A 56,110-nucleotide genomic window follows, 5' to 3' on the forward strand; every position below is an offset into this window, starting at 1 on the left:
GATCACCGCCCATTGCTCATCCGAGAGCCAGAACAGGTCCGCCATCACCGCCTCCAGGCCGCAGAACGGCCGCCTGGAATCACAAAACGACAGACCCCGCAACGGCTTGGTTCGGTTCACACCCTAGGTTTATTGCATCATTCCGACCGCGGCAGTTAGTACTGTTCGAATGAGTATCAGGAGAGATTACGAGGACATGGCATCGTAATATCGATGTCCGACAAGGGAAATTGTTATGATGACGCGATGGTCGAGACGTTCTTCAAGACACGGAAGAGCGAATTGGTCTGGCGCACCGCGTTCCAGACGCGAGCCGAGGCCACCATCGCGCTGGCCCGTTACATCGATGGCTTCTACAATCCCTGCCGCCGTCACTCGGCACTGGGCTTCAAAAGCCCCACCTGACCTGACCGGTATTTTGGACCGAGCCGGGTGGGAGGCTACTGCATAGCCGCTGCCATGGGTAGCCGGAAGGCCAGATCCGGGTAGCTGACAGGCGCGGGCGGCCGATAGCCCAGGGACGAGTGCGGCCGGACGCGGTTGTAGGTAATTTGCCAAAGACCGATCACGATCTGTGCCTCCTTCAGCGAGTAGAAGATCTCCTGTCTCGGGCACTCATCCTGAAGCTTTCCATTGAAGCTCTCGCAGTACCCGTTCTCCCACGGCGAGCCGGGTGCGATGTACTGGATCTGCGAGCCAGCTTTGGCGACCCATTTGCGCTGCGCCTTCGAGATCATCTCAAGGCCATTATCGCAGCGGATGTGCTTCGGGATGCCGTGCAGGCACATGGCGTCGGCCAGCGTCTCGATCACGCCGACGCTGTTGATGCGTCGCGCCACCTTCAGCGCCAGACAAGCCCGGCTATGCTCGTCGATCAGCGTCAGGACCCGGAGCGAGCGTCCGCCGTGGGTCCGCGCTCGCACGAAGTCGAAGCTCCAGACGTGGTTGCGGTGGAGCGGCCGTAGTCGCACGCACGAGCCGTCATTCAGCCAAAGCCGGCTGCGCGGCCGGTGCTTCTGCGGGACCTTCAGCCCCTCGCGACGCCAGATGCGCTGAACCCGATCCCTGCCCACCTGCCACCCTGCTGCCTTCAGCAGCGCGGTGACGCGGCGATAGCCATAGCGTCCGTACTCGGACGCCAGGGCGATGATGGCGCGGGTCAACTCATCCTCGTCCGCCAGCACGGTCGGCACGTAGCGTTGCGTGCCGCGGTGCTGACCGACGATTTGGCAGGCGTGACGTTCCGAGAGGCCGTACTTCTCCCGGATGCCGTCGACCGCCTGCCGGCACCGCTCGGGGGCTACAAGTTTCCCGAGGCGACGTCCGCTAGCACCTGCTTCTCCAGGGACAGGTCAGCCACGAGCCGCCGCAGCCGCGCGTTCTCGCGCTCCAGGTCCTTCATCTTCCGGGCCTGGTCGACTTGGAGGCCGCCGTACTCCTTGCGCCAGCGATAATAACTCTGCTCGGAGATCTCCGCCTCCTTGCACGCCAGTGACAAACTCTTGCCCTGGGCTGTCTGCACCTCGATCTGGCGCAGCTTCAATACCACCTGCTCCGCGTTCGTCTTCTGACCTCGCCGCATGTCCGACTCCTTCGGTCCTGGCTGATCCTCTCAATCAGTCCGGTCCAAAGCCAGCCGGTCAGGTCATTGTGCTCGTTGCCAGCTATTAGCACCGTTCGCCGACTGATCTCAATTTAATGAATTGGATAAAAATCCTAATGCGGTAGGGCCGATGAGCTGTCTCAGCCGATCAAGCAGGCAGGATCGGCAGCCATACACTGCGGGTCGTCTTCGAGGCAGTGGTACTGAATCCCTGGATCTCGCTCAGGTGACCATCTGCCGAGGCGGCGTATGTCTGCGTTGCGCCAGGAGGAATGATGGTGCCGACCTTGTCTTCCGAGCGGCCATCGGTGGAACCCCGCCGCCACGACAAGTACGACCGCCTGATTGCGGCCGCCAAGGCACTTCCGAAGCTGCGGGTGGCGGTTGCTCACCCCTGCGATGAGGCCTCGCTCGGGGGGGCCCTCGAAGCCGCCGCGCTCGGAATCATCGAGCCCATCCTAATCGGCCCACCACGCAAGATCGGCGCTGCCGCGGTCGCTCTCGGCGCGGACATCACGGCGTATCGCAGCGTGGAGGCCGCGCACAGCGACAACGCCGCTGCCAGGGCGGTCGGCCTCGTGGGCGCCGGCGAGGCCGAGGCGCTGATGAAAGGCAGCCTCCACACCGACGAGCTCATGGCCGCCGTGGTCCGCTCCGACAGCGGCCTGCGGACCGCCCGGCGCATCAGCCACTGCTTCGTCATGGACGTGCCGGCGCATGCGACGCCCCTCATCGTGACGGACGCCGCGATCAACATCGCGCCGACGCTCGAGGAGAAGCGCGACATCACGCAGAATGCCATCGATCTCGCGCATGCCCTGGGCGTCGAAAGGGTTCGGGTCGCCATCGTCTCGGCCGTGGAGACCGTCACCCCGAAGGTGCCCTCCACGCTCGATGCCGCCGCCCTCTGCAAGATGGCCGACCGGGAGCAGATCACGGGAGCCGTGCTGGACGGGCCGCTCGCCCTCGACAACGCCATCGACCTCGGTGCGGCCCGGATCAAGAAGATCCGCTCACCCGTGGCCGGCCACGCCAACATCCTCGTCGTTCCCAATCTCGAAGCCGGCAACATGCTGGCCAAGAGTCTGACCTTCCTGGCCGGCGCCGATGCCGCCGGCATCGTGCTCGGGGCCCGGGTCCCGATCATCCTGACGAGCCGGGCCGATTCCCGCGTGACGCGGCTCGCCTCCTGCGCGGTCGCCTCCCTGTTCGCGGCCGCGCAGCGGACCGCGCATCTGCTGCCCGAGGTCTAGCCGATGACCCCGGTCCTGCTCGTGCTGAATGCGGGCTCGTCGAGCCTCAAGTTCCAGGTCTTCGCGTCCGGCGATGACGAGGGCCCGCGCCGACTCTTCAGGGGCCTGTTCGAAGGCCTCGGCGGGTCCGCCCACTTGGTCATCCGAGACGGCACCGGCGCGGTGGTGGAGGAGGCGAGGTTCGATCGTGGGGCGGCGTTCGGTCACGAGGCTGCGCTGCTGCACGTGTCCGCGTGGCTCGGGGCGCAGAGCGGCGGCTTTCGGCTGATCGCCGCCGGGCACCGGATCGTCCACGGCGGCGCGACCTATGCCGAGCCCGTGCGGGTGGACGCCCAGGTCCTGGAAGCCCTCGAGCGGCTGGTGCCGCTCGCCCCCCTTCACCAGCCGCACAGCCTCGAGCCGATCCGGATCCTGCAGCGGCGCCTCCCCGACCTGCCACAGATCGCCTGCTTCGACACGGCCTTCCATGCCGGCCAGCCGGAGATCGCCCGGCTGTTCGCCGTGCCGCACGCGATGATCGAGCGCGGCGTCCGGCGCTACGGCTTCCACGGCCTGTCCTACGCCTACATCGCCTCGGTGCTGGCGGCGTTCGACCCCGCCCTCGCCGCGGGACGCGTGATCGTCGCGCATCTCGGCAACGGCGCCAGCCTGTGCGCCCTGGATCGCGGCGCCAGCGTCGCGACCACGATGGGCTTCTCCGCCCTCGACGGCCTGCCCATGGGCACGCGCTGCGGCAGCCTCGATGCCGGCATCGTGTTCTACATGCTGCGCGAGATGAAGCTCGGTCCGGACGAGGCGGAGCGCATGCTCTACACCCAGTCGGGGCTGCTCGGCGTCTCGGGGATCTCGAACGATATGCGCACGCTGCGCGGCGTCGCGGCGAGCGACCCCGATGCCCGCCGCGCCATCGACCTGTTCGTCTACCGGATCGGACGGGAACTCGGCTCGCTGGTGGCGGCGCTGGGCGGCATCGACGCCCTCATCTTCACCGCCGGCATCGGCGAGAACGACGCCGCCACCCGCGCCGAGGTCCTGCGGGGCGCCGCCTGGGCGGGGTTCGCGCTCGACGAGGCGGCCAACGCGTCCGGCGGCCCGCGCCTGACCCGCGGCCCCGGGCCCACCGCCTGGGTCATCCCGACGGACGAGGAGCTGATGATCGCGCGCGGCACGCGCGCGGTGCTGGCCCAGCACGGCCGCAGCCGGCCGCAGCCGGCCCTATGAGCAACGGGAGATCGCCATGGAAGCGTTGAAGACCAAGCCGCCGACCGATCTCGAACTCGCCGACGAGACCTTCATGTCCGCCGCCGAACTCGGTGCGTACACGGCCAAGTTGAAGGCCGCCAAAGCCATGAAGGACATCAAGGCCGAGGATCAGGCGAGCAAGGCGCGGGCCGAGCTGATCAAGACCCTGTCCAAGACCATCGAACTCACGCCCGAGCGCGTCCATGAGATCACGCGGCCGCTCCTGCACAAGCTGCGGATCGCGGCCGAGCAGGGCAAGAACGAGCTGCTGGTGATGCGCTTTCCGAACGCGATGTGCAGCGACGGCGGGCGGGCGATCAACAATACGGAGTCGGACTGGCCCGACACCCTGACCGGCCGGCCGCGTCAAGCGTACGAGTTCTGGCGCGAGAGATTGCAGCCCCTCGGCTACGGCTTGTCGGCGATGATCGTCGACTGGCCGGACGGCATGCCGGGTGACGTGGGCTTCTTTCTCACCTGGGAAAAACCCCGCGTGTGATGTCCAGGACGGCTCGGGACGGCAATCATGACCGAAGAGCAGACACGGATTTCCGCTTCCGCAGGTGAGCACTCTGCACGTCTCAGTCTCTTCGCGCTGCAGAGACACATCGCGGATGTTTACCAGGGCCGCTGCGCGGCGGCCGCGCAGACCTACCTCGACACGATGGGTCGGGCGGCTTGGACGTGGCTCGACGCGGCTCGGCCGCTCACGCCGCTTCAGGCCTGGAGCGACGCCGCGCGGTACTGGACCGACTTGCCCCAGCGGTCGCTGCTGTTCTGGGACACGCTCCGGCAGCGCGGCAATGCGTGGCTGGACCACGAGAAGGCCGGCAAGCCGCCCCTGCTGGCCTTCGATTGGGAGATCGTGGCCGATGGCCGGACATTTGAGCGCCCGGTCAACTACGCGCTCGCGCGCATCGCGCCGCCGCCGGGCACGCGCACCGATCCCGACAAGCGACCCTTCGTGATCATCGACCCTCGGGCCGGCCACGGGCCCGGGATCGGGGGCTTCAAGGCCGAATCCGAGGTCGGGGTGGCGCTCAGGGCGGGGCATCCCGTCTACGTGGTCATCTTCTTTCCCGACCCAGTCGATGGGCAGACCCTTGCCGATGTCGCGCGGGCGGAAGCCGCGTTCGTGCGCCTCGTACGGTCGCGGCATGCCACCCGCGGCAAGCCGGTCATCGTCGGCAATTGCCAGGGCGGCTGGGCCGCCATGCTGGTCGGCGCGCTCGACCCCGATGGGGCAGGTCCCATCGTGGTGAACGGGGCCCCGATGTCCTACTGGGCCGGCAACGACGCCGAGAACCCGATGCGCTACGCGGGCGGCATGCTCGGTGGAAGCTGGACGGCACTGCTCGCGAGCGATCTGGGCGGTGGCAAATTCGACGGCGCCCACCTCGTCGACAACTTCGAGTACCTGAATCCGGCCAACACGTTCTTCGGAAAGAACTACACGCTCTATTCCAAGATCGACACCGAACCGGAGCGCTACCTCGATTTCGAGCGCTGGTGGGGCGGCTACTTCCTCATGAACCGGGACGAGATCCGCTGGATCGTCGACAACCTGTTCGTCGGCAACCGCCTCGCCGCGGGCCGCGCCGAGTGGGCCAAGGGCAAAACCTTCGACCTGCGCGCGATCCGCGTGCCGATCATCCTGTTCGCGTCGCTCGGAGACAACATCACGCCGCCGCAGCAGGCCTTCAACTGGATCGCCGATCTCTACCCGACGACCGAGGCTCTCAAGGCGAGCGGTCAGGTGATCGTGGGGCTGATGCACGAGAGCGTCGGGCATCTCGGCATCTTCGTCTCGGCGGCCGTCGCGCGGCGCGAGCACGCCCAGATCGTCGACCTGCTCGAATATATCGAGCACCTGCCGCCGGGCCTCTACGGGATGCGGATCGAAGAGACGCACGCGAACGGAGCGGCCCGGTACGATGTGGTGCTGGCGGAGCGGCGGGTCGAAGATCTGCAGGCGCTGCAGAAATACGCCCGGCGGGACGAGATCCCGTTCGGCGCCGTCGAGCGGGTTTCGCAGCTGAATGCCGCGCTCTACGAGACGTTCGCGCATCCGCTGCTCGCGGCCCTGATCCCGCCGGAGACCGCACGGGCCGCGCGCGCGCTCCACCCGCTCCGGGCGCGGCGCTGGGCGATCTCGGACCTGAACCCGTGGCTGGCGCCTGTGAAGGGATGGGCGGCGTTCGCGCGGGCGCATCGGGCACCCCGCGACGAGGCCGGTCCGAGCGTCGCCACCGAGCGGCTCGCGGCGGCCGGCATCTCGGCCGCCTGGGACCTGTATCGGCAGTTGCGCGACGCCGCGGTGGAGAACACTTTCTACGCGGTCTACGGCCCGGCCAGCCTCGCGGCTCCCGCCGAACCGGGCGCGAGCGCCGCTTCGGAGGCGGCGGGCGAACCGTCGGCCGTCGCGGAGGCGCTCGTCCGGATCGAGGAGGGCGGATTGGCCGAAGCCGCCGTCCGGGCAGGCTTGCTCATCGCCCGCCGCGGGAGCCGCGAGAAGCGGCTCTCGACCGCCAAGCGCATCCGCGAACGCGTCGGCCAGGAGATCGGCCTCCTCGATCGGCCGGCCGAGGTAGCGCGCCGGATCGTCCGGCAGCAATCCTACATCGTCCAGCACGACCCTGAACGCGCCCTCGCGACGTTGCCGAGGCTCGTGCGGACCGCGGAGGAGCGTCGACGGCTCCTGGAGATCCTGGAGCGGCTCGCCCAGCACGTGGACTTCGCCGCCGCGCAGACGGCGCTGATGCCCGAGTTCCGGCGCCTGCTGGCACCGGAGCCCCTTCCCGCGCCGGTCGCCGCGGCCGGCGCCACACCGCAGGCGCCCGGGCGCCGCACCCGCCCGGACGGGTCGCAGAGGGCACGCCGATGACACGGATCCCTGACGGCAACGCGCTGGCCGGCAAGCGCGCCCTCGTGATCGGCGTCGCGAACGCGCATTCCATCGCGTATGGCTGTGCCAGGGTCTTCCGCAAGCTCGGAGCGGAGCTGGCCCTGACCTACCTGAACGAGCACGCGAAGCCGTTCGTCGAGCCCCTGGCGCGGGAGCTCGGGGCTTCGGTCCTGGCCCCTTGCGATGTCCAGAGCGACGGCGACCTCGAAGCCCTGTTCCACCAGCTGACCGAGACCTGGGGCAGCCTGGACATCGCCCTGCACTCCATCGCCTTCGCGCCGAAAGCGGATCTTCAGGGCCGGCTCGTCGACAGCTCGTCCGAGGGCTTCAAGATCGCCATGGACGTGTCCTGCCACTCGTTCATCCGCATGGCGCGGCTCGCCGCACCCCTGATGCGGGACGGCGGCACGCTCCTGACCATGAGCTACCACGGCGCCACGAAGGTCGTCCCGAACTACAACCTGATGGGTCCCGTGAAGGCGGCTCTGGAGAGCGCGGTCCGGTACCTCGCCTACGAGCTGGGCTGCCGAGCGATCCGTGTCCACGCGGTCTCGCCCGGCCCCCTCAAGACGCGGGCGGCCTCCGGCCTCAAGGACTTCGACGTGCTGCTGGCGGAGGCCGTGCAGCGCGCACCGATCGGCGAGCTGGTCGACATCGACGATGTCGGCCTCACCGCGGCCTACCTGACGACCCCCTACGCCGCCCACCTGACGGGCATGACCGTGTACGTGGACGGCGGCCTCAGCATCATGGCGTGACGCGCACCGGCCCCAGTGCCGGCGCGCCCGCACGCGACGGAGCGCAGCACGATGGCCGAACTTTTCGCCCAACTCATCTCTCCCGAGCAGGTCGTCTTCGCGGGCGAGGTCCGCTCCGTCGTCCTTCCGGGCGTCGAGGGCGACATGACGGTCATGCCCGGGCACCAGCACCTCGTGACGGCGCTGCACCCCGGCATCGTGTTCGCGATCGATGCCGCCGGAACCGGCCGCCGCGCCTTCGTGCGTGGCGCCCTGGCCCAGATCACGGCCCGGCGCGTCACGATCCTGGCCGAGCGAATCCTCGCCGTCGAGGAGCTGACCGGCGATCAGATCGACGACGAGATCCTGCTGCTTCAGACGCAGCGCGACGCCACCCGCGACGCGGCGATCCGGGCCGGATTCGACGTCTCGATCGCGCGCCTCGAAGAGTTCAAGGCCGGCCTCGGGCTCTGACAGACCGACCTTCGCGCGCACGCACCCCTTCAGTGCAGCTCCGGAACGAAATGGCCGTGTCGGAGGGTGTCGTCGTAGGCGTTGTCCTTGACGCGCTTCGGCAAGGTCACGGCTTCGCGCCCTACCGCCTTGTAGGGGATCAGGTGGAGCAGGTGGGCGATGCAGTTGAGCCGGGCCCGCCGCTTGTCGTCCGAGCGCACGATGTACCAGGGCGCCTCGTCGATGTCGGTCGCGGCGAGCATCTCGTCGCGCGCCAGCGAGTACGCGTACCAGCGGCTGTAGGATTCGAGGTCCATCGGGCTGAGCTTCCACTGCCGGACGGGATCGTCGATCCGGGCCAGGAAGCGGCGCTTCTGCTCCTTCCGGCCGACTTCGAGCCAGAACTTGATCAGCTGCGTCCCGCCGCCGACGATGAACCGCTCGATCCGCGGGCAGAGATCGAGGAAGCGGCGAAGGTCCGCGTCGCCGCAGAAGCCCATGACGCGCTCGACGCCCGCGCGGTTGTACCAGCTGCGGTCGAAGATCACGATCTCGCCGGCCGCCGGAAAGTGCTCGATGTAGCGCTGCATGAACATCTGGGTCTTCTGCCGGTCGGAGGGTGCCGGCAGCGCGGCCACGCGGAACACCCGCGGGCTCACCCGCTCGGTGAGGGCCTTGATCGTGCCGCCCTTGCCGGCGGCGTCGCGTCCCTCGAAGACCACGATGATGCGCGCGCCGGTCTGCCTGACCCAGTCCTGCAGGTGACAGAGCTGCACCTGCAGCGCGCGCAGCTCCCGCTCGTACGCCTTGCGCTTGAGCTTGGGGTGCGCCTGCCCGTCGTCGGCGGCTTCGTCGTCCTGTTCGGGCTCCCGTGCCCGCGTGGCATCGTCCGTCACAGTTCGGCCTCCCCGTCTGCCCGGCACGACCGCGTGGCGGTCACTCGGCCGGCATGTGCTCCTGCGCTCCGGCCGGCTCCGCCGCGTCGGGCCGCTCACCTCTCGCGCCCATGAGCCCCCAGGCTCGCTCGCGCAGGCTCTGGAACAGCACGTAGAGGGGCGGGATCACGAAGATCCCGAGGAAGGACGCGGCGATCATGCCCCCGAAGACGGGCGTCCCCACGTTGCGCCGGGCGAGCTGCGAGGCGCCGGCGGCGATCACGAGCGGGAACAGGCCGAGGACGAAGGCGAAGGAGGTCATCATCACGGGCCGGAAGCGCAGGCGCGCGCCCTCGGTCGCGGCCTCGTGGAGCGGCACGCCCCGCTCGCGCTGCTCCTTGGCGAACTCGACGATCAGGATTCCGTTCTTGGCGGCTAGGCCGATCAGCACCACCATGCCGATCTGCGCGTAGAGATCGAGGGTCAGGCCGCCCCAGACCATCGCCGCGTAGGCGCCCAGGATTCCGACGGTGACCGACAGCAGCACCGGCACGGGTATCGTCCAGCTCTCGTAGAGGCCGACCAGGAACAGGAACGCGAACAGGACCGCGAATCCCAGGATGATGGCGGTCTTGCCCTCGGCCCGCTTCTCCTGGAACGCCGTATCGGTCCACTCGCCCGCGAACCCCGCCGGCAAGGTCCTGCCAGCGACCGCCTCCATGGTGGCGAGCGCCTGACCCGATGAGACTCCGGGCGCCGGAGAGCCCTGCACGGTGACCGCCCGCAGGTTGTTGTAGCGGATCAGAGCGGGCGGCCCGACCACGATCCGCGCCTCCGCCAGCGAGCGCAGCGGCACCATCTCGCCGTCCTTGTTGCGCACGTTGATGCGGTAGATGTCGTCGATCCGCGTCCGATCGGCCGCCTCGGCCTGGACTTGAACCTGCCAGGTACGGCCGAACAGGTTGATATCGTTGACGTAGTAGCCGCCGAGGGAGGCTTGCAGCGCTTGAAACACGTTGTCCAGGGGCACGCCGAGGATCTGGACCTTGTCGCGGTCGATATCGAGGAACACCGATGGGTTCGTGGCCGAGAAGGTGCTGAAGACGCGGTTGAGCTTCGGTTCCTCGTTGGCCGCCACGATCAGCCCGCGCACGACCTGGGCGAGGTCCTTAGGGTCGCCGCCGCGCAGATCCTCCAAGACGTAGGCGAAGCCGCCGCCGGTGCCGAGACCGATGATCGGCGGCGGTGCCAGAGGAACTACGGTCCCGCCCGGGATCTCTCGGAATCGCCGGCCGAGCCGCGCGATGACGGCCGCCGCTCCGTCCCCGGCGCCGGTGCGGTCCTCGAAGGGCTTGAGGGTCACGACCAGGAAGGCAGCGTTGCCTTGCGAGTAGTTGTCGATGAAATTGAGACCGATCACCGATGTCGTGTCGGCGACCACGTGCTCCTGCCGCAGGAGCTCCTCGGCCTTGGCGACCACCTCGGAGGTCCGCCCGACCGCTGCGCCTTCGGGGAGTTGCACCACGACAAAGAAGGCGCCCTGGTCGTCCTCCGGCAGGAAGCCCGTGGGTGTCATCTTTGCGAGCTGCATCGCGCCGTAGGCTGCCGCGCCGGCAAGCACGAGGCCGATCACCGAGATGCGGACGATCCGCGCGACGACCGCGCCGTAGCCGTCGCGCACCCAGTCGATCGCCCGCATGACGACGCCCATGATGCCGCGGCGCGGGCCGTGGTGGGGCCGCAGCAGCACGCCGCACAAAGCTGGCGACAGGGTCAGCGCATTCAGCGCCGAGATCAGCATCGCGACGGCGACGGCGACGGCGAATTGCCGGAACAGCTCGCCCGAGATCCCGGGCACGAAGGCGACCGGCACGAAGACCGAGAGCAGGACCAGGGTGATGGCGATGATCGGCGCCGTGATCTCGCTCATCGCCCGTTTGGTGGCCTCCCGCGGCGACAGCTCCGGATGCTCCTCCATCACGCGCTCGACGTTCTCGACGACCACGATGGCGTCGTCGACCACGATCCCGATGGCGAGCACCAGGGCGAGCAGCGAGACGGAGTTCGCGGAGTAACCCACCGCCTTCAGGGCGATGAAGGTCCCGATCAGGCTGACCGGCACGGCCAGCGTCGGGATCAGCGTCGCGCGCAGGCTGCCGAGGAACAGGAATACCACCACGACGACGAGCACGAAGGCCTCGACCAGGGTCTTCCGGACCTCGCGGACCGTCTCGGTGATGAAGGCGGTCGGGTCATAGGTCACCTTCCAGGTGAGCCCCTCGGGGAAGGCCTTCGCCAGCTCCCCGACCCGCCGCTCGACCTCCTTCAGGGTCGCTAGGGCGTTCGCCCCGGGCGACTGATAGATCGCGATGACGGTGGCCGGGCTGCCGTTCAGACGCGTCTCCCGGTCGAGGTTGGCGGCGCCGAGTTCGACCCGGGCGACGTCGCCGAGCCGCAGCACGGACCCGTCCGGGTTCGTGCGCAGGATGACGGTACGGAACTGCTCCGCGGAGTTCAGGCGTCCCTGCGTCTGGATGCTCAGCTGGAGCTGCTGCTCGTCGGAGATCGGGCGGGCGCCGATCCGCCCCACCGGCGCCTGCACGTTCTGCGCCCGCAGAGCCGCGATGACGTCGCCCGTGGTGAGGTTGAGGCCGGTGAGCTGGTCGGTCCGCACCCAGGCCCGCATCGCGTAATCCTGAGGCCCCCACAGTGTCGCGTCGCCGACGCCGGGCGTGCTCTTGATCCGGTCGAGCAGGTTGATCGTGACGTAGTTCGAGATGAAGAGCGGGTCCTGCATGGCCTTGGGCGAGTAGACCGCCAGCACGCCGAGTAGCGCTGAGGACTTCTTCTTGACGGTGACGCCCTGCTTGCGCACGTCCTCGGGCAGCTTGGCCAGGGCGATCTGGACCCGGTTGTTGACGTTGACGGCGTTGATGTCCGGATCGGTGCCGAGCTCGAACGACCCGGTGAGCGTATAGCTGCCGTCGTTGCCGCTGACGCTCTTCATGTAGATCATCTTGTCGACGCCCACGACCTGCGACTCGATGGGTTGTGCGACCGTGGATTCCACAACCTCGGCGGAGGCGCCGGGATAGGTCGTCGTCACCGAAACCTGGGGCGGTACGATATCGGGGTACTGCGCCACCGGGATGGTGAACAGCGCCAGCGCCCCGGCGATCGACGTGACGATGGCGATGACCACCGAGAGGCGCGGCCGGTCGACGAAGATCGCCGAGAACATGGCCTCAGATTCCGCTGGCTGACGGGGCGATCGGGTTCGCCTGAACGGCGATCCCGGGCCGCACGCGCTGCAAGCCGTCCACGATGACGAGTTCCCCGCCCGACAGGCCCTCGTCGATGACGGTATCCGGGCCGGTCCCGCCGGGCCCTGGCTTGACGCGGCGGGTCACGGCCCGCCCGTCCTCGACGACGAAGACGTAGACGCCGCCCTGGTCGGCGATGAGCGCCGCTTGCGGCACCACGACCTTCTGCTCGGGCCTGCCGATCTGCAGCGCGACCCGGACCAGCTGCCCGTCGCGCAATGCACCCGCTGGGTTCGGCATGACGGCGCGGACCAGGACCGTATCGGTCGTGCGGTCGACGCTGATATTGACGAAATCGACCCGGCCCAGCTGGCCGTATTCCGAGCCGTCCTGGAACCGGATCCGGACCCCGACCTTGCTGCGGTCCGGACTCTTCGCACCCTGCTGGTAGCGCAGGAACTCACGCTGGCTCACCGGGAAGGTGACGTAGATCGGGTCCTGGCTGACGATCGTGGTCAGTAGCCCGCTGTCGGGTCCGACCACGTTGCCCTTCGTCACGCTCGTGCGGCCGATCTGGCCGGCGATCGGGGCCGTGATGTCGGTATAGCCGAGGTTGATGCGGGCGGTCTGGAGATTGGCTTCGTCGCCCGTGACGGCGCCCTTCGCCTGATCGAGGGCAGCCCGTGCCTGGTCGCGGGCCACGACGGTTCCCGAATTGCGGTCGAGCAGCTCCTGCGCCCTCTGCAGCTGGATGGCGGCCAGAGCCTGGGCGGCCCTGCTGCGCTCCAGTGCGCCCTCGGCCTGCTTGACGGCGGCCACGAACAGGTCGCGCTCGATCCGATAGAGGGGGGCTCCGGCCTTGACCGGGTCGCCCTCCTTGAAGAGGACCGCGTCGAGATAGCCGGTCACGCGGGCGCGCACCTCGACGCGCCCCACCGCCTCGACCCGGCCGACAAAATCCAGCGCCTTGTCCAAGGCCCTGTGCTGCGCCGTGACGGTTCCGACCGCCAGGGCCGGACTGGGCTCACCTTCGCCGCGAACCGACGGACTGAGGCCGGCGGCCAGTATGACGGTTAGCAAGAGCGTGATGAAGCGGTTCTTGACCAAGCCTCGGTCTCCTTGTGAGGCTGCGGCCCGTAGATTTAGCGGTTCTCAGAACTTTCGCTTGATCGAACGTGACACATCGGCACTCCAGTCGTAGCCGCTCGATGGATGAGATTTGGCGCATGGACCGTTGCGCACAGGACGTTGATCTAGCGCAAAGAAGAGTTCGTCCGTGGGCATAGGCTATGAAATTTCGGGGATATCGCGCAGGAACAACGCCGGAGATCGTCTGGAGCGGCCCGGATGATTGCCGGATTCGGCTTATGCAACTGTGTGCGGCACGATTCACTGCGCGCTCGACGAGCGAAATACCGGCGCCCTAGCGGCCCGTGTAACTGGGGCAGGATAGGATGGATCCGCGTGCGCCCGGCTCTGACCGCGAACACTCACGGGCTACGTTGCTTGATACCGCAATTCGGATCGGACTGACTGCAGCGCTGATCTATGCATGTAGCCGCATCATCCTTCCGCTGCACGAAGTCCTGATCTGGTCAGCGATCTTGGCCGTGATGCTGTATCCGATGCATGCCCGATTGCTCGGCCGGATTGGGGATCGCTGGTCAGCCCTGCTGATCGGGCTCGTCGGTGGTACCATCGTCACCATTCCGACGATTGCAGTCGTGACGTCGGCCGGATCCTCAATCTACGCCTTCCTGTTGGACGTTCAGAATCAGGCGATGGCCTTGCCGCCTGTCCCGAATTGGCTCGCCCGCGTGCCGCTGGTCGGTCAGAAGCTGGCAGAGGCATGGGCACTTGCTGCCGCTAATGCGCCACAAGCCCTCGCGAGATACGGTTCGATGCTAAAGAGACCCGTGGCTTGGCTTCTTTCGGCTGTGCGGGGCTTGGCGACCAGCGAAATCTCGTTCGTTCTCTCGTTCGCGATTGCGGCCGTGGTCATTGCGTATGGCGAGGGTGCAGCCGCGTTTTCGCGGGAATTCTTGGGCCGGATCACGGGTGATAAGGCGCGAGGTTCTCAGCTCGCGGCGTTGATCGTCGCGACAATCCGCAGCGTCGCGTTGGGCATCGTCGGCGTCGCGGCGGTCCAGGCGTTGCTGCTCGGTGCGGGCTTTTTTGCCATCGGGCTTCCAGCCGCCGGTCTTCTGACGCTCGCGACGTTTTTCCTCTGCATCGTGCAGGTGCCGGCAGTTCTCCTGACCTTGCCGATCATCGTCTATGTATTCGCGACGAAGGCGACACAACCGGCGGTCATCTTCCTCGGCTGGACCATCAGCGCCGGGCTCAGCGACAACATCCTCAAACCGTTCCTGCTCGGACGCGGCATGCAAGTGCCCATGCCGGTCATTTTGACCGGTGTCATAGGCGGCATGATTGCTGACGGCCTTCTCGGCCTGTTCGTCGGGCCAGTTCTGCTGGCCATGGGCTACGTGCTGCTGATCGAGTGGATGCGACGGGACGAGATGGATGCAGGAATGCCTCCGTAGGCGGAGCGCACCGGTCGAACGTACGCACTAACCAGGGGACATCTATCCAGCCAAGCCGTTTGTAATTCAGTCCAGGTCGCTGCGCACCGGGATGAAGCCTGCCGCGCCGGTGGGCGTGCAGGCCATCCGCGCGGGACCGGGACGAGCGCGATGGTGCCGCGGTTTCAGCGCGGCGCTTGGATGGCCGCTGAGCCGACAGCAATATCGGCTCGCGGGACGGACCCGTCCCCGCCGTCATCGCCCGGCTGACGGCGACTTGGGCGGATATGTACGCCCGCTGGCAGGGCCGCGATCTCTCGGCGCTCCGCTACGCCTACATCTGGGCTGACGGCGTCTATCTGCAGGCGCGGATGGCCGAGCAGGCAGACTGCATGCTCGTGCTGATCGGGGCGACGCCCGAGGGTCGCACGGAGCTCGCCAGGTTCCAGATGGGTGTGCTTGAGAGTGCCCAGAGCTGGCGCGAGTTGCTCGCCGACGTGAATCGGTGCGGGCTGTCGATCGCGCCCGAGATTGCGGTGGGCGACGCTGGACGAGGTCTTCCCCAACACCTCTCACCAGAGGTGTTGGGTCCGCAAGACGGCCAACGTCCTCGACACGGTGTCGAGATCCGACCAGCCGGCGATGAAGGCGGACCTGCGCGAGACCCACGGCGCGCCGACCCGGGCGGCGGCCGAGGCGGCGCTGGCCGTCTTCGTCGAGAAGTACGGGGCCAAGTACCCTCGGGCCGCCGCCTGCCTGACCAAGGATCGTGACAGGCTGTTGGCGTTCTACGATTTCCCGGCCAAGCACTGGGATCACCGCAGCAGCTCGAACCCGATCGAGAGCGTCTTCGCCACCGTCCGCCATCGCACGGTCCGGACCAAGGGGGCGCTCTCGGCCACGAGCGCCAAGCTGATGGTGTTCAAGCTGGTGATGCCGGCGTCGAAAACCTGGCGCCGGCTGAAGGGCGTAAACCAATCGCCGAAGGTCGTCGCCGGCGTCGACGGCCATGCCGACCGTCACCCCCCCGTCATCCGCGTAGCGCCCGACCACGATGAGGTCCGCCGCCCGCAACTGGCCTTCGAGAAACGAGGCCGGTGAACCGAGGTCCGAGCGCCACGCGACGCGGTTGTTCAGGCAGGAGGCATGCCGAAGAACCTGCTCGACGCTCGCGAGCCGGTCCAACGCCGCTTGGCGGATCTCCTCGACGATCATGCCCATGGGCACGGCGGTCTCGCCATAGCCTCGGGGATAGTCCGGCATGCAGGCGGCGGCGCCGACGAGACGCGCGCCGAGACGATGCGCCAGTTCCGCGCCAAGTCGGCCGGATCGTCCGGGTCGAGGACGGTGACGGCGAGCGGCACGTCGTCGTTGACCACCCGCACCGCTTCCAAACCGAACGCCTCGCCGATCCCACCAGGGTCCTCGGCGCGTTGGTCAGGCGCGTGATGCCAGGGGTAATCCGCCCCGCGACGCCGAGGAAGGCCGAGCGCGGCCGGACCGTGTCCGGTCGGTTGACATAGGCCCGAATGGCGTCGACCGGGCCGGGGAAGCCGGCCGTCGGCACCTTCCGGATTGGGCCTGAACGTCCTCCCGGCTCCGGAAGGACGGAGAAGCGGGCTTAGGTGCCGCCAATATCGGCCAGCAGCACGGGATGCAGCAGCGTCACCCTCAATCCTTCGAGGTGATGTCCGGAGGCGTCGCGGCCGTCCGGGCCTTGAGGCTGAGGATGTAGTCGATGACTGCGTCCATCTCGTCCCGGTCGAGCCTCAGGCTCGGCATCCGCTGGTGATGGCTCTGCAGGAACACCGCGAGCGCCGGACCGGTCGTCGACGGCATGTTGGCGACCCGCAGAAAGGCCGGGCCGGCGAATGCGCCGGGCTGCGAGGCGCGGCCGATCACGTGGCACTCCCTGCAGAGCTGCGCGGCGATGGCCCACCCACGGACGCGATGGTCTTCCTCGGGACCGGCGGCCGAAGCGCCGGTGCAAGCCGCCAGGGAGGCGGCCAGAACGGCCGCGCGGGTGGCGGCCGACTGAAACGTCATGGCCGCCTCGCGATCCGGAGCAGTGCAATGGCGGTCGCGATGGCCACGCCACCGAGCGCGACGTGTGCCCAGGTCGCGCCGTCGTTCGCCGCGAACCCGAGCGCCCAGGGCGCGACGAGCGTCCAGGCCCCGACGATCAGCACCGCCCTTTCGAGCACCGCCCTGAAGCGGACCTCGTTGGCGCCGTAGAGCGTGACGATGAGCAAGCCCGGCAGGAGCGCGGAACCGGCCGCGCGGGCATGATCAGTGAAGACCAGCACCCATGCCGCCAGCACCAGCGCGACGCCGGCGGCGTGCTGCAGGCCGCCGATCAGGATCTCCTGCGTCCGCCAAGCCGGTGATGACGTGGCCGCGTCGGGTTGAGACATGGTCTGCCTCCCGGATGTCAGGCGTAGACCTCGGCGATGATGCTGCCGGGGTCGACGACCTCGTTGACGGGCGCCAAGACCGTGAGGCGGCCGCCGGTCGGCGAGGCGATGTCGTGGAGGGCCTCGCCAATGCGCACGGCCGCCACGGCCTCTCCGGCCCGCACACGCGCTCCGTCCGCAACGAACCACCGCTCCAGAATACCCTCGGGCAGCATCCCCGTTGACCAGAGCTCCTCGGCAACATGCACTTCGGCCATGGTCACCTCCCACATCCCGGCGCCCGGTTTGCGGCGCTTCGATGAGGAAATGCCGTTCCGTGGAGGACGGCGTTGATCTCGGTCAAAGGCGCCTCGACGCCTGCCCACCAGCGCTAGGCCAAGGACGCGCTCGCCCTGTCGGGCAGGCTCGGGCCGCCGCGCTCACCCGGGGCCGCGCATGCTCCTCGCCATGACGGCCAGCGTCGTCCTCGTCAGAACCACGATCCTGGTGCTCTACGAGACGCTGCGGCTGTCATCGGAGCACCTGTCCGAGCTCCCGGTCCCGCCCTGCGCCCGTATCCTCGGTAGTGCTGATGACCTTCGTCGGGCACACCGTCGCGGTTTGGATCTACGCCGGCGTCTACTGGCTTCCCGTGCTCCGCTTCGGCGTCGGCGCCTTTGCAGGCACTTCGGTAACGTCCTTCGAGGGCTGCCTGTACTTCTCGGTGGTGGCCTCCTCCTCGCTCGGCTTCGGCGACCACTTCCCGACCTCTTATACCCGGCTGCTCGCCGGCGTCGAGGCGCTCAACGGCCTGCTCCTGATCGGCTGGTGGGCCTCGTTCACCTACCTGGCGATGGAGCGATACTGGCCACTGCACGGCAAGGCGCACGCGCCTCGAACCGCGCGGACAAGCCACGACAACGGGGCCGATCCGGGTCGGGAACGCCTCTCCCCGCCGGCACCGGGTCTATGATCGCGCGTCGAGCCTTGCGCTGGATCAAGGCCGCCGCTCCGGCGGGCGCCCACCGTCTCCGCCACATCGCGATCGGAGGCGCGCCATGCACAAGTACCTCGTCACCTTCCTTAAGGTTGTGCCGGACGACGGCGGTTACGAACACACCACCGTCCAGCGGCAGACCGTTGTCTCCGCCCACTTGCAGGCTGCCGCCGCCTGTGCGGCCCAGGCGCTGTTCTGCCAGACGGCGGGTATCGTCGACTGGCGCATGCGGGCCGACACCTGCGAGGTGGCCGAGCTCGACGGGCAGGCGGCGTGAGGAGGCGGGAATGAGCCACGGACTCACCGAACCCGTGCACTGGGAAGGGCGGCAATGGGCCGTTACCGGCTACGGCATCGGGGCGCTCGACGGCATGTATCATCCCGTTCTCCGAGATCCTGGACGCCGAGGCCGGACTGCCGGCGTGGTTGGACGGTCTATGGCGGCGCTACGGGACGGACCGCAACGACCTTGACGCGGCCCTGAGGGTCGCGCGCTCGATCCGACAGGACGCCGCGGCATCATCTGCTTGAGCGCACCGGCCGCTCGCGGCGCCCCGGCGTCCTTTGATCCAGCGCAAGGCGAGTCGGCCCGGCGGATCCATCCTCCTCCCATCGCGACCAGGAATGAGGATCGGGCGATGCGGGCGAACGCAGGTGAGAGGCGGCCGATCGTGCTTGTCGCCGAGCCACAGGCGCTGCCGGGCATGTGGCTTGAGGACGCCCTCGCGGACGCCGGCTGTGCGGTGAGCGGCCCCTACGGAACCGGTGGCGATGCCATCGGAAGCCTCGACGCGAAGCGTCCAGACTTCGCCGTGGTCAGCGTCGACCTGAACGAGGGGCCGTGCTTCCCGCTCGCCTGCGACCTTCGCCGGAGGGGCATCCCCTTCGCCCTGATTGCCGGGAACGCCCGGGTCCCGAAGGCCTTCGCGGACGTGCCGCTGCTCGGCCGGCTGTTCGATGCCCGGGACATGGTCTCCGCCGTGGCCGCCGGCTGCGCCGTCTCGGGTTGCCCTTGGGCCTGCCCGATGCTCGGTCGTATCGCGGCCGGCAGAGAGCTTGCGCTGGATCAATGTCCGACCGCCTGCCGGGCATAGCCTCGGGCTCGGCCAGGCGCGACCTGGCCCTCATCGAGGAGATTTCCGATGGGCGATAAGCTGATCCGCCAGAATGTCATAGACGAACTCGACTTCGACCCCAGCATCGACGCCGCCCATATCGGCGTCGCCGTGGATAAGGGCATCGTCACGCTAAGCGGCCACGTCGCCAGCTTCGCGGCGCGCGTCGCCGCCGAGAAGGTGGCCCAGAAGGTCCGCGGCGTCCGCGGCGTCGTCGAGGAGATCAAGGTGCGCTTCGGCGGCGAAGCCCCGCCTCGCGACGAGGACCTCGCGCAGCGCGCGGTGCAAATGCTCGATTGGTCCGCGACAGTGCCCAAGGATGCGGTGCAGGTGAAGGTCCAGACCGGCTGGGTGACGCTCTCCGGCAAGGTCGACTGGCAGTACCAGAAGGAGGAAGCCTATCGGGCTATCCGGCGCCTCGCCGGCGTGACCGGCATCGTTAACAATATCGAGGTGGCACCGAAGGCGAGCGCGCCCGACGTACGCGCGAAGATCCTGGCGGCGCTCAAGCGCAACGCCGAACTTGAGGCCGACGCGATCAAGGTGACGGTCAAGGACGCGAAGGTCGTCCTGGAGGGCAAGGTCAACGCCTGGCACGAGCGCCGCCTCGCCGAGACTGCCGCGTGGTCGGCGCCGGGCGTGTGCGCCGTCGAGGACCGCCTCACGCTCGGCTGAAACCAGAGGGATGGGCGAGGCCGCAAGGCCCGCGCGCAGCCCTTCCATGCCTTCCGATCCGGAGACGTTCCATGACCTACGCGAGCATCATGGTTGCCGTGGACCTGTCGGAAGGCGCGCGAAGCCGCGTACGCTTGGCCGCGCACCTCGCCGACGCTTTCCACGCCCGCCTGACCGGCGTCGCGGCGGAGATGCCGGATTATAGTTGGGCTCCGGCCGGCCCGACGCCGGGAGGGTCGTTCGGCATTTCCTCGATTCAGGAGGCGGTCCTGAACGACCTCCGGGTGGCCCACGAGGCCTTCGAGGAAGCCGCCGGCGGACGCAGCCGTGTCGAGTGGCGCTCCAACCTCGAATTCCCGCGGGCGTTCCTGGTCGCCCAGGCGGCGGCCGCCGACCTCGTGGTGGTCGGCCGAGGGACGGACCCCGGGCCCGCGCTGTTAGCGGTCGATCCGGCCGACGCGGTCATGCATCTCGGGTGCCCGGTATTGGTGGTGCCGCCAAGCGTCGACCATCTCGACGCCAAGCGCGTCGTGGTCGCCTGGAAGAACACCCGCGAGGCGCGCCGCGCGGTGCTGGACGCGCTTCCGTTCCTGAAGCGGGCATCCGAGGTCCTCGTCGTCTCCGTCGACGATGCCGCCGGCTCCGAGGGTCAGGACACCCTTCGTCTCCTCCAGGCGCACGGCGTCTCAGCCATCCGCGTCAGACACGATGCCCTGGGTGCCTCGGCCTCCGAGGCACTCGTCGAAGCGGCCACCGAGCACGGGGCCGACCTGATCGTCGCGGGCGCCTACGGCCACGGCCGCCTCCGCGAGTGGGTGTTCGGTGGCGTCACTCGGGACCTACTGTCCTATGCCCCTCTCTGTTGCCTCATGAGCCACTGAAGCGACGCCCGGGAGGACACCATGACCGATCAGCGTCGCCTCATGATCCCGCACGGCGGCTACGTCCTCGTCTGCGACGGCCGCAAGGCCCTGGTGCTCCGCAACGAGGGCGGACCCCTCGCCGCGGATCTTCGTTTGCAGCGGGGCTTCGCGGCGCCACCGAACCCGCCGACCCATGAGCAGGGAACCGACAGGCCTCCGCGGGTCAGGCTCGGGGGCAGCCGCAGCGCCATCGAGCAGACGGACTGGCACGACCTCGCGGAGCGTCGTTTCGCGAGCGAGGTCGCGCAGGTCTTGGACACCGTCGACCCGATCCCGGCCTTGGTCCTCGTGGCCCCTCCGCGGACGCTCGCGGAGCTTCGGGAAGTCTTGTCTGCCCGCCTGCGGAGCGCCATCATCGCTGAAGTCGGCAAGGACCTGACTAAGCATCCCGTCGACGAGATCCAGAGACACCTGCGGCCGGTCTGAGTCAGGCCGGGACTTCGGACCTCGGCCGGGGCGATCACCCCTCCAAGGCACCCGGCGGCCCGACCCTCATCCCGCCCTGGGCCGGGCCGCTCGTACCTTTCGACCACACCCGGCAAATCCAACTTCCTGCCGGCGGTCGTTGCCCGTGCGTCGGGGCCGCATGCCCGTGCCCGGCCCGACGGACAGCCCAGCCTGGAGATCCACATGATCGGCGACGACACCCTTGCCGTCAGGGAAGCGCTCAGGCCAAAGCCGCCCAAGTTGGCGCGGACATCCTGGCAGCGTACCGGCAACTCGCGAGCAGGTTGCCTCGAAAGGGTTGGGACGAACTCGCCGCCTTAGCAGGCTGTTGAAGAACTCCGGCCAGCGGTGAGCACTGAAGGGTATGTCGTCGCCGAAGTGGAAGCTGATTTCGCCCCGAAGCGAGCCGTTCCACGTCACGCGAGTGTCAGGCGGTCCTCGACGGCGCGCACGCCGGGGGCTGACCACGCGGCGCGCTCGGCCGTGTCCCTCAGAGGGCCAGCCACAGGAGCGCCGGCGTCACCGCCGCGCCCGCGACGGCGAGCCCCAGCGCCTGCAGGCTGCCGATGGACCGGTAGCGCGCCGCATCGGCGACGACCCGGCGACCGGCGTCGTTGCCGATGGACCGGTAGCGCGCCGCATCGGCGACGACCCGGCGACCGGCGTCGTTCTTCGGTCTGAGCGAGGCCGGCCCCCGCGCGCGGCCGACCGTCGTGATCAAGGTGGTTCGGAGCACCAGGGCCATCGTTCGCTCCCGTCCTGCTGACGCGAGGCATCCTGCCGACGCGGTCCCGGGCCGCCTTGATCCACCTCAACGCCGTCGATCCCGGCCGCCTGCACGATCCCCGGCATCCGCCACCGGGAGGCCGACATGGACGTGAGGCGCGAGTCGCAGAGCACCCGCGAGGCGCGGCGCGACGGCGACGCGGCGGGCCCCGGGCACGACCTGGCCTTCGTGCCGGGGCCGCTGGGACCCGACAGCCTCGGGCGGATCGACGCCTACTGGCGCGCCGCGAACTATCTGTCGGTCGGCCAGATCTACCTCATGGCCAACCCGCTCCTGCGCGAGCCGCTGAAGCCCGAGCACGTCAAGCCGCGGCTCCTCGGCCACTGGGGCACCACGCCGGGCCTCAACTTCATCTACGCGCACCTGAACCGGGTCATCCGGCAGCGCGACCTCGACCTGATCGCGGTCTGGGGACCGGGCCACGGGGCGCCGGGGCTCGTGGCCAACGCCTACCTGGAGGGCACCTACAGCGAGATCTACCCGAACGTGGCGCGGGACCGCGACGGCATGGAACGCCTGTTCCGGCAGTTCTCGTTTCCCGGCGGCATCCCGAGCCACGCCTCGCCCGAGCTGCCCGGCTCGATCCACGAGGGCGGGGAACTCGGCTACGCGCTGGCGCACGCGTTCGGCGCCGCCCTCGACAATCCCGGCCTGACCGTCGCCTGCGTCGTCGGCGACGGCGAGGCGGAGACGGGGCCGCTCGCCGCCGCGTGGCACGCGAACAAGTTCCTCGATCCGTGCCGTGACGGGACGGTTCTGCCGATCCTGCACCTCAACGGCTACAAGATCGCCAACCCGACGCTCCTCGCCCGCATGCCCGCCGACGAGCTGCGCAGCCTCCTCGTCGGGTACGGCTACGAGCCGACCTTCGTCGCCGGCGACGAGCCGGCCCGAATGCACCAGGCCATGGCCGCGGCCCTCGACGCGGCGTTCGACGCCATCGCGCAGATCCGGACGTGCGCCGGTCTCGGCGAGCCCGGGCGACCGCGCTGGCCCGTCATCGTGCTGCGCAGCCCGAAGGGCTGGACGGGGCCGGCATGGGTGGACGGCAACCCGGTCGAGGGCACCTGGCGGTCGCACCAAGTGCCCGTGGCGGCCGTGCGGGAGAACGCGGAGCACCGCGCGATCCTGGAAGCCTGGATGCGCTCCTACCGGCCGGAGGAGCTGTTCGCCGAGGACGGCTCGCTCGTCCCCCACCTCGCCGCGCTTCCGCCGAAGGGACCGCGCCGCATCTCGGCCAATCCGCACGCCAACGCGCACAAGAGCGCGCCCCTGCGTCTCCCGGACCTGGGCGCCGCCGCGGTCGCCGTGCCGGAGCCGGGCCGCACCCGGGCGGAGGCCACCCGCGCGCTCGGGCGATACCTGCGGGACGTCCTGACCCTGAACGCGGCGGCGCGGAACTTCCGCATCATGGGCCCGGACGAGACCGCTTCGAACCGCCTCGACGCGGTCTTCGAGGTGACGGGCCGCGCCTGGCAGGAGGAGATCCGTCCCGGCGACGACCACCTCCGGCGCGACGGCCGGGTCATGGAGGTGCTGAGCGAGCATCTCTGCGAGGGCTGGCTCGAGGGCTACGTGCTCACCGGACGGCACGGGCTGTTCGCGACCTACGAGGCCTTCGCGCACGTCGTCGATTCGATGGTGAACCAGCACGCCAAGTGGTTGAAGTCCTCGCGCGACCTGCCCTGGCGCCGGCCGGTGCCGTCCCTCAACATTCTGCTCTCGTCCCACGTCTGGCGGCAGGACCACAACGGCTTCAGCCACCAGGACCCGGGCTTCATCGACTTCGTGGCGAACAAGCGGGGGGACACGGCGCGGATCTACCTGCCGCCGGACGCCAACACGCTCCTGTGCGTCACGGACCACTGCCTCCGGACCTACGACCGCATCAACGTGGTGGTGGCCGGCAAGCAGCCCGCCCCGCAGTGGCTCGGTCTGGACGAGGCTGCCCGCCACTGCGCGGCCGGCATCGGCGTCTGGGCGTGGGCCTCGAACGAGGGCGAGGCGGAGCCGGACGTGGTCATGGCCTGCGCGGGCGACGTGCCGACCCAGGAGACCCTCGCCGCCGTGGACTGGCTCCGCCGCCACGTCCCGGACCTCCGGATCCGGGTCGTGAACGTGGTCGACCTGATGACGCTGCCGGCGCCCGAGACGCACCCGCACGGGCTCGACGCCCCGACCTTCGACAGCCTGTTCACCCGGGACCGTCCGGTGGTGTTCGCGTATCACGGCTATCCGTGGCTCATCCACCGGCTGACCTACAAGCGGACGAACCACGGCAACTTCCACGTCCACGGCTTCATCGAGGAGGGCACGACGACGACGCCCTTCGACATGTGCGTGCTGAACCGGCTCGACCGGTTCCACCTCGCGCAGGCCGCGCTGCGCGCCGCGCCGCGGCTGGGCGCCCGGGCCGAGCACGCCGAGGCGGCGCTCCGGGACGCGCTGGCCGCGCACCGCGCCTACGTCTGCCAGACCGGCGACGACCTGCCGGAGGTGCGGGATTGGGTCTGGCCGGAACGGCACGCCCCCGAGGATCACGACCGCCGGACCGAGGGCGACATCATGCAGTGCGGCCCTGTCGAGGCGGGCGAGGCTCGCCGGGCCGGGACGGTGGACGACTGGACGATCGTCCCCTGAAGCCGACGGTGATCCGCGTCCCCGGAGCCGGCACCGCGGATCCGTCCAGCATCCTCCCGGCGTCCTCTCCAGCATCCTCCTCCGGGCCGGCGCGGTCGAGCCGTCCCGGCGGCCGGGCGCGACATCGATCCGATCGTTCGGCGCGGCGATCAGGGCCTCGCGTGTTCCAGGCTCAGATAGGCGGGATCGAACTCGGCGACCCGCCTGAGGCCTGACCAATCCTCGATGGTCATCCATCGGCCGCGCCAGGACACGAGGCCGGCCTCGTGAAGGCGTTTCACCGTCCGGTTCGCGTGAACCGACGTCAGGCCGAGCGCGCTGCCGAGTTCCGTCTGGGTCAGGGGCATCGGAAACCGGAAGGCCTCGGCCAGGCCGGCGGCCGCGGCGCGCGTGAAGAGCTCGCAGATCACGTGCGCCATCCCCTCGTATGCGTGGCGGTGCCCGGCGTTCAGGAGCCAGCGCCGCGCCGTGGCCGCCTCGACGGCGGTCTCGAGCATGACCATGAGGCAGATGCGCGGATGCCGCTCCATGAGCCCCTTCAGCGCGTCGTGCGGGACGAGACCGATGCGGCAGGGGGTCAGCGTGGCGATCCCATGATCCAACCGCCCGCGCAGGAGGCCCTGCAGATCCAGGAATTCACCCGGGAGTTGAAGCGCCAGGATCTGCGGCCTGGCGGCCCTCAGGGGGACGTACCGGCAGGTCCAGCCATCGAGCAGCAGCCTGCACGCGGACGGCGCGTCGTCCGCGCGCAGGATCTCCGTATCCGCCTCCACGTTCACGACCCGTGAGACGGCCGCGACGAGAGCTTCCGTCTCCGCGACGCAGACGCCGGACCGATCCAGCCTGCGCCGGACGGGCAAGGTCCAATCCACCCGCGACGGACGGGTCGCTTCGCGCCCGGCTCTTTCCCCGCTCGATCGCGCGCCTTCCGGAGGCCTCGGCGGGCGCGCCGCCCCCGAAGTCGCCCCCGAAGAGGCCTTCGAGTCGCCGGGCCCGTCGCCGCTGAGCGCTCCTCGGCCCTGGCTCGGATGTGTCTCCTCCTCGCCCACCGCCATGACCCGCCTCCCCGTTGCGCAGGACGGCGGGCAGGTTGGGCGCCCGAAGCGACCGCGCCTTGCGATGGATCAAACAATGTCCGGTTCTCGACCGCGCGCGTCGCTCCCGCCCCGACCCGTCCGGCGGTCCGAACGGCCCGCGCCACCGGGGTGCGCGGCCCTCACCGGTGGCGTGGCACGGTGATCCGCGCCGTCCGGGGCCGGCCGCGCCCGCCAGGGTCGGCGATCCGGGCGTCAGGCTCCGTCCCCCGGCGCCTCGCGGCCGACGTGGGCGACCCGGAACGTGCGGAAGGTCGCGTCACCGGCATCCCGGATCGAGACGTATTCGCCCTCCACGAAGGCGTGGGACCCGAGGCGGTAGCCGGCCTCGTCGTCGGCCTCGGTCCGGTCGTCGTAGTCGATCAGCCACGTCGCGCCGCCCTCGCCGCCGGCCCGGTGAACCAGCCGGCCGTGCCGGTCGCGCTCGTCGGTCCAGAACCGGCGCACGCGGCATCGGTCGCGGCCGTGGTGCCAGAGCCTCGCGTCGAGGCGGCCGTCCGGCCCCAGCGGGGCCACGATCTGGTAGCCCCGCCCCGCGCTGCCGTCCGGATGGTCCGGACACCGCGCCAGCGTCAGGGTCACGCGGTAGAACCCGACCGCGCCGTCGGGACCGTCACCGGGCCGCCTGAATTCCGGGGCGACCGCGCCGGGCCGGTGCGCTTCGACCGACATGGTGTCCCTCCTCAGCTCAAGGCGACGATGCGGTCCTCGACGGCGCGCACGCCCGGCACCGACCAGGCCGCGCGCTCGGCGGCGTCCCGCTCGGCCCAGGCCGTCACGGCGCCTTCGAGGATCACTTTGTCACCCGAGACGGTGACCTTGATCCCGTCCGCCTCGAACAGGGCGCCCCGCCTGAAGGCTTCCAGGATCTTGTCCTTGACCGCCGTCGGCGGAACCTGCGGACGGACCTCGATGCGGTTGGTCACCCCGTGCACGCCGGTCAATTTCCGGACGGCCGCCTCGGCACCCGCCATCTGGTACTGCCAGTCCACCGTGCCGGTCAGCGTCACCCAGCCGCCGGCGACCTTCACCTGGATGGCCTGTTTCGGCAGGTGCACGGACCAGTCGATGATGGCGAGGGCCCGCGCGGCGATCTGGTCGTCGGCGACCTTCTTGTCGTCGGCGTAGCGGACCTCGATCGCCTCGGCGATGGCGCGCACACCCCTGACGCGGCGCACGGCGCGCTCGGCCTCGACCTTCTCGGCGTAGCTTCCGACGTGACCGGTGAGTGCCACGACGCCGTTCGAGACAGCGACACCGATGTCGCCCGCGTCGAGACTGGGGTCGAAGTCGAGCTCGTCGAGCACGGCGCGGCGCAAGTCCTTGTCGGTCATGTCATCCCTCCTCATGGCGACCCTCCTTGGGGCGTCCCGCCCGCGCATGGCGGGGCACGGGACTGCCGCACGGGCCCGTCGCGCGATCCTGCGCGCCCTAGACGGAAGAGCCTTGATCCAGCGCAACGCCGACGCGGTGCTCGGCCCGGGCGAGCGCCGCGCACCGATCCATCTCCGCGCGCAGGCTGCGGGCCGTCGTCGCGATGCCGGCCGACGTCAGATCGGCCAGGAGGCGCTCGATCAGGGCGTTGTCGTCGGCCAGGACTGCGAACTCGGTGAAGGCGCTCTCATACGCCTCCGCCGGCGGGCCGCTCAGGCGCATCTGTTCGCGGGCCCATATGGCGAGGAGTCCGTTGCGGCGATTGCGGACGTGGAACCGCGCCTCCTCCGCGCGGACGAAGCGCAGCTCGGCGGCCCGCTCGCGTTCGTCGAATGTCGTGGTCATGGTCATTCCCGACTGTGCCTCGGCCGGACCGTGTCGGCCGCGTATCGGACACCATCCGGCGGGCCGTGGCGGCTGGCCTTGAGGCAGATCAAGCGCGGGTCCCGGCGCCCCTCACCGGACGGCCGCGACGGTTCCGAGATGCGCGAGGGCCTCCCGCAGCGGCGGGTCGAGCCCCGGGTCGATATCGGCATCGACCACCGGACCCTCCCGCAAGGATCCCGATCCCGGAGCGGCCCGGCCACGCGGCTCACCGTCGGTGCGGGGCCCGGCGCCCCGGCCCGTCGCCACCCAGCGATCGGGCTCGATCCCCGCGCCTTCCAGTCGACGGCCTGCCGGCGTGACGGCCCAGGCCGTCGTGAGCCGCAGCCCGCGTCCGTCGCGGAGCGCGAAGGTCGTCTGGACTGCGCCCTTGCCGTAAGTGCGCGTGCCGATGAGCGTCGCGCGTCGGTGATCCTGCAGGGCAGCGGCGACGATCTCGGCCGCCGACGCGGTGCCGCCGTCGACGAGCACGACCATCGGGACGCCGTCGATCCGGTCACCGCCGGCTCCGGCCGACGCGAAGCGCTCGACAGCATCGGCGCTGCGCCCCAGGAGGCGGACGATCTCGCCCCGTCCCAGGAACGCCCCGGCCACGGCGACGGCCTGTCCGATGAGGCCGCCCGGGTTCCCGCGAAGGTCGAGGACGACCCCGGCGAGCTTGCTGCCGTCGAGACCGGCCTTGAGTGTCGCGATCGCCTCGAGCAAGCCGCCTGACGTCAAGGCATCGAAGTAATCGATGCCCAGGTAGGCGACCGTGCCGAGCAGGCGCAGCCTGACCGGATGCAGCGCGAGCCGGACCCGGACGAGGACGCGTTCGACCGGGGCCGGCGCGCCCGGCCGGACGACCCGCAGATGTACCGCGGAGCCCGGCGCACCGCGCAGCCGGTCGGCCAAGCGGACGGGCCCGATATCCGCGACGGCGACATCCTCGACGCGCTCGATGACGGTTCCGGGCACGAGACCGGCCCGCGCCGCCGGACCGTCCGGCAGCGTGCTCCGAACGCGGCCGCTCGCCTCGACCTCGACGCCGAGACCGCCAGAGCGTCCGGCATCCTGGTCGTCGAGCATCCGGACCTGGGCCGCCGTGAGGTATCGCGCGTGTCGATCCAGCGAGGCGATCATGCCCGTGATGGCGGCGTCGACGAGGTCGCCGTCACCGCGCGCGGCGTCCGCTCGCCTGCGAACCTCACGGAGCGCGACCCCGAAGAGGGCGAGATCCCGGTAGGGGTGGCGCGCGGCCGGAGACGCGCGGACGGCATCACCCGTTCGGTCCGGGCTCGCGAGGGCGGCGATCGCGGCGCCGACGAGTCCGGCGGGAACGGCGATCCACCACGATGCCCGGCGACCCGCGCGCGCCGGGACCGCCGAGGCGGCGCGCGGCGTATCGAGCGTCGTCCGAGATGGCGCTGTCGTCCGCAAGGCCCGGCACCGCTCAGTGCGACATCAGCACCGGCACGCCGCTCTGGCGGAGAGCATCCCGGCTCGCGCCGCCCAGAAGCGCCTCGCGCAAGCGGGAATGGCCATAGGCGCCCATCACCAGGAGATCGGAGCCGGCCTCCGCGACCTCGGCGATCAGGTGGCCCACGACCGTGACAGCGCTGAAGACCGTGCGGTACGCGGCGTCGATCCCATGGCGGGCCAGATGTCGGACAAGTCGGTCACCGCTCTCGCCGACCCCGGCGACGGCCTCGGTCTGGACGGTCACGATGCCGACGCGGCGGGCCCGCGTGAGCAGCGGCAGGGCATCGCCCAGGGCCCGCGCGGCCGCGGCGCTGCCGTCCCAGGCCACTGTGACCGCGTCGAGCCGGGCCGGCTCCGACCAGCCGGTGGGCACCAGGAGGGTCGGTCGTCCGCTGCCGAGCAGGAGGTCGTCGACATAGGCGTCCGCCGGCCTCACATGCCGGAGACCGGGCTGCTCCACCACCACGAGATCGTGCATCCGTGCCCGCGCGAGCAGTTGGGTGCGCAGGGCATCCGGCGCGCCGTGGATCGTTTCCATCAGGGCCGGAACCTCGGCGGCCTCGGCGGCACAGGCCAGGTTCTCGGCGGCTTCCCGGACGGTCCGGAGCGCCTCGTCGCGGGCCGAGACCACGAGATCGTAGCGGACCTCCGCGAGGCCGCGGTCGCCTTCCGGCTGCAAGCAAAGGCAACTGGTGGCCGCATCGAGTTGCCTGGCGAGGGCCACACCGTACGGGCCGGCCGCATCGCCGACCGCATCGGCGACGATGAGCAGATCCTTGATCATGGCGGGCGATCCATGTCGACGGATTGAGGGAGCTGGCGCTGCGCTGAGCCGTCGCTCGACTTCTGGTCCGCCCGCGAGAGCCCGCCTTGATCCAGCGCAAAGTCGCGGCGCCGACGTGTCGCGCCCGGGCTCTATCGCGACCCCGTCCGTCGGCGCTGACGCAGATCGCGGCCCATCGATCCGCGCCCCTGGCCGCGCGCCGCCGGTTTTGCGCTGGATCAAGGGATGCGCCGCGGCGGTGGGGCATCCTGGGGCTTTCAGGAGGCCGCGATGGCAACGTCAGCCGAGGAGCCCGACCCGTTCGACCCGTTCGGCCTCGCCGCCGCGATGAGCGAGTGGTGCTGCATGCTGAAGGCGGCACAGGAGCTTCGGAACATCGATCACGAGATGATGGTGACGCTGATGGAGGCCGGCGGACCGGCCCCAGCCGCGTCGTCCCCTGAAGGCGCCGCGAAGCTGCGCAGCATCGTCGGACTGATGCGAAGCCTCGGCCTGGACCCCGATGCCGTCCGGCAGCGCGACCCCGAAATCGTGCGGCAGCTGGAAGCCGCCTGCCTGGATTGCCGGAACCGCGGCCGCTGCGCGCGCGAGTTGTGGGCCGGGACCGCGGCCGGTACCTACCCGGACTTCTGCCCCAATGCCGCCCGCCTCGACCGGTTGCGCCGTGCCTGAGGCGAGCGCGGGGCCGATCGCTGCGCGGCCCGGCCCGCAGGTCATGGCCACTCCCCTGCACGCGACGGCGCGATCCGCCCACGCCCTGCCGGTCGCGGCGGTCCTCGCGCACTTCCAGACTTCCCTCGAGGCGGGCTTGGCCGACGCGGAGGCCGCGCGACGGCGCGCGCAGAGCGGACCCAACGCGATCGCCGCGAGGGCTCCGGCCAGCGCGCTCGTGCTCTTCCTGCACCAGCTCGCGAGCCCCGTCGTCTACCTCCTCGCGGCGGCCGGCGGGCTCTCCCTCTACTTCGGAGAGTGGCGGGAGGCCGCGGCGGTCATCGCGGTCCTGATCGTCAACACGGCGCTCGGCTTCTTCACAGAGCTCAAGGCGGCCCGGTCCGTCGAGGGCCTGCGGGCGCTGGGGACCCACGCGGCGCGCGTGCGTCGCGGCGGGCATACCCGCGTTCTGCCCGCCGAAGATCTCGTTCCGGGCGACATCGTGCTGCTCGAGGGCGGTGATGCGGTCCCGGCCGACCTACGTCTGGTCGAGGCGTCGAACCTGAGCGCGGACGAGTCCGCGCTCACGGGTGAATCCGTCCCGGTCGACAAATCGACAGCCCCGAACGCCGACCAGACCCGGTTGGCCGAACGCTCGTCGATGCTGTTCCGGGGCACCCTGGTGACCCGCGGCAGTGGCATCGGCGTCGTCGTCGCGACCGCCGCGGGAACCGAGCTCGGCGGCATCGCCCGGCTCGCGGAGCAGGCCGCTCCCGACAGCTCACCTCTGGAGCGCCGGCTGGAGCGCCTGTCCCGCCAGATCGTCTGGGTCGTCCTGGGCATCGTGACCGCGCTCGCCGGCCTCGGACTCGCGACCGGCAAGGATGTCCGGCTCATGATCGCGGCGAGCATCGCTCTGGCGGTCGCGGCCATCCCGGAAGGCCTGCCCATCGTCGCCACGCTGGCGCTCGCGCGCGGCATGTGGCGGATGGCGCGGAGGAACGCGCTGATCGAGCGCCTGTCGGCCGTCGAGACACTCGGCGCCACGACGGTCATCCTGACCGACAAGACCGGCACGCTGACCGAGAACCGGATGACGGTGCGGCAGCTGGCGCTGCCCTCCGGCATCCTGGATGGGCTCGCGGGCGGGTCGGATCGCCCGCGCGAGGTCGAACGGCTGCTGCGCGTCGCGGTCCTGTGCAACGACGCCTCGCTCGGCTCCGAGCCCGGGCTCGGCAGCGGCGATCCGATGGAACAGGCGCTGCTGCGGGCGGGCCGCTCCGTCGGGCTGGATCGGGCGGCCATCCTCCACGATCGACCGCGCGTGCGGACGTACGCCTTCGAGGCGACGACGCGCATGATGGCCACGGTTCACGCGGCCGGGCCGTGCCAGGTGGTGGCGATCAAGGGCGCGCCGGAGGCGGTGCTCGCCGCCTCGTGGCGCACCAGCGATGGCGCGCGCGACCGTCCGCTCGACGCCGCCGCCCGGGAGAGATGGGCGCGCCGGGCGGCCGATCTCGGCGCGCGGGGCCTGCGCATCATCGCCTGTGCCGAGAGGGTGGTCGACGACCCGAGTGTCCCGCCCTTCCAGCAGCTCACATTCCTCGGCCTGATCGGTTTGGAGGACCCCGCCCGCCAGGACGTGCCGGAGGCCGTCGCGGCCTGCCGCGCGGCGGGCATCCGCGCGGTCATGGTCACGGGCGACCATGCCGTGACCGCCCGAAGCGTCGCCCTCGCCGTCGGCCTCGTCGGCCCGGAGGATCGCGTGGCGGAGGGCGTCCCCGGGATCGACCTGCCCGACGGGTTGAGCGATGTCGCCGTCTTCGCCCGCGTGAGCCCGGCCGAGAAGCTGGCGCTTGTCCGAGCGTTCCAGGCGAACGGCGAGATCGTCGCCATGACGGGCGACGGTGTCAACGACGCCCCGGCCTTGAAGCAGGCCGACATCGGCATCGCGATGGGCCGGCGGGGGACCGATGTGGCGCGCGAGGCCGCCGCAATGGTCCTCCTCGACGACGCCTTTCCGACCATCGTCGGAGCGATCCGCGAGGGACGGATCATCTTCGACAATATCCGCCGGTTCGTGGCGTACCTCCTGGCCTGCAACCTGAGCGAGGTGATGGTCGTCGGGCTCGCGGTCGTGTCGACGCTGCCGCTGCCGATCCTGCCGCTGCAGATCCTCTACCTGAACGTCGTGACCGACGTCCTGCCGGCCTTCGCGTTGGCCATGGGGGAAGGGCAGGACGACATTCTCCGGCGTCCCCCGCGCGACCCGGAGGAGCCGATCCTCGGGCGCGCGCAGTGGCTGCGGATCACCCTGGACGCGACCATGATGACTGCGGCGACCTTCGGGAGTCTGGCTATCGCCGAGCTCTGGCTGGCGCTCGACCGCGCGTCGGTCGTGACGGTCGCGTTCCTGACGCTCGCCTTCGCGCAACTCTGGCAGATCTTCAACATGCGGGCGCCCGGAACGAGCCCCGTCCGAAACGAGGTCACGCGCAATCCCTGGGTCTGGGCAGCCCTGCTCATCTGCGCGGCGCTGCTCGTCGGGCCGGCCCACCTTCCACCCGTCGGCGCCGTGCTCGGCCTCGTCCCCCTCGATCGGAACAGCTGGATGCTCGTCCTCTCGGCGAGCCTCGCACCTCTTCTCGTCGTCCAGTTCGGAACTGTGCTCGCGGAAGCCGTCCGGCGGACGCGGCGGGACGCGCGTTCCTGTCTGAGGTCCGTGGGTTCAGTGCACGGATGATGCGCGCGTCCCTGCGGGCCTCTCCTCTGAAGCAGGACGGCGATGGATCCGACGGCGGTGGATTGGGATGAACGGGTCGAGCGGCTGACCGGCCGTCTCCCCGCGCGCATCCGCGATGCGATCGCGTGGCTGAGGAAGCCTTCACGACGTCCGGTGCGCTTGGCCGCGGCGCTCGCCCTGATGGCGGGCGGCCTGCTGTCGTTCCTGCCGGTCCTCGGCCTCTGGATGCTGCCCCTCGGTCTCGCCCTCCTCAGCGAGGACGTCCCGGCGATGAAGCCGCGCCTCGAAGCCGCGGCGCGGGCGCTCGAGCGCTCGCTGTCCCGCCTCAGGAAGCCGTGATCGGTCCGGGCGCGGTCCCAGGCGCGCACCCGACGGTGTGACGTTGCGCTGGATCAAGGCGGTCGGGCCGAGTCCGGCGACACTCGGGTGAACGGAACTCTGGAAATGCCATGTCCGTCCCGTCGCCCCTCGCCGCCTTCCGCGATATCCTGGTCGCCGTCACCGAGGAGGGCCGCGGCGACGAGCCCGAGGCAGGCCTCGCCTACGGCCTCACGCTCGCCGCGACGGCGGGCGCTCATCTGACCGTGCAGTCCGCCGCCCGCCGTCTGACCATGGCCGGCGGGGTGGGACTCGGCTTCGTCCGGAGCCTGGTCGCGGACGGGAACTGGCGCTCGCGCGTCCGCGCGCGGGCCCTTGCCGAACGCGTCGCCCGCGACGCCGCCGCGGCGGGCGTGATCTGCACGACCGAGGTTCCCGCGCTCGCCTACCCGGATCTCATCGCGCGGATCACGGCCCGGTCCCGGCTCGCCGACCTGACCGTCCTGGACGCGGAGACGCGGGAGATCGATCTCGACCGCGCCCTGATCGACGGGGTCCTGTTCGAGAGCGGTCGTCCGCTCATCGTGGTCCCGGCCGCGCGCTCGGCGTTCGGCACCGGTCGCATCGTCGTCGCCTGGGACGGCAGCGCCCAGGCCGCGCGGGCCGCGAACGACGCGCTGCCGTTCCTGCGCGCAGCCGAGGCGGTCGAGATCGTGTCCGTCGTCGGCGAGACGGACTTGCCGACCTCGGCGGCCGGCGCCGACTTCGCCCCGCACCTCGCGCGCCACGGCGTCGCCGTGTCGGTGAGCGTCCTTCCGGTCGTCGGCGACGTCGCGGAGACGCTCAGGACCCGGGTCGGCCTGTTCCGTGCGGACATGCTGGTCATGGGCGCCTATCGGCACTCGCGTTTGCACGAGTGGTGCCTCGGCGGCGTGACCCGTTCGCTCCTGGCTCGAAGCAGCGTCCCGCTCTTTCTCGCCCATTGACCGGCGAGGCGGGACGCGGCTGTCGCGGCCCGGCGCGGCGGGAGACTGGCGCAACTTCGCGGAGCGGCGCGTGTACCGGCCGGCGTCTCTGGCGACGTCTGTCTCAATCCTCGACGAGACGGCGGAGCCGGGTCCGATGCAGGCTGACCTGTCGGCCGCCATCGCGCCGCAAAGCCCCGTCTTCCTCCAGCTGCGAGAGCGTGCGCGATATGGTCTCGATGGTCAGCCCGAGGTAGTCGGCGATGTCGCGGCGGGTCATCGGCAGCATGAAGGTGCCGGCGGAGCCGAGGCGGTCATCGACCTCCAGCAGGAAGGCGGCGACCCGCTCTTGGGCCGAGCGCCGTCCGAGCAGGAGCGTCAGGTCCTGAGCGTGTCGCAGGTCGCTCGTGGCCATGTTCCAGAGCTGGCAGGCGACCTCGGCCCGGTCGGTCGCGGCGCGCTCGACCTGCCGCCGCTTGAAGATCAGCACCCTGGTTCCGGTGAGAGCCTCGGCGGTGTGGCGATTGGTTTCGCCCTGCCCGAGCCCGAACAGGTCGCCGGGGAGATGGAAGCCCGTGATCTGGCGGCGTCCGTCGCTCAGGACCTTGTGGGTGCGCACCGCGCCGCCGAGGACCTTGTAGACGAACTCGGCCGCCTCGCCCTCTCCGTAGATCTCCTCCTCGCGGGCGTAGGAGTACGGAGTCCCGACGATGTCGGGACAGCCCGCGAAGAGGGTGCTCCCGTCGATGTCCGGGACGAGAGCGGAATGGGCTGCCGGCACCTGCGGTGCCGTCCGTGCCGTGAACTCGGTGCTCATCGCTGCGCTCCTCACCTGGTTCGGTGGAGAGGAGATTGGCAGCGGGCGGAAGACCGAGACATTCCGGTCGGAGCCTTAAGGGAAAGTCCTTAAGGGCAACTGTGGAGCCGCGCGCCGCGGTCAGAGGCCCGCCGCCGCGACGAGCGCCCAGGCCGGGATCGGATCGGACGACCCGAGCGGGCCGCTCCGCCCGGCGAGCAGCCATCCGATTGCGGCGGCCAGACCGTACGCCAGAGCGGCGCGCACGAGCACGACGGCGTCGGCGTGGCGGCGCAGGCATGGATGCCCGCCCGGCCGCCTGCGAACGTCGCGGCGGCGACCAGGGCGATGGGATCGAGGGGCATGGCGGCCTCGGCAGGCGGCCTCGGGGAAGCGGCCCCGGGAAGCGTTGCCGTGACGTTTCAGCCCGGCGCGGTCGATCCCGGGCTGGTACGCCATCGCATCCGCGCGCGCGGCCTTGATCCGGACGCCGTGGCGCACCTCCTGGAGGCGGAATCCGGCCTGCTGGGCGGGCGTCGCCCTCGACGAGGGCCGCAACGCCGCCGGCCGTGCGCCGACCAGCCGGGCGGGATCCGCGATCGCCGCCCGCGTCGTTCCGGCCGACGAGGAAGCACTGGTCGTCCGGGCAGTCAGTCGGCCGGTGCCCGGCGGATCGGCTCCGGCCTGACCGCCGGCGCCGCCATTCCGGTCGCTCCGCGGCGCTCGCAGAGGGACAGGATATCCGCGCGCAGGGCCTGCAGCGGTCGGTCGGCCGCGAGGCGATGCCACGCGAGGGGACCGCTACCCCGCGCGACTTGAGCGGCCAGGACGGCGGCGGTGGCGTCGGAGGGGTCGCCCGCGCGCGCGGCGATGCGGCGCGCGAGCTCGGCGGGGGGCGCCTCCAGCCAGACACCGCAGAACGGCGCGCCGCAAGCGCCCGCCACCGCCTCGATCGCCACCCGCTCCGCCGGGCGGTCGAACACTGCGTCCGCGACCGCCGCGTGACCCGCAACCACGACGCGCCCGGCTTCCTGCCGCAGGATCGCGTAGACGCGTTCGGACGCGGCGCGCCCGTAGGCGGTGTCCGGCAGGCGCGTGAGGGCGCCGACCCCGTGCAGGTGCTTGCGGATCCGGTCGCTCGACAGGATGCGCGCGCCCGGCGCCGGCCCGATCCAGGGTGCCGCCGCCGCGGCGGCGCTCGACTTGCCCGAGCCGCTGAAGCCGCCCACCGCCAGCAGGGACGCGGGGGCGTCCGCGAGCAGGTCCCGCGCGAGGTCGAGATAGGCCCGCGCCTCCGCCAGCGCGCTGCCCGCGTCGTCGGCGCCCGCCGCCCGGGACGCCGTGACGTGGGCGCGGATCACGGCGCGCGTGGCCATCAGGAACGGCAGCAGGCCGATCCCGTCGGTCTCGTCGGCCGCGTCGAGGTAGCGGTTCGACAGGAGGTTCGCCAGGTCGGGGCGGTCGCGGTGCCAGAGATCCATCAGCACGAAGGCGAGGTCGTACAGCACGTCGATCGTCGCGATAGTCTCGCTGAACTCGATCCCGTCGAACGGCGTCGGCCGGCCCTCGAACAGGCAGATGTTGCGCAGCGTCAGATCGCCGTGGCAGCGGCGGACCTTTCCGGCGGCGCGGCGGGCGTCGAGCAGCGGGGCGTGCCGCGCCAGGACGGCCCGGAACCGCGCCGCGAGGGCCTCCGCGGTGTCGGCCGGCACGAGGCCGCTCGCCCGGAGCGCGGCGTCGTTCATGTCCACGAGCGCCGCCATGGCAGCGGCCCCGCCCCGCGCGCGGTGGATCTCCGCCCCGGTATGGAAGGCCGCCAGCACCCGCGCGAGTTCGGCGATGTGCTCCGGCCCGAGGCGCCCGTCCCGGGCCATCGTGTCGAACAGGTCGGCGTCCGGGAAGCGGCGCATCTCCACGACGGCGTCCACGAGGTCGCCGGCGCCGTCGAAGGCCAGGCTGCCGTCCGGCTCGCGGGTGATCCGACGGGCCTCGCGATAGAGCGCCGGCGCGGTCCTGCGGTTGACCGCGACCTCGGCCGCGCAGGCGGCGAGGCGGCGCTCGGGGGTCGAGAAATCGAGATACGGGAAGCGCACGGCGCGCTTCAGCTTGAGCACGCGGTCGCCCGCCAGGAAGAGTCGGGAGATGTGGGTCGCCACGGTCTCCACCGCGCCCCTGTCGGCCAGCGACCGCCGCAGGAACGTCTCGACCGCGCTCTGATCCTCGAACGGCATCGCGGCGATCCCCTGTTAGGTTCCGGCCGGTCCGGAAGGACGCTGCAGCCCCGGCCGGCCGCGGCCCTGCCCGGCCGCGGGGGGGCCGCCGAGCACGATGGGTTTCAGCACCTCGGCCACGAGCAGGTAGGTCAGCGTGATCGTCAGGACGGCCAGGAGCACGGGGGCCGGCGGTGGCGCGAAGCCGAACCACGCACCCGCGGGCGTGAACGGCAGCGTCAGGGCGAGCGTGAGGGCGGCGAGCGAGGAGGCCGCGAGTGCGGGGCTCGGCCGGTCGCGCCAGGGCCGTCCGGCCGTGCGGATGACGAAGATCACGAGGATCTGCGTCGCCATCGACTCCAGGAACCAGGCCGTGCGGAACATCTCCGGCGTCGCGCCGACGACGACGAGCAGGAGCGCGAAGGTCAGCAGGTCGAACAGGGACGAGAGAGGGCCCATCACGGCGGCGAAGCGGACGAGGCGCGCCATGTCCCAGATCTGCGGCTCGGCGGTGGCCTGCGGCCGCACCCCGTCGAAGGGGATGCCGACCTCGGAGAGGTCGTAGAGCAGGTTGTTCAGGAGGATCTGGGTCGGCAGCATCGGCAGGAACGGCAGGGCCACCGAGGCCGCCGCCATGGACAGCATGTTGCCGAAGTTCGAGCTCGCGCCCATGCGGACGTATTTCAGGATGTTGGCGAAGGTCCGGCGTCCTTCGGCCACGCCGTCGGCCACGACCTCCAGATCGGGGGCGAGCAGGATCATGTCGGCCGCCGCCTGGGCCACGCCGGTGGCGCCCTCCACCGACAGGCCGATATCGGCCTGCCGCAGGGCCGGCGCGTCGTTGATCCCGTCGCCCAGGAAGCCCACCACGGCGCCGTCGGCCTTGAGGGCGCGCACCACCCGCACCTTCTGATCCGGGGTGAGGCGCCCGAACGCGTCGACTGCGCGCACGCGCACCGCGAGCGCCTCGTCGCCGAGTGCGGCGACCTCGGCCCCGGACAGCGCGGTCTCGCCCGCGAGACCGACGAGCCCGGCCAAGCGGTGCACCACGACCGGATCGTCTCCGGACAGGATCTTCACGCGGACGCCCGCGGCCGCGAGGCGGGCGATGGCCGCCGCGGCGGTCGCCTTGGGCGGATCCGCGAAGGCGCAGAAGCCTTCCAGAACCAGATCCGTCTCGTCCGAATCGGCCGCCTCGGTCGAGGCCGCGCGCGAGGCCACCGCGATGCCGCGCAGACCGTCCGCGGCCAGCGCCCGGACGCGGTCGAGCGCCTCCGCGCGCTCCGCGGCCGTCATCGGCGCGCGGGCGACGCCCGCCCGCCGGTGCGTACAGAGCGCCAGCACCGCCTCCGGGGCGCCCTTCACGATCAGGAGCGGTCCCTCCGGCCCGTCCACCCGGACCGAGCCGGAGCGCCGGGCGAAGTCGAAGGCGCGGCGCCCCGTGAGCCGCCAGCCGGCGGCGGCGCCCGGGGCGGCACGGACGAGGGCGGCGTCGAGCGCGCCGCGATCGCCGCCGAGATCGGCCGCGACGGCGGCGAGCCGGGCGGCCCGCGGGTCGTCGCGACCGCCCCCATCGAGGCTGCGCGTGAGGGCGATCTCGGCGGCGGTCAGGGTGCCGGTCTTGTCGGTGCACAGGATCGTCATCGCGCCGAGGTCGTGGATGGCCGCGAGGCGCTTCACGATCACCTTCCGCTCGGCCAGGCGCAGGGCGCCGCGGGACAGGGTCACGGTGGTGATCATCGGCAGAAGTTCGGGGGTGAGCCCGACCGCCAGCGCCACCGAGAAGAGCAGCGAGTCGAGGACGGGACGGCCGAAGGCGACGCGGAAGGCCAGGACCGCCACGACGAGGGCGATCGTCATCCGGGCGACCACCAGACCGAACGCGCGCAGGTCCCGCTGGAACGGCGAGGCCTCCGGCGGCTCCGCGAGGGTCGCGGCGGCCGCGCCGAACATGGTGGCCCGGCCCGTGGCTGCGACCAGCGCGACCGCTTCCCCGGTCAGCGCCACCGCGCCGCGGAACAGCGCGTTGGCGGCCTCGGTCGGGTCGGCGACGGCTGCCGCCCCGGGCCGCTTCTCCACCGGATAGGGCTCGCCGGTCAGCGCGGCTTCCGCGGCCGTGAAGGCGTTGCTCGCGACCACGAGGGCGTCGGCCGGGACGATGTCGCCGGCCCGGACGCGGATGAGGTCGCCCGGCACGACGTCCGCCACCGGGATCGTCGTGTAGGTGCCGTCGCGGCGGACCTCCGCCTTGAGGGCGACCGAGCGGCGCAGGGCCTCGGCGGCCTTCAGCGCGTGCCCCTCCTGAACGGTATCGAGTCCGATCGAGAGCGCCAGGATGGCCGCGATGATCGTGCCGCCGATCCAGTCTCCGGTCCCGGCCGCGATCAGCGCCGCCACCAGCAGGATCGCCGAGAGCGGCTCGAGGATCCGCCGCAGGACGGCGCCGAGACGAGTCGCGACGGCGGCGGGCGCGTCGACATTGGCGCCGTACCGGGCGAGGCGGCGTCGGGCCTCCTCCGCCGAGAGGCCGTCCGCCGCGCAGCCGAGGGCCGCCGCCAGCGAAGCCGGGGTCGCCGTCCAGAAGGTCGCGACCGAATCTGGGACGCGGTCGGTGTCGGCGCGCACCGGACGGAGCGGCCATCGCGGACGCTGCACCCGCGACAGCGACCGGGCAACCGCAGACGGTGCGACGAACATCCGGACCTCGCTCCCCGGGTGTGCCTCCCGCGCCCGCCGGGCGCGGCGCGAGCGGCACCGTTACGGTCACGACCGTGCTGCGGGCGGCCGCGCGCGGCCTTGAGCTGGATCAACTGAGGCCAGACCCGCGGCCCGGCCGGACTTGAGCTGGATCAAGGTCCCGCCGCAGGGGCGGATGCAGGGTGGACGGCGTTCACCGCTTGCCGTCGCAGGACCTTCCCATGTCTTACGCCAGCCTCATGGTCGCGGTCGACGACGGACTGCACGCCCCGCTGCGGGTGCGGCTCGCCGCGGACCTCGCGCTTCGTCTCGGCACGCGCCTCGTCGGCGTCGCCGCGTGCCAGCCGGATTATCCCCGGGGTTACGGCGAGACGGCCGTGCCCATGGGCATGGTCATCGAGGAGATCCGCCAGGCCACCCTCGCCCGGCTCGCGGGCCTCGAGCAGGCGTTCCGCGACGCGGGATCCCGGAGCGAGCGCGTCGAATGGCGCTCGGAGCTCGACCAGCCGGTGCGCTTCCTCGCGCAGCAGGCGCGGGCCGCCGATCTCGTCGTGGTCGGGCGCTACGCCGGGAACGAGGGCGTCTCGCCCGGTGCGGCCGTCGATCTCGGCGACGCGCTGATGCGGCTGGGCCGCCCGGTGCTGGTCGTCCCGCCCGGCGTCGAGCGCGTGGCGGCGCGGCGGGTCGTCATCGGGTGGAAGAACACGCCGCAGACCCGCCGGGCCGTGTCGGACGCGATGCCGCTGCTGAGGCGGGCGGAGACGGTCGAGGTGCTGCGGGTCACGGAGGAAGAGGACGTGTCCGAGATCGAGGACGTGGCCCGGTATCTCGCGCTCCACGACGTGCGCGCGGCGCCGCGGCGGATCGCGCCCTCGGGCTGGACGGTCGCCGAGGAACTCCGGCGGGCGGCGGTCGAGGCCGACGCGGACCTGATCGTGACCGGCGCCTACGGCTACAGCCGCGTGCGGGAATGGTTCTTCGGCGGGGTGACCCGCGACCTCCTCGCCGAAGCATCGGTCTGCTGCCTGATGAGCCACTGACCGGCGCGGTCCCTTCCGCCCGTCCGGGGCGGGTCCGGCCCCTGACCGATGCATCCCGCGGCCCACCCGCGGGGCCATGCCGGAGCCGGGGCAGATCGCGCCGCGACCCCGTGTCGGAAGCGCCGGACCGACGGGCCCGCCCGGACGCGCGGTCAGGCCTCGCGGACGCCGGGCTTCTTGCCCGCCTCGAAGATGAACTCGACGCCGGCCTCCTCCAGGGCACGGCGCACGGCGAGGAGGGTGTCCGAGCGCGACCGGACCGCCGAGGTCGGGTCCTCCAGCCGGTTGAGGGTCGAGACCGAGACGTTGGCCCGCGCGGCCAGCTCATCCTTCGACAGGCCGGTGATCGCGCGGGCCGAGCGGATCTGGCTCGGGATCAGGGTCTCTTCGGCGGCCGAGCCCTGCGCGGCCCCCGGCGGCGGGGCCGCCTCGGGCGGCGGTGCCCCGTAGCGGGTCCGTCCGGGAACGTTCAGGCAGACTCCGACCCATTCGCGGACGGAGCCGTCCTTGTTCAGCACCGGCGCGCCGCGCGCGTTGAACCACCGGTAGATCCCGTCCGCGCACAGGACGCGATAATCGGTGTTGTAGGGCGCCGTGTGCTCCACCGCCGTGGTCCAGGCCGCGAGCGTGCGCGAGCGGTCGTCCGGGTGGACGGCGTCGAGCCAGCCCAGACCCTGCATCTGCGCGTGGGACTGACCGGTCAGGGCCATCCATTGCGGCATCTCGCTCGGCTCACCGTTCGCCTTGTTGACCCAGAAGACCGCTGCCGTCGCGGCGATCAGCGCGTTCAGCCGGTCATGCCGCTGCATGAGCGCGTTCATGGTCTCGTGCTGCGCCGTGACGTCGAACACGACGCCCATGCCCTGGCTCGGGTGCCCGTCCGCGCCGAGCATGACCTCGGCGTGGTGCAGGAGCCAGCGCTGGGTCCGGTCGGGCCGGATGATGCGGAACTCGCGACTGACCGGCTGGCCGGAGCGCAGCACGGCGATCTGGTCACCGTGCGCGGCCTGATCCTCCGGGTGGATCATGTCGAGCCCGAAGCCGAAGGTCATCTCCGTGGTCGGGTCGAGGCCCAGAATCCGGTAGAGGCCCGGCGACGCGTCCAGCCGCTCGGACCGCAGGTCCGCCGACCAGAAGCCGACTTTTCCCGTATCCTCGATCAGCTTCAGGTAGTGACGCGAGGAGAAGCCGCGCGGCGCGGCGCCGATCTCGGTCTTCGCCTGCGGACGCATCAATGCACGTGTCGGCATCGCCTCACCCCGATCGCCAGTGCTCCAGAACTGGAATGCGGAATGCCATAATCGCGTCCGTAAAAGCGTTAATAAGACAGAATTCGATCCATATTGACTGACATTCGATGGTGGATGTCAGTGTCGTGCGGGCCGCCGAGCGCTTGGGAAACGAAGCCTGCCGCGGCCTCGATCGCGGCGGTCGGCGGATACCAGATTTTGACAATGTATCTATCGGTCGAATGCGAGGGATATGCCGCGTGATGGAACAAAAAATTCCACTGCGTCCGAAGCTCCGGAAGTGTCCGGTGGAATGACAGGAAATACGATCTCCGCGAGCGCGATTGGACAGGAATTCCGGCGATCGGCTTGAGACTCTGGCAGCCCGGAGCGGTCATCCTCGCATGCGAGACGCGGAGAGCCGTCTCCTGCCTGGGTATTGAAATGTCGCTGCCGAATGCCGGATGCGGGGCGATGCCGGGCGCGCTCGACAGCGCGCCGGCGTCGATCCAGTTCGACCGCCGCGGCAGGGTGATCGCCGCCGACGCTTCGCCGTCCTCGAACGGGCGCGGCCATGAGTGAGATCATCCTGCCGATGGGCGTCGACGACGCGGTGCACCTGCCCGACGAGGACGCGCGCCTGCGCGAGGCGACGCGCGCGACGATGCTCGCCGAGACGCTGCAGCTCGGCCGATACTCGGCGGTGACGCAGGCCGCCGTCGTGCTCGCGCTCGCCGCCATCTTCTGGGGCATCGTCTCGCACGCCTACCTGTCCGGTCTCGCGGTGGCGGTGACGGCGCTCTGCGCGGTGACCCTTATCGCGATGCGACGCTATCGCGGCCGCCTCGGCGACCGATCGATCGCCCGGGAGGCCTTCGCCGTCCTGCACGGCCTCGCGCTCGGCCGCGGTCTCGCCTGGGCCAGCATGCCGGCGATCCTGCTGCCCTCGGTCGACAATGCCTACCGGATCGTGGTCGGGGCCGTCTGCGCCGCCCTGATCTCGCACGCCTACGTCGCCGGCCCGATCTTCTCACTGGCACTCCTGGCCGTGGCGCCGGTGGTGGCCGGCATCTTCGTCGGGCTCGCCGGTTGCGAGAGCCCGGTCGGCGAGTACGTCGCCGTGCTGCTGTCGCTGTACGCGGCCTTCGTCTTCGTGAGCGCGCGTCGGATGTGCCGGCACTCCTACCAGCGCCTCTGCGACCGCGTCTTGGTGCAGGCGCAGAGCGAGACTATCGGGCTCCTCCTCAAGGATTTCGCCGAGGGCACGAGCGACTGGCTCTGGGAAACCGACACGGTCGGGCGCCTTCGGCAGGCCCGCGCCGCCGTCGCCGCCCTGCTCGGCGTCGAGGCCGCCGGGCTGCGCCACCGGACGCTGTCCGAGCTCCTGCGCGCGTTCGCCGACCCGGACGGCGACGGCGCGGACGCCCAGGCCGTCGCCGCGGCGATCGCGGCGCGCGCGCCTTTCCGCGACCGCACCATCCGGCTCCGTACCGCGGCCGGCACGCGCTGGATCACGCTCAACGGCAAGCCCGTCTTCGACGCGCAGGGGGCGTTCGCGGGGTACCGCGGCGTGGGCTCGGACGCCACCGAGAGCCGGGAGGCGCAGGCCCGCATCGCCTTCCTGGCGGGTCACGACAGCCTGACCGGATTGCCGAACCGCAGCGGCTTCCAGGACGCGCTGGGGACGCTCTGCCGCGCGGTCCGCACGGCGGAGGATCCGAGCGCGCTGTTCTATCTCGACCTCGACGGCTTCAAGGCCGTCAACGACAGTCGCGGCCACCTCGTCGGCGACCGATTGCTGCGCGCGGTCACGGCACGCCTGCTCGCCATCGGTCACCCGCACAGCCTGTTCCGCCTCGGCGGCGACGAGTTCGCGATGGTCGTCCGCGACCTCGGCCGGCCCGCGGCCGAGGCCCTCGCCGCCCGCGTGGTGACCGAGCTGCGCCGGCCGTTCCAGATCGACGAGGCCCGGCTGGAGGTCGGCGTCAGCGTCGGCATCGCCTACGTGCCGGACGACGCGATCGAGCCTGCCAGCCTGCTCATGCGCGCCGATCTCGCCCTCTACGCCGCCAAGGCGGACGGCAAGGGTTGCTGGCGGACCTTCGACCCGTCTCTGGAGGAGCGCGTCGTCCGCCAGCGGCAGTTCGACCTGGACATGCGTGCGGCCCTCGCGGCGGACGAGATGGAGCTGCACTACCAGCCCCTGGTGGACATGCGGAGCGGTCGTGTCGCGGGTTTCGAGGCGCTGCTGCGGTGGAACAAGTCCGGGTACGGCTGGGTCTCGCCCGGGGAGATCATCCCCATCGCGGAGGCGACCGGCTTCATCGTCGAGATCGGCCGCTGGGCCCTGCGCCGCGCCTGCACCGACGCCCGCACGTGGTCCGACCTGAAGATCGCGGTAAACATCTCCTCCATCCACGTGCGGATGCCGGGCTTCCACGCCGAGGTCGCGGCCGTTCTGCGCGAGACCGGCCTCGCGCCCGATCGGCTCGAGATCGAGATCACCGAGTCGGTGCTGCTCGACCACGGTCCGGAGGTGCTGGAGAACCTGAAGCGCCTGCGCGCGACGGGCGTGCGCATCGCCCTGGACGATTTCGGCACGGGCTACTCGAGCCTGAGCTACCTGACCGAATTCCCGTTCGACAAGGTGAAGGTCGACCGCTCCTTCGTGCGCGACCTGCAGGGCCGGCCCGAGAAGGTCGCCGTCGTCGAGGCCATCGCCCGGATGGCGCGCGCCCTGTCGATGAGCGTCACGGTGGAGGGCGTGGAGACCCGCCAGCAACTGGACGTCCTCCGGGACAAGCGCTGCGATATCGCGCAGGGCTTCCTCTACAGCCCGGCGCGCCCGGTCCACGAGGTCGCGGCGCTCATCGCGCGGATCGAGGGTGTGCCGCCGCCGAGCGCGGGCGCCGGCGATCCGGACGGGAGCCCGGCCGCCGACGCGCGCCCGGTCCTGTCGCTGGCCCGCGCCTCGTAGTCGGCGGGCGGCGCGTCGCGTCGCCGCCGAAAGGCAGGAAACCTCTCTTGTCGCGCGCAGAACGCCTTCGGAGCGCGGCTGTCGAGCAACGCGTCCTTAAATGCGGCCACTTCAGAATCCGAAGACAGTGGAGCAGCAGTACATGTCGCGCCTTTCCGACCTCAAGACTGTTATGAAAGTCACGATCCCGCTGCTGCTGGTCGCTGCCGCCGCCGGCGATCTCGTCCAGCCGCGCATCGACAATCTCGCGGCCCTGCTCGCCCAGGTGCTGGCATCCTCCGGCGAGCTGTCGCGACACGCCGAGCAACGCGCGGCGGAGATGGCGCGCTTCCGCACCACCGTGCGCGCGGCCTGAGGCGGTCCCGATGGAGTGCCGCACCGCCAGCGCCCCAGGGCCCTGGACCGATCCCAACCACCGGCCGGATTGCCGGGGAGAGGCCCCGGCGGGGCACCGGCGCGGCGGGCCGCACCGGATCGGGCAGGCGTGATCGCCATGGCCGACATCATCCCCCTCGGCGCCATCCCGGGCGCCGAGAGCGCCCGCGCGATGCTGCTCGACCTGCGCCGGCGCCTCGATTCCGGAGAGGACATCGGTCCACGGATCGCGCAGATCCGTCAGACCGCGGCGGCGATGCGGGCTCTGGCCGGCGGCCTCAGACGGGTCCTGAAAGCCCCGGACGAGAGGCTGTCCGCCGAGCCGGAAGTTCTCGTCGCGGCCTGGGAAGTCCTCGCCTTGACGGAACGCAACGTCGCGAAAGTCGAGGACTTCCTTCGGCTGGCGGACGAGGAGGATTCGGCGCAGGCTTCGCGGTAGCCTTCGTGCCAACTGCACGAATGCGGGCCAGCCGATCCGGATCACGGCCCTATCCCAGGCTGACGGAGTGCCGCAGACCGGACCGATTTGTCCGTGCGGTCGAAAGCGCGCGGTGCGCGACCGGGGAGACCGCGTTCGACCTCACGCGCGGATCGGGCCGTTGCCCGTCGCGGCACTGTGCGCAGCGGCTCTCGACGCGCGCTCGGACCGGCTCCGATCATTGGGTGACCGTCGTTCGCCTGCCGTTAGCCGCCGAGACTTGATGGCGGCGGTCGATCTGACACGGAATGGGTCATAGCCCGACCATGATCTGTATTGGGCTCCAAAAATCCTTTCGAAATGGAACGTGGCGGCGCACGGTCCGGGCGGGATTCGGAGATGCGACTAAGACCAACTTATGGTCTCGATGTCACGATACGGCGTCCAATGAGAGTTGCGCCATGTTCCGTAAGTCCGCCTTTAATGAAACCCAGGCCACCATCGACGCGCTGACGCGCTCCTTGGCCATCATCGAGTTCGGCATGGATGGCACGATCCTGCGCGCCAACCCGAATTTCCTGGCCGTCGTGGGCTACGATCTGGCCTCCCTGCAGGGACAGCACCACCGGATCCTGGTCGGCGAGGAGATGGCCGGCAATCCGGAGTACGACGAATTCTGGTCGAAACTGCGGGCCGGCGAGTTCGCGTCCGGCGAATTCCCCCGTCGCGCGCGATCCGGCGCGAAGGTCTGGCTCGAAGCCACCTACAACCCGATCCTGGGCTCCGACGGCAAGCCCTTCAAGGTCATCAAGTTCGCCAGCGACATCACGGCCAAGAAGAGCGAGACCAACCGGCTGCTGCGCATGATCGACGAGATGCCGGTCGCCGTCATGACCGCAGACCCGAAGAACGACTTCAAGATCAATTACATCAACAACACCTCGCGCAAGACCCTGGAAGCCATCGAGCGGTATCTGCCGATCAAGGTCTCCGAGATGATGGGCAAGTCCTTCGACGTCTTCCACAAGAACCCGCATCACCAGCGGACCATGCTCGCCGACGCGCGCCGACTGCCCCACCGCACCAAGATCAAGGTCGGACCCGAGACCCTCGACCTGCAGGTCTCCGCCATCACCGACGCGGACGGAACCTATGTCGGGCCGATGCTGACGTGGTCGGTCATCACCGCACAGCTCGCCATGGCCGAGGACGTCGCCGGCGTCGTCGAGGCGCTCGGGACCGCGATCGGCGAGATGAAGGAGTCGGCGGAGGGCCTGAACCGCTCGGCGGACGCGGCGAGCGAGCGCGCGAACTCCGTGGCGGCCGGATCCGAGGAGATGACCAGCTCGATCCATGAGATCTCGGGCCAGGTCGGGCGGGTCTCCGAGCGCACCCAGCAGATCGCCAACCAGGCGATGGCGACCGATGCCACGGTGCGCAACCTCGCCGCCAATGCCGGCGAGGTCGACGCGGTGGTCGGAATGATCAAGTCGATCGCCGACCAGACCAACCTCCTCGCGCTCAACGCCACGATCGAGGCGGCGCGCGCGGGCGCGGCCGGCCGCGGCTTCGCGGTGGTGGCCACGGAGGTCAAGGAACTCGCCGGCCAGACGGCGCGGGCGACCGGCGAGATCACCCACAAGGTCCACGCCATCCAGAAGGCGACCGGCGAGGCCGTGACGGCGATCCGCCTGATCACCGACGAGGTGGCCGAGCTCTCGAAACTGACGCTGGCCATGGCGAGCGCCGTCGAGCAGCAGGCCGCCTCGACCCAGGAGATGTCGTCCAACATCACCGGTGTCTCGGCCGCGGCCGGAGAGACGGGACAGCTCGCCGAGATGGTCCGGCGGATCTCCGACACGCTCGAGGCGCATTCCGCCGGGCTCGGTGCCAGCATGGAGAAGTACCTCCGGGCGGGCTGACGGGAGCCGTCAGGCGACCGGTCGCCCAAGTCCCTTCCGGCTCCGACGGGGCCAGGGAACGGTGCGGCACGACCGGTCCGACGCGGACGCGCCGGCCTGGGGCATCCCGGCGGTGCGTCCGCACGCGATCACGCGCGGCAGAGTGCTGGAGCCCGCCGCGGCGCAGCCGGAACTGACGGATGCCGGGCGCCCCGGTGACTTGGCGGCGCGCGGCCTCGGCCGAAAAGACAATGCGATGCCCGTGACGACCACCTTCACGAACCCCGACAGCGTGGCTTCGCCCGGCACCGCGCTGATCGGGCGCGCCGACGCGCGGAGCGTCGTGCGGCCGGCGCAGAGTCCGGAACCGCGGGAGGCGCGACGATCGCGAGGCGGCCTCGATCGCTCCGGCCCGGAATGCAGCCGCAGGCGCACGGGCCGAGCGGTGAGCGCGCTCTTGAAGAGGACGCAGGCGGACCGCCTCGCCCTGATCGGCGCGCGCGACCGCGCGATGGCGGCCGACGATCCGCGAAATCTCCTTCTCGAACGCCTGGGCCTCATCCGGCGGATCGGCGATCCGCGCCCGCATCATCTGCGCGGGCAGGCCCTGATCGACTGGACCATCACCGAGGCGGGTACGCGCGCGCTCCGCGACATCGGCATCGCGGGGCGCGCGCTCGGAGGCGCGCGGGTCTGAGATCCGCGTGCGGCCGGTCGGACCGGGACGACGCGGATCTCCGCCCTGCTTGCCTCAGGCGGCGCGCACGGTGGCGAGGAAGCGGGCGACCTCGGCGCCGAGATGCTCGGATTGCCGCGACAGCTCCGAGGCCGCCGACAGGACCTGCCCGGCCGCCGCCCCCGTCTCCTCCGAGGCCCGCGCCACGCCGGCGATGTTGCCCGTCACCGCGCTCGTCCCCGCCGAGGCCTGCGCCACGTTGCGGACGATCTCCTGGGTCGCCGCGCCCTGCTGCTCGACGGCCGCCGCGATCGAGGTCGCCACGCCGTCGATCTCCCGGATCCGCCCGGTGATCCCGCCGATCGCCGTCACTGCCTGATCGGTCACCCCCTGGATCTCGCCGATCTGGCTCGCGATCTCCTGGGTGGCCCGGGCGGTCTGCTCGGCCAGGGCCTTCACCTCGGTCGCCACCACCGCGAAGCCCTTGCCGGCCGAACCGGCACGGGCGGCTTCGATCGTGGCGTTGAGCGCCAGGAGGTTGGTCTGGCCGGCGATCCCGGAGATCAGGCCGACCATCTCGCCGATCCTGCTGGAGGTCGTCTTCAGGGCCTGGACGAGGTGGGCAGTCTGGCCCGCTTCGCCGACCGCGGCCTGCGCGAGCCCGGCCGAGCCCTGCACCTGCCGGCCGATCTCCTGCACGGACGAGCCGAGTTCCTCGGCGGCTGCCGCGACCGTGTTGACGTTGGTCGAGGCTTCTTCCGCGGCCGCGGCCACGCTGGTCGATTGCGCGGCGGTCTCCTCGGCGGTGGCGGTCATCTGCTGGGCAGTGGCCTGGAGCTCGGTGGCCGAGGACGAGACCAGGCCGACGATCCCGCCGACCGCGCGCTCGAAACCGTCGGCGAGCTCGATCATGGTGCGCTTGCGCTCGGCGGCCGCGGCCTCGTCGGCGCGGCGCTTGACCTCGGCCTCCTCGGCGGCCTTGCGGGCGACCATGGCCTTGATGCCCTCGACCGCTTTGCCAACGGCGCCGATCTCGTCGCCGCGGGCGGCCTCGCGGATCTCGGCGTCGACCTCGCCGCGGGCCATCCGCTGCAGCACCCCCACCAGGCTACCCAACGGGCGGGTGATGCCGAAGATCACGATCAGCGCGGAGAGCGCGACGGCGCTGACGAGGCCAGCCGCGGAGGCACCGATCAGCACGGTCTTAGCGGCATTCACCGCCTGATCGGCATCGTCGCGCGCTTGCCGCAACTCTGCCGTCAGCCGATCAACCCGGCCCTGAACGAAGTCCCGCATCTTGGCGCGCGCGGCCGATCCATCCGTCAGCAGGATCTTGGTAGCGGCATCGTTGTCATTCTTGAGGCCGAGGACGTTCGATCTGTCCATGGCGGCGAAAAACTCATTCAGAATGCCTTGGAGCGTCTGATTGGTGGCCTTCCGATCGCGCGTATCGGCCAGCGTGATCAGGGTGTTTACAGCATCAAGCGAGGCTTTCGTGGCCGCATCGTACCGAGCCTTGAAGGTAGCCATCTCCTGCTCGCGCGTCTCCAGGATCATATTGCGCGCGTGGATGGCAGCCTCGTTGGTGTTGATCTGAACGCTCAGGATGCGTTCGAGCCGAACCGCCTGCGTGTCGACGATCTCGCGCGTTTGCCCCGCGAGCTGATTGAGCCTACCGATGGCATAGTACATCAAGCCGGCGGCGACCGCGGACATGATCAGGAGCGGAACAAATACCTTGATCAGGATCTTCGAATTGCGCAGCATAGACCCGCCGTAGGCTCCATTTTGACAGTCTAAATTTATGCAGCATCGCTAAAATTAGTCTTAACGGGCATTTTGTCGCAGGTATCGCATCAATAAAATAGAATTTTGAACTGACAAATATTTTACTTAAGCTAATTTAGACTACATGATGTAACACTTATATTGGGACATATTGAGTGACAGCCAAGAAGTCATTCTCACTTGAATATCGGTATCGAAGCAGATCTTTTGCGCTGAAAGGTGATCGCAGGGTGCTGGCGGCCGCCCGGTCTCGAATTTCGAAGTTCTCGAACCAGCTATCCATGATCGCGCGCAGGCGCAGCGCACCTCAGCCTGCCGGGATCCGCTCGCCGTGCGGCATGGGCGGGGTAGGTCGACGAAGCGATCGGCAGGACTCTGCAGATCGGCTCACTCTGCGCACTGGCTCGGCCGCGGCCCCCACGCCCAACCCGGAGATGACGCTGCTCGGTGGCTTCGATGCCCCTTCACACGGCCGGCGCGGATCGTTTTGGACCGTCCGCTTCAAGACAGGACATCGCTGGAGCGGACGGTCGTCGATCATCGATGAGATCCAAACGGGCGCAGCAGCCTATCGGGCACGCTGCACACCGGGCTTAGGAAGCTGATGGCTCGAGGGTTTGCTCCGGATGGTTCCAACCGGAGCGCAGGTGCTTGGCGATCGCGGATCGCCTTTCCGAGTAGCCCGGAGCGACCATCGGATAGTCGCCTGGAAGTCCCCACTTCGCCCGGTACGTCTCCGGGGTCAGACCACAGGTGGTCAGGTGCCGCTTGAGCGTCTGGTAGCGCTTGCCATCCTCGAAGCTGATCAGCGCCTCGTGGGTGATGGACCGGCGGATCTGAGCGGGCGTGAGTTTCTCAGCTCCTGGATCGAGTTCGGCGCTGCCGGCCTCAAGGCTGGTGAGGGCCGCGTGCATCGTGGCGATCAACTCCGACAGCTCCGAGGCCGGCACGTGATTGTTCGCCACGTAGGCAGTGACCAGGTCACTCGTTAATCGGCCATAGTCTACAGATACGGCACTTTTCAAATCAATACGACTGCCTACCATGCCTTTCTCCATGTTCATGATAGCGGTCATAATTGACAGAAACAGATCTAGGTTCCTAAAAATTCCAGATTAGACAATAAATAGATTTCAAGTTGTTTTTTTGTGAGCCTCTCCACCCAAGATAGACATAATTCATTATCCGGACACTCTGCCGGGACTGCGACAGCTCTTCGGCATGGCTGCGATGATGGGCGCGGTCGGCTGAGCTGCCGATCAGCGATAGAGCCCTTCGGCTTGAAGGTGGTCGAGCAATGCTCGGGCCTGCTCCTGGGCCGCCGCATCGGCCGTCTGCTTCTTCAAGCCATACGCACACATCGGCATCAGCTTCTGCATCGCCCGATCCATCGCCGAGCCTTCCCACAGGATCAGGACCTCGCGGTCAGTCAGATCCTTGAGGAAGCACCAGAGCATCAGCATCAGGCCAAGCGCCGGCCGCTCGTGCCAGTCAGCGGTGACCTGTCGTTTGATGCGCTCGAGGCGGCGTATCAGCGCCTGCCCCTTGGCCGGCGTCAGATCGGCCAGGGGCTCCAGGCAGGCCGTCCGCAGGTTGCCGCGCAGCTCGGCAATATCCGCTTCGGCTCTCGCACGCAGGTCCGGATCGGCCGGAACGAATACACCCGGCGCGCCTGTCAGGGCGTAGAGGAGGTAGGCGGGAACCGCGAGTTCGATCCTCTGGCGGTCGGTCAGGATAGGCATCAGGACGTTTACAAAGCCGCCCAGGACCGGGAAAGCCCGTGTCGGCCCTCTCAGCGTTGCCGACTCGGCAACTCGCTCAAGCGTAGGGACCTCGGAACAGGTCGCCCAGCGCCTTGCGCCGGAACAGGTCGCCCAGCGCCTTGCGCCGGAACAGGGTGCGCCAGCGCCGTCTCCGGTGCTCGGGGCGATCGTGGATCATGTGGCAGCGCTGACAGAAGGCCGCGAGATTGGCGTTGGCATTGTTGCTGGTATCGTGGTCGCGATGGGCGGCGGCCAGAACCACCCGCGTCCGGCGCACAGACCCGAGCATGTCGTCGACCCCGAGCGCGACGGACACGCGCTTGCCGCCGCCATCACGCCAGATGCCGGCGCCGGCATCCCACCAGCGGCCATCGCCGAGATGGAACACTGTCTGGCCGTGCGGACGCCGGCACACCTCGCAGTGGCCTCCGGCGCGCTGGAAGCGGATCACGGCCGAGAGCTGTGGCCAATCGATCGGGTAGAAGAAGCGATGCTCGCGCCGGATCGGCATCGGCTCACGCCTTGTCCGAGCGCGCGTTGGCGCGAGCGCGGGGGAAGTAGCTGTAGAAGGTGTCGCGGTTGACGCCGAGCCGCTTGGCGATCTCGGCCACGCTGATCGTGCCGGCCGCCAGCATGGCGCGGGCCGCTTCGAGGTCGGCCTCCTTGAGCTTCTTCGGCCGGCCGCCCTTGCGGCCTCGGGCGAGCGCGGCCTTCAGGCCCTCCATGGTGCGCTCGCGATTGAGGTCGAGGAAGTACTCGGCCATGGCGCCGTGCATCTGCAGGGCGAAGCGGCCATGGGCGGTGGCGGAGTCGAACTGCTCGGTGAGCGAGCGGAAATGGATCTCCTTCACGCGCAGGCCGTCTATGGTGCGCATCATCTCGACGAGTGAACGGCCCAGGCGATCGAGTTTCCAGACCACGAGCACGTCCTCGGGGCGCAGGAAGGCGAGGGCTTCATCGAAGGCGGGCCGCTTGGTACCGGCCTTGCCCGACTTCTTCTCCTCGAACAGGCGCTCGCACCCGGCCTTCGTCAGCGCATCGCGCTGGAGGTCGAGGTTCTGATCCTGGGTAGAGACGCGGGCATATCCGACGAGCATGTCGGGACAGTGCCAAAAGCGCGTTTATCCGGCAATAGGAAAGCCGACACGTTTCTCCGACAAAAGAGGAGCCATTTCAGGCTGCCCACCGGCGGGTTCCGCTCGATGTCGGAAATACGGTCAGATATCCGACATAGCCAAGCCATGTGTCTGATGCACGACCACCCATCGAGCCGGATGCCGACCGGAGCGACATTCACTTGCTGAGGAAGTGTGACTTTGAACGATTGGTAGGGATGGGCTGCCGCCGATGCACACCCAAACGGTGCAAGCACTGCGTTGACCTGACCGGCTGGTGGAGCGCACGCATGGTTCAACGGCTTCCGGCGCTTGCCGGCGCGCTACGAGCAACGCGCTGACTTCTACGAGGACTTCACCAGCCTCGCTGGCCAGCCTCATCACACTCAACCAGATCAAAGCATTCTGTTTGGCACTCTTGGTCGTCTTGAACCGACAGGGACAAAGCGTCCCAAAATACGTCACCTGGAGTCTCAAGGCATCATAGAGATGCCATGTGTGGCGGCGTAGCAATAGTTTATCTAAATCGTATCTGATTATGAGACTCACAACTTGGCGCACCAAAATTCGAGGGTATCTTCCTTTGAGCTCCCAATTCCAACCAAGGTATTGCTCGAACTCATCGAGTGATCACTCGACGCGAGTGGAAACGCCGCTACGGTTCCGCTCGTCGCGTCGAGTCTTGATGCTCGGTTGCTCGCTGTATGCGCTAATGGCCGGCCTGCATTCGGCAGATGCGCAGACCATGCCAACGCCCTCGCCCTCGACCTATGGCCTTTCAGCAGTCGATTTTCAGCAATGGGATGCTTACAGGCGCAACTATGTTCTCTCAAGCATCAACGCGTCCACCGCCTATGCTCGCGGTTTTACAGGATATGGCGTCACAGTTGCCGTTGTCGACAGTGGACTTGATGCGACACACCCCGCCTTCATCGGGCGCGTTTCCAATTTATCATACAATTTTCTAATAAACGGCAAGCGGCCAATCTATGATACAGACAATGACGGGCATGGGACAGGCGTAACAAGCTCGCTCGCAGCCAATCCCGGGAATAATTCTCAAGTCATGGGTGTGGCTTTCGACAGCACGATCATGGCGCTGTTTAATCTCAGGCATTCAAATGAAGCTATTATCTATGCCGCCGATAATGGCGCACGCGTGCTAAATGGTAGCTATGGTCGTAATTACAGATATGATCTGCCATTCCAGGTTTACTCAGTTAATTATCTGGAAAATATGTATAATGCGACCAAATATGCTGCAGACAAAGACGTCTTGATGGTTTTTGCTGCCGGAAATGAGCACGTTTCCACAAACGGCGCCAATTATATGAATGCAAGCGATGGCGCCTTGCTCCCATACATAAGGCCAGAAAACGCCAATGGGCGAGTTTATCAAGTAATTGATCCGGATGGAGATGACGTCGGCAGTCAGTTTAATTTCAGCAAAGTCAATGGATTTATTGTAGCGGCCGCTGCTCTTAAGAAAAATAATACAATTGCAGATTATAGCAATTTATGCGGCGCAGCAGCGGCGTGGTGCATCGCTGCACCAGCTGATGATATCACTGTTGCTTCACCCCGCAACAGGCCCGGCGATACCGGATACACCTTCTGGGCCCTCGGTGGAACATCCTCGGCGGCTCCCGTGATCTCCGGTGCTGCCGCTGTTCTGCGTCAGGCGTTCCCGTTCCTGACCGCGCCGCAGATCGCCCAGACCATGTTCACCACCGCCACCCATCTCGGTGACGGACCCGCCGACAGACCCAACGATGTCTACGGCTGGGGCCTGCTCAACCTCGGCAAGGCCATCGACGGGCCTGGCCAGTTCACCTCCGACTGGACCGTCAACACCACCTACAACGGACAGGCCTATTACGGCCGCTTCGCCAACGACATCTCCGGCGTCGGCGGCCTGACCAAGACTGGCCTCGGCACCCTCGAACTCGCCGGAACAGACACCTATGCCGGACCGACCACCGTCGCCGGCGGTACCCTGTTCCTGTCCGCCACCGGCAGCCTGACCTCGCCGGTCTCCGTCCAGGGCGCCGGCACCTACGTCAACGCCGGCTGGACCCAGAGCGGCGTCAGCAATGCCGGCCTCCTGGTCAACACCGGCACCGTCTCCGGCGGAGTCGCCAATGCCGGCACGGCCCTCAACACCGGCGCCATCGGCGGCGGCGTCGCCAACTCCGGCACGCTCGCCACCAGCGGCACCATCAGCGGCGGCCTGACCAATGCCGGCACCGTGCTGGCCAGCGCCGGCCGCATCGACGGCGCCATCGCCAACAATGCCGGCCTGCTCGCCGTGTCCGGGACCGTCGCCAGCAGCGGCACCTTCGCCAACGCCGCCGGCGCGACCCTCGCCGTCACGGGCGGCGGCAGCTACAGCCTCGCCGGCCCCCTCGCCAATGCCGGCCTCGTCGCCGTCGCCCAGACCGCCAGCCTCACCGCCTCC

50 protein-coding genes and 5 pseudogenes are annotated in these 56,110 nt (G+C 69.7%); 30 read left to right on the plus strand and 25 right to left on the minus strand.

Annotated features, from left to right (window positions below; genetic code table 11):
* Positions 1 to 126 precede the first annotated feature (126 nt).
* Positions 127 to 405: pseudogene (locus tag ACLBXO_RS25940) on the plus strand (integrase core domain-containing protein); the annotation flags it as partial.
* A 35-nt stretch (positions 406 to 440) separates the two neighbouring features.
* On the opposite strand, the gene ACLBXO_RS25945 reads toward ACLBXO_RS25940, so the two are convergent.
* A protein-coding gene (locus ACLBXO_RS25945) for an IS3 family transposase (protein ID WP_447687187.1) occupies positions 441 to 1,582 on the minus strand; the annotation gives its coding sequence in 2 pieces (ribosomal slippage) (positions 441 to 1,315 and positions 1,315 to 1,582; 1,143 coding nt in all).
* 296 nt (positions 1,583 to 1,878) lie between these two features.
* Here ACLBXO_RS25945 and ACLBXO_RS25950 point away from each other — a divergent pair.
* Genes ACLBXO_RS25950 through ACLBXO_RS25975 form a run of 6 tightly spaced genes read left to right on the plus strand, consistent with a single transcriptional unit; the run spans position 1,879 to position 8,214 of the window.
* Positions 1,879 to 2,856 carry a phosphate acetyltransferase gene (locus ACLBXO_RS25950; RefSeq protein WP_447687188.1) on the plus strand — a complete coding sequence of 326 codons (978 nt, stop codon included), beginning with the start codon at positions 1,879 to 1,881 and terminating at the stop codon, positions 2,854 to 2,856.
* Between the two features lie 3 nt (positions 2,857 to 2,859).
* Positions 2,860 to 4,077, plus strand: a complete 1,218-nt coding sequence (locus tag ACLBXO_RS25955) for an acetate/propionate family kinase (protein WP_447687189.1) — start codon at positions 2,860 to 2,862, stop codon at positions 4,075 to 4,077.
* 16 nt (positions 4,078 to 4,093) lie between these two features.
* Positions 4,094 to 4,597: a hypothetical protein gene (locus ACLBXO_RS25960; RefSeq protein ID WP_331315816.1), complete on the plus strand. Its 504-nt coding sequence runs from the start codon at positions 4,094 to 4,096 to the stop codon at positions 4,595 to 4,597.
* A 27-nt stretch (positions 4,598 to 4,624) separates the two neighbouring features.
* Complete coding sequence (locus tag ACLBXO_RS25965; RefSeq protein ID WP_447687190.1) at positions 4,625 to 6,982, plus strand: DUF3141 domain-containing protein; 2,358 nt, start codon at positions 4,625 to 4,627, stop codon at positions 6,980 to 6,982.
* On the plus strand, positions 6,979 to 7,761 hold the full coding sequence (gene fabI / locus ACLBXO_RS25970; protein WP_331315820.1) for an enoyl-ACP reductase FabI: 783 nt from the start codon (positions 6,979 to 6,981) through the stop codon (positions 7,759 to 7,761). Before ACLBXO_RS25965 ends, fabI begins: the two co-directional genes overlap by 4 nt.
* 51 nt (positions 7,762 to 7,812) lie before the next feature.
* The gene (locus ACLBXO_RS25975) at positions 7,813 to 8,214 is read left to right on the plus strand and encodes a F0F1 ATP synthase subunit epsilon (protein ID WP_447687191.1); all 402 of its coding nucleotides are present in this window, start codon (positions 7,813 to 7,815) and stop codon (positions 8,212 to 8,214) included.
* A gap of 29 nt (positions 8,215 to 8,243) precedes the next feature.
* On the opposite strand, the gene ppk2 is transcribed toward ACLBXO_RS25975, so the two are convergent.
* Genes ppk2 through ACLBXO_RS25990 form a run of 3 tightly spaced genes read right to left on the minus strand, consistent with a single transcriptional unit; the run spans position 8,244 to position 13,399 of the window.
* Positions 8,244 to 9,089 (minus strand): polyphosphate kinase 2, encoded by an 846-nt coding sequence (gene ppk2 / locus ACLBXO_RS25980; protein ID WP_447687192.1) that lies wholly within the window; start codon positions 9,087 to 9,089, stop codon positions 8,244 to 8,246.
* Between the two features lie 40 nt (positions 9,090 to 9,129).
* Positions 9,130 to 12,309, minus strand: a complete 3,180-nt coding sequence (locus tag ACLBXO_RS25985; protein WP_447687193.1) for an efflux RND transporter permease subunit — start codon at positions 12,307 to 12,309, stop codon at positions 9,130 to 9,132.
* 4 nt (positions 12,310 to 12,313) lie between these two features.
* Positions 12,314 to 13,399, minus strand: coding sequence for an efflux RND transporter periplasmic adaptor subunit (locus ACLBXO_RS25990; protein WP_447687226.1), 1,086 nt, complete (start codon positions 13,397 to 13,399; stop codon positions 12,314 to 12,316).
* A gap of 386 nt (positions 13,400 to 13,785) precedes the next feature.
* On the opposite strand from ACLBXO_RS25990, the gene ACLBXO_RS25995 reads away from it, so the two are divergent.
* From ACLBXO_RS25995 to ACLBXO_RS26005, 3 genes and pseudogenes are all read left to right on the plus strand, one after another.
* Positions 13,786 to 14,877, plus strand: a complete 1,092-nt coding sequence (locus ACLBXO_RS25995) for an AI-2E family transporter (RefSeq protein WP_447687194.1) — start codon at positions 13,786 to 13,788, stop codon at positions 14,875 to 14,877.
* A 212-nt stretch (positions 14,878 to 15,089) separates the two neighbouring features.
* Positions 15,090 to 15,957: pseudogene (locus tag ACLBXO_RS26000) on the plus strand (IS256 family transposase); the annotation flags it as partial.
* 45 nt (positions 15,958 to 16,002) lie between these two features.
* Positions 16,003 to 16,305, plus strand: coding sequence for a hypothetical protein (locus tag ACLBXO_RS26005; RefSeq protein ID WP_447687195.1), 303 nt, complete (start codon positions 16,003 to 16,005; stop codon positions 16,303 to 16,305).
* A gap of 222 nt (positions 16,306 to 16,527) precedes the next feature.
* Here ACLBXO_RS26005 and ACLBXO_RS26010 read toward each other — a convergent pair whose 3' ends face one another.
* From ACLBXO_RS26010 to ACLBXO_RS26020, 3 genes are read right to left on the minus strand one after another with little or no spacing between them, the layout of a single operon-like run.
* Positions 16,528 to 16,902: a c-type cytochrome gene (locus ACLBXO_RS26010; protein ID WP_331315829.1), complete on the minus strand. Its 375-nt coding sequence runs from the start codon at positions 16,900 to 16,902 to the stop codon at positions 16,528 to 16,530.
* Positions 16,899 to 17,270 (minus strand): SPW repeat protein, encoded by a 372-nt coding sequence (locus ACLBXO_RS26015; RefSeq protein WP_331315831.1) that lies wholly within the window; start codon positions 17,268 to 17,270, stop codon positions 16,899 to 16,901. Before ACLBXO_RS26015 ends, ACLBXO_RS26010 begins: the two co-directional genes overlap by 4 nt.
* A 17-nt stretch (positions 17,271 to 17,287) precedes the next feature.
* Complete coding sequence (locus ACLBXO_RS26020) at positions 17,288 to 17,527, minus strand: biotin/lipoyl-containing protein (RefSeq protein ID WP_447687196.1); 240 nt, start codon at positions 17,525 to 17,527, stop codon at positions 17,288 to 17,290.
* Between the two features lie 314 nt (positions 17,528 to 17,841).
* Here ACLBXO_RS26020 and ACLBXO_RS26025 point away from each other — a divergent pair, with 314 nt between their 5' ends.
* From ACLBXO_RS26025 to ACLBXO_RS26055, 7 genes and pseudogenes are all read left to right on the plus strand, one after another.
* Complete coding sequence (locus tag ACLBXO_RS26025) at positions 17,842 to 18,222, plus strand: ion channel (RefSeq protein WP_447687197.1); 381 nt, start codon at positions 17,842 to 17,844, stop codon at positions 18,220 to 18,222.
* 85 nt (positions 18,223 to 18,307) lie between these two features.
* Complete coding sequence (locus tag ACLBXO_RS26030) at positions 18,308 to 18,523, plus strand: hypothetical protein (RefSeq protein WP_447687198.1); 216 nt, start codon at positions 18,308 to 18,310, stop codon at positions 18,521 to 18,523.
* A gap of 10 nt (positions 18,524 to 18,533) precedes the next feature.
* Positions 18,534 to 18,777: pseudogene (locus ACLBXO_RS26035) on the plus strand (hypothetical protein).
* Between the two features lie 107 nt (positions 18,778 to 18,884).
* On the plus strand, positions 18,885 to 19,340 hold the full coding sequence (locus ACLBXO_RS26040; protein ID WP_447687199.1) for a histidine kinase: 456 nt from the start codon (positions 18,885 to 18,887) through the stop codon (positions 19,338 to 19,340).
* A gap of 48 nt (positions 19,341 to 19,388) precedes the next feature.
* Positions 19,389 to 20,036 carry a BON domain-containing protein gene (locus ACLBXO_RS26045; protein WP_447687200.1) on the plus strand — a complete coding sequence of 216 codons (648 nt, stop codon included), beginning with the start codon at positions 19,389 to 19,391 and terminating at the stop codon, positions 20,034 to 20,036.
* Positions 20,037 to 20,107: 71 nt separating this feature from the next.
* Positions 20,108 to 20,917 carry a universal stress protein gene (locus tag ACLBXO_RS26050; protein WP_447687201.1) on the plus strand — a complete coding sequence of 270 codons (810 nt, stop codon included), beginning with the start codon at positions 20,108 to 20,110 and terminating at the stop codon, positions 20,915 to 20,917.
* A gap of 21 nt (positions 20,918 to 20,938) precedes the next feature.
* Positions 20,939 to 21,385 carry a host attachment protein gene (locus ACLBXO_RS26055; protein ID WP_331315839.1) on the plus strand — a complete coding sequence of 149 codons (447 nt, stop codon included), beginning with the start codon at positions 20,939 to 20,941 and terminating at the stop codon, positions 21,383 to 21,385.
* Positions 21,386 to 21,822: 437 nt separating this feature from the next.
* Here the strand turns inward: ACLBXO_RS26055 and ACLBXO_RS26060 are convergent.
* Together ACLBXO_RS26060 and ACLBXO_RS26065 are read right to left on the minus strand one after the other, a co-directional pair.
* Positions 21,823 to 21,897: pseudogene (locus ACLBXO_RS26060) on the minus strand (BON domain-containing protein); the annotation flags it as partial.
* Complete coding sequence (locus ACLBXO_RS26065; RefSeq protein WP_447687202.1) at positions 21,897 to 22,151, minus strand: hypothetical protein; 255 nt, start codon at positions 22,149 to 22,151, stop codon at positions 21,897 to 21,899. The gene ACLBXO_RS26065 and the pseudogene ACLBXO_RS26060, both read right to left, overlap by 1 nt.
* A gap of 126 nt (positions 22,152 to 22,277) precedes the next feature.
* Here ACLBXO_RS26065 and ACLBXO_RS26070 point away from each other — a divergent pair, with 126 nt between their 5' ends.
* Positions 22,278 to 24,833 (plus strand): phosphoketolase family protein, encoded by a 2,556-nt coding sequence (locus ACLBXO_RS26070; RefSeq protein ID WP_331315841.1) that lies wholly within the window; start codon positions 22,278 to 22,280, stop codon positions 24,831 to 24,833.
* 149 nt (positions 24,834 to 24,982) lie between these two features.
* Here ACLBXO_RS26070 and ACLBXO_RS26075 read toward each other — a convergent pair whose 3' ends face one another.
* The 6 genes from ACLBXO_RS26075 to ACLBXO_RS26100 form a co-directional block, all read right to left on the minus strand.
* Entirely contained in the window at positions 24,983 to 25,693 is a 711-nt protein-coding gene (locus tag ACLBXO_RS26075; protein ID WP_447687203.1) for a Crp/Fnr family transcriptional regulator, read from the minus strand.
* A gap of 429 nt (positions 25,694 to 26,122) precedes the next feature.
* Complete coding sequence (locus tag ACLBXO_RS26080; protein WP_447687204.1) at positions 26,123 to 26,599, minus strand: hypothetical protein; 477 nt, start codon at positions 26,597 to 26,599, stop codon at positions 26,123 to 26,125.
* Positions 26,600 to 26,610: 11 nt separating this feature from the next.
* Entirely contained in the window at positions 26,611 to 27,261 is a 651-nt protein-coding gene (locus tag ACLBXO_RS26085; protein WP_331315846.1) for a BON domain-containing protein, read from the minus strand.
* A 97-nt stretch (positions 27,262 to 27,358) separates the two neighbouring features.
* Positions 27,359 to 27,712: a DUF1476 domain-containing protein gene (locus ACLBXO_RS26090; protein WP_419539360.1), complete on the minus strand. Its 354-nt coding sequence runs from the start codon at positions 27,710 to 27,712 to the stop codon at positions 27,359 to 27,361.
* A gap of 105 nt (positions 27,713 to 27,817) precedes the next feature.
* Positions 27,818 to 29,164, minus strand: coding sequence for a S41 family peptidase (locus tag ACLBXO_RS26095; RefSeq protein WP_447687205.1), 1,347 nt, complete (start codon positions 29,162 to 29,164; stop codon positions 27,818 to 27,820).
* A 13-nt stretch (positions 29,165 to 29,177) separates the two neighbouring features.
* Positions 29,178 to 29,990, minus strand: a complete 813-nt coding sequence (locus tag ACLBXO_RS26100; RefSeq protein WP_447687206.1) for a universal stress protein — start codon at positions 29,988 to 29,990, stop codon at positions 29,178 to 29,180.
* A 270-nt stretch (positions 29,991 to 30,260) separates the two neighbouring features.
* On the opposite strand from ACLBXO_RS26100, the gene ACLBXO_RS26105 reads away from it, so the two are divergent.
* The 4 genes from ACLBXO_RS26105 to ACLBXO_RS26120 all read left to right on the plus strand — a co-directional run bounded on the left by ACLBXO_RS26105 (position 30,261) and on the right by ACLBXO_RS26120 (position 34,688).
* Positions 30,261 to 30,662, plus strand: coding sequence for a DUF6455 family protein (locus tag ACLBXO_RS26105; RefSeq protein WP_447687207.1), 402 nt, complete (start codon positions 30,261 to 30,263; stop codon positions 30,660 to 30,662).
* A 43-nt stretch (positions 30,663 to 30,705) separates the two neighbouring features.
* Positions 30,706 to 33,384 carry a cation-translocating P-type ATPase gene (locus tag ACLBXO_RS26110; RefSeq protein WP_447687208.1) on the plus strand — a complete coding sequence of 893 codons (2,679 nt, stop codon included), beginning with the start codon at positions 30,706 to 30,708 and terminating at the stop codon, positions 33,382 to 33,384.
* Positions 33,385 to 33,426: 42 nt separating this feature from the next.
* On the plus strand, positions 33,427 to 33,723 hold the full coding sequence (locus ACLBXO_RS26115) for a hypothetical protein (RefSeq protein WP_331315854.1): 297 nt from the start codon (positions 33,427 to 33,429) through the stop codon (positions 33,721 to 33,723).
* Between the two features lie 110 nt (positions 33,724 to 33,833).
* Positions 33,834 to 34,688: a universal stress protein gene (locus ACLBXO_RS26120; RefSeq protein WP_447687209.1), complete on the plus strand. Its 855-nt coding sequence runs from the start codon at positions 33,834 to 33,836 to the stop codon at positions 34,686 to 34,688.
* 103 nt (positions 34,689 to 34,791) lie between these two features.
* On the opposite strand, the gene ACLBXO_RS26125 is transcribed toward ACLBXO_RS26120, so the two are convergent.
* The 4 genes from ACLBXO_RS26125 to mgtA all read right to left on the minus strand — a co-directional run bounded on the left by ACLBXO_RS26125 (position 34,792) and on the right by mgtA (position 40,298).
* Positions 34,792 to 35,484: a helix-turn-helix domain-containing protein gene (locus ACLBXO_RS26125; RefSeq protein ID WP_447687210.1), complete on the minus strand. Its 693-nt coding sequence runs from the start codon at positions 35,482 to 35,484 to the stop codon at positions 34,792 to 34,794.
* A 120-nt stretch (positions 35,485 to 35,604) separates the two neighbouring features.
* Positions 35,605 to 35,964: a hypothetical protein gene (locus ACLBXO_RS26130; protein ID WP_447687211.1), complete on the minus strand. Its 360-nt coding sequence runs from the start codon at positions 35,962 to 35,964 to the stop codon at positions 35,605 to 35,607.
* A gap of 149 nt (positions 35,965 to 36,113) precedes the next feature.
* Positions 36,114 to 37,694, minus strand: a complete 1,581-nt coding sequence (locus tag ACLBXO_RS26135; RefSeq protein WP_447687212.1) for a bifunctional aminoglycoside phosphotransferase/ATP-binding protein — start codon at positions 37,692 to 37,694, stop codon at positions 36,114 to 36,116.
* Positions 37,695 to 37,709: 15 nt separating this feature from the next.
* The gene (mgtA, locus tag ACLBXO_RS26140) at positions 37,710 to 40,298 is read right to left on the minus strand and encodes a magnesium-translocating P-type ATPase (protein WP_447687213.1); all 2,589 of its coding nucleotides are present in this window, start codon (positions 40,296 to 40,298) and stop codon (positions 37,710 to 37,712) included.
* 293 nt (positions 40,299 to 40,591) lie between these two features.
* On the opposite strand from mgtA, the gene ACLBXO_RS26145 reads away from it, so the two are divergent.
* Entirely contained in the window at positions 40,592 to 41,410 is an 819-nt protein-coding gene (locus ACLBXO_RS26145) for a universal stress protein (protein ID WP_447687214.1), read from the plus strand.
* A gap of 152 nt (positions 41,411 to 41,562) precedes the next feature.
* Here the strand turns inward: ACLBXO_RS26145 and ACLBXO_RS26150 are convergent, their stop codons facing one another.
* Positions 41,563 to 42,642, minus strand: a complete 1,080-nt coding sequence (locus ACLBXO_RS26150) for a PAS domain-containing protein (RefSeq protein WP_447687215.1) — start codon at positions 42,640 to 42,642, stop codon at positions 41,563 to 41,565.
* A gap of 571 nt (positions 42,643 to 43,213) precedes the next feature.
* On the opposite strand from ACLBXO_RS26150, the gene ACLBXO_RS26155 reads away from it, so the two are divergent.
* The 5 genes from ACLBXO_RS26155 (at position 43,214) to ACLBXO_RS26175 (ending at position 49,007) form a co-directional block, all read left to right on the plus strand.
* A complete protein-coding gene (locus ACLBXO_RS26155; RefSeq protein WP_447687216.1) occupies positions 43,214 to 45,616 on the plus strand; it encodes a putative bifunctional diguanylate cyclase/phosphodiesterase in 2,403 nt (800 codons plus the stop codon).
* Between the two features lie 127 nt (positions 45,617 to 45,743).
* A complete protein-coding gene (locus ACLBXO_RS26160; protein ID WP_447687217.1) occupies positions 45,744 to 45,971 on the plus strand; it encodes a hypothetical protein in 228 nt (75 codons plus the stop codon).
* 192 nt (positions 45,972 to 46,163) lie between these two features.
* Entirely contained in the window at positions 46,164 to 46,430 is a 267-nt protein-coding gene (locus ACLBXO_RS26165; RefSeq protein ID WP_447687218.1) for a hypothetical protein, read from the plus strand.
* Between the two features lie 440 nt (positions 46,431 to 46,870).
* Positions 46,871 to 48,331: a methyl-accepting chemotaxis protein gene (locus tag ACLBXO_RS26170; protein WP_331312285.1), complete on the plus strand. Its 1,461-nt coding sequence runs from the start codon at positions 46,871 to 46,873 to the stop codon at positions 48,329 to 48,331.
* 61 nt (positions 48,332 to 48,392) lie between these two features.
* Positions 48,393 to 49,007, plus strand: a complete 615-nt coding sequence (locus ACLBXO_RS26175; RefSeq protein ID WP_447687219.1) for a hypothetical protein — start codon at positions 48,393 to 48,395, stop codon at positions 49,005 to 49,007.
* Positions 49,008 to 49,061: 54 nt separating this feature from the next.
* Here ACLBXO_RS26175 and ACLBXO_RS26180 read toward each other — a convergent pair whose 3' ends face one another.
* From ACLBXO_RS26180 to ACLBXO_RS26200, 5 genes are all read right to left on the minus strand, one after another.
* Positions 49,062 to 50,753, minus strand: a complete 1,692-nt coding sequence (locus ACLBXO_RS26180) for a methyl-accepting chemotaxis protein (protein ID WP_447687220.1) — start codon at positions 50,751 to 50,753, stop codon at positions 49,062 to 49,064.
* A 614-nt stretch (positions 50,754 to 51,367) separates the two neighbouring features.
* Positions 51,368 to 51,838, minus strand: a complete 471-nt coding sequence (locus tag ACLBXO_RS26185; protein WP_447687221.1) for a MucR family transcriptional regulator — start codon at positions 51,836 to 51,838, stop codon at positions 51,368 to 51,370.
* A 195-nt stretch (positions 51,839 to 52,033) separates the two neighbouring features.
* A complete protein-coding gene (locus tag ACLBXO_RS26190; protein WP_447687222.1) occupies positions 52,034 to 52,516 on the minus strand; it encodes a hypothetical protein in 483 nt (160 codons plus the stop codon).
* Positions 52,517 to 52,592: 76 nt separating this feature from the next.
* The gene (locus tag ACLBXO_RS26195; RefSeq protein WP_447687223.1) at positions 52,593 to 53,048 is read right to left on the minus strand and encodes a hypothetical protein; all 456 of its coding nucleotides are present in this window, start codon (positions 53,046 to 53,048) and stop codon (positions 52,593 to 52,595) included.
* Between the two features lie 4 nt (positions 53,049 to 53,052).
* Entirely contained in the window at positions 53,053 to 53,634 is a 582-nt protein-coding gene (locus tag ACLBXO_RS26200) for a recombinase family protein (RefSeq protein WP_447687224.1), read from the minus strand.
* A gap of 303 nt (positions 53,635 to 53,937) precedes the next feature.
* Here ACLBXO_RS26200 and ACLBXO_RS26205 point away from each other — a divergent pair.
* Both ACLBXO_RS26205 and ACLBXO_RS26210 read left to right on the plus strand, forming a co-directional pair.
* Positions 53,938 to 54,061, plus strand: a pseudogene (locus ACLBXO_RS26205) (IS5/IS1182 family transposase); the annotation flags it as partial.
* A gap of 276 nt (positions 54,062 to 54,337) precedes the next feature.
* On the plus strand, positions 54,338 to 56,110 hold a 1,773-nt coding region (locus tag ACLBXO_RS26210; protein WP_447687225.1), incomplete at its 3' end, for a S8 family serine peptidase.

This window comes from Methylobacterium sp. C33D (assembly GCF_053345825.1).

Bases quoted from the DNA above. Each gene is read 5' to 3' on its own strand.
- ACLBXO_RS25950 (WP_447687188.1), top strand. From the start codon at position 1,879: ATGGTGCCGACCTTGTCTTCCGAGCGGCCATCGGTGGAACCCCGCCGC.
- ACLBXO_RS25955 (WP_447687189.1), top strand. From the start codon at position 2,860: ATGACCCCGGTCCTGCTCGTGCTGAATGCGGGCTCGTCGAGCCTCAAG.
- ACLBXO_RS25960 (WP_331315816.1), top strand. From the start codon at position 4,094: ATGGAAGCGTTGAAGACCAAGCCGCCGACCGATCTCGAACTCGCCGAC.
- ACLBXO_RS25965 (WP_447687190.1), top strand. From the start codon at position 4,625: ATGACCGAAGAGCAGACACGGATTTCCGCTTCCGCAGGTGAGCACTCT.
- fabI (WP_331315820.1), top strand. From the start codon at position 6,979: ATGACACGGATCCCTGACGGCAACGCGCTGGCCGGCAAGCGCGCCCTC.
- ACLBXO_RS25975 (WP_447687191.1), top strand. From the start codon at position 7,813: ATGGCCGAACTTTTCGCCCAACTCATCTCTCCCGAGCAGGTCGTCTTC.
- ACLBXO_RS25985 (WP_447687193.1), bottom strand. From the start codon at position 12,309: ATGTTCTCGGCGATCTTCGTCGACCGGCCGCGCCTCTCGGTGGTCATC.
- ACLBXO_RS25995 (WP_447687194.1), top strand. From the start codon at position 13,786: ATGGATCCGCGTGCGCCCGGCTCTGACCGCGAACACTCACGGGCTACG.
- ACLBXO_RS26005 (WP_447687195.1), top strand. From the start codon at position 16,003: ATGCCGAAGAACCTGCTCGACGCTCGCGAGCCGGTCCAACGCCGCTTG.
- ACLBXO_RS26010 (WP_331315829.1), bottom strand. From the start codon at position 16,902: ATGACGTTTCAGTCGGCCGCCACCCGCGCGGCCGTTCTGGCCGCCTCC.
- ACLBXO_RS26015 (WP_331315831.1), bottom strand. From the start codon at position 17,270: ATGTCTCAACCCGACGCGGCCACGTCATCACCGGCTTGGCGGACGCAG.
- ACLBXO_RS26020 (WP_447687196.1), bottom strand. From the start codon at position 17,527: ATGGCCGAAGTGCATGTTGCCGAGGAGCTCTGGTCAACGGGGATGCTG.
- ACLBXO_RS26025 (WP_447687197.1), top strand. From the start codon at position 17,842: ATGACCTTCGTCGGGCACACCGTCGCGGTTTGGATCTACGCCGGCGTC.
- ACLBXO_RS26030 (WP_447687198.1), top strand. From the start codon at position 18,308: ATGCACAAGTACCTCGTCACCTTCCTTAAGGTTGTGCCGGACGACGGC.
- ACLBXO_RS26040 (WP_447687199.1), top strand. From the start codon at position 18,885: ATGCGGGCGAACGCAGGTGAGAGGCGGCCGATCGTGCTTGTCGCCGAG.
- ACLBXO_RS26045 (WP_447687200.1), top strand. From the start codon at position 19,389: ATGGGCGATAAGCTGATCCGCCAGAATGTCATAGACGAACTCGACTTC.
- ACLBXO_RS26050 (WP_447687201.1), top strand. From the start codon at position 20,108: ATGACCTACGCGAGCATCATGGTTGCCGTGGACCTGTCGGAAGGCGCG.
- ACLBXO_RS26055 (WP_331315839.1), top strand. From the start codon at position 20,939: ATGACCGATCAGCGTCGCCTCATGATCCCGCACGGCGGCTACGTCCTC.
- ACLBXO_RS26065 (WP_447687202.1), bottom strand. From the start codon at position 22,151: ATGGCCCTGGTGCTCCGAACCACCTTGATCACGACGGTCGGCCGCGCG.
- ACLBXO_RS26070 (WP_331315841.1), top strand. From the start codon at position 22,278: ATGGACGTGAGGCGCGAGTCGCAGAGCACCCGCGAGGCGCGGCGCGAC.
- ACLBXO_RS26080 (WP_447687204.1), bottom strand. From the start codon at position 26,599: ATGTCGGTCGAAGCGCACCGGCCCGGCGCGGTCGCCCCGGAATTCAGG.
- ACLBXO_RS26085 (WP_331315846.1), bottom strand. From the start codon at position 27,261: ATGACCGACAAGGACTTGCGCCGCGCCGTGCTCGACGAGCTCGACTTC.
- ACLBXO_RS26090 (WP_419539360.1), bottom strand. From the start codon at position 27,712: ATGACCATGACCACGACATTCGACGAACGCGAGCGGGCCGCCGAGCTG.
- ACLBXO_RS26100 (WP_447687206.1), bottom strand. From the start codon at position 29,990: ATGATCAAGGATCTGCTCATCGTCGCCGATGCGGTCGGCGATGCGGCC.
- ACLBXO_RS26105 (WP_447687207.1), top strand. From the start codon at position 30,261: ATGGCAACGTCAGCCGAGGAGCCCGACCCGTTCGACCCGTTCGGCCTC.
- ACLBXO_RS26110 (WP_447687208.1), top strand. From the start codon at position 30,706: ATGGCCACTCCCCTGCACGCGACGGCGCGATCCGCCCACGCCCTGCCG.
- ACLBXO_RS26115 (WP_331315854.1), top strand. From the start codon at position 33,427: ATGGATCCGACGGCGGTGGATTGGGATGAACGGGTCGAGCGGCTGACC.
- ACLBXO_RS26120 (WP_447687209.1), top strand. From the start codon at position 33,834: ATGTCCGTCCCGTCGCCCCTCGCCGCCTTCCGCGATATCCTGGTCGCC.
- ACLBXO_RS26125 (WP_447687210.1), bottom strand. From the start codon at position 35,484: ATGAGCACCGAGTTCACGGCACGGACGGCACCGCAGGTGCCGGCAGCC.
- ACLBXO_RS26135 (WP_447687212.1), bottom strand. From the start codon at position 37,694: ATGCCGTTCGAGGATCAGAGCGCGGTCGAGACGTTCCTGCGGCGGTCG.
- ACLBXO_RS26145 (WP_447687214.1), top strand. From the start codon at position 40,592: ATGTCTTACGCCAGCCTCATGGTCGCGGTCGACGACGGACTGCACGCC.
- ACLBXO_RS26150 (WP_447687215.1), bottom strand. From the start codon at position 42,642: ATGCGTCCGCAGGCGAAGACCGAGATCGGCGCCGCGCCGCGCGGCTTC.
- ACLBXO_RS26155 (WP_447687216.1), top strand. From the start codon at position 43,214: ATGAGTGAGATCATCCTGCCGATGGGCGTCGACGACGCGGTGCACCTG.
- ACLBXO_RS26165 (WP_447687218.1), top strand. From the start codon at position 46,164: ATGCTGCTCGACCTGCGCCGGCGCCTCGATTCCGGAGAGGACATCGGT.
- ACLBXO_RS26170 (WP_331312285.1), top strand. From the start codon at position 46,871: ATGTTCCGTAAGTCCGCCTTTAATGAAACCCAGGCCACCATCGACGCG.
- ACLBXO_RS26180 (WP_447687220.1), bottom strand. From the start codon at position 50,753: ATGCTGCGCAATTCGAAGATCCTGATCAAGGTATTTGTTCCGCTCCTG.
- ACLBXO_RS26185 (WP_447687221.1), bottom strand. From the start codon at position 51,838: ATGAACATGGAGAAAGGCATGGTAGGCAGTCGTATTGATTTGAAAAGT.
- ACLBXO_RS26190 (WP_447687222.1), bottom strand. From the start codon at position 52,516: ATGCCTATCCTGACCGACCGCCAGAGGATCGAACTCGCGGTTCCCGCC.
- ACLBXO_RS26195 (WP_447687223.1), bottom strand. From the start codon at position 53,048: ATGCCGATCCGGCGCGAGCATCGCTTCTTCTACCCGATCGATTGGCCA.
- ACLBXO_RS26200 (WP_447687224.1), bottom strand. From the start codon at position 53,634: ATGCTCGTCGGATATGCCCGCGTCTCTACCCAGGATCAGAACCTCGAC.